General features: G+C 61.9%; 55 protein-coding genes and 1 other RNA gene (2 of these 56 cut by a window edge). 28 read left to right on the top strand and 28 right to left on the bottom strand.

Going from position 1 to position 56831, the window contains the following annotated elements:
- Positions 1-286, top strand: the final stretch of a protein-coding gene (locus NCR40_RS01410) for an acetyl-CoA C-acyltransferase (protein WP_250508742.1). 914 nt of this gene lie to the left of the window's left edge; the window shows 286 of its 1200 coding nt (coding positions 915-1200); the start codon falls outside the window, past its left edge; its stop codon occupies positions 284-286.
- 56 nt (positions 287-342) lie between these two features.
- Positions 343-1107: an enoyl-CoA hydratase gene (locus tag NCR40_RS01415; RefSeq protein WP_244826971.1), complete on the top strand. Its 765-nt coding sequence runs from the start codon at positions 343-345 to the stop codon at positions 1105-1107.
- 27 nt (positions 1108-1134) lie between these two features.
- Here NCR40_RS01415 and fdhD read toward each other — a convergent pair whose 3' ends face one another.
- The gene (fdhD, locus tag NCR40_RS01420) at positions 1135-1962 is read right to left on the bottom strand and encodes a formate dehydrogenase accessory sulfurtransferase FdhD (protein ID WP_250491770.1); all 828 of its coding nucleotides are present in this window, start codon (positions 1960-1962) and stop codon (positions 1135-1137) included.
- 203 nt (positions 1963-2165) lie between these two features.
- Here fdhD and NCR40_RS01425 point away from each other — a divergent pair, with 203 nt between their 5' ends.
- Positions 2166-2645 carry a nitrate reductase associated protein gene (locus NCR40_RS01425; protein WP_244826973.1) on the top strand — a complete coding sequence of 160 codons (480 nt, stop codon included), beginning with the start codon at positions 2166-2168 and terminating at the stop codon, positions 2643-2645.
- A 15-nt stretch (positions 2646-2660) separates the two neighbouring features.
- On the opposite strand, the gene NCR40_RS01430 is transcribed toward NCR40_RS01425, so the two are convergent.
- A complete protein-coding gene (locus NCR40_RS01430) occupies positions 2661-3056 on the bottom strand; it encodes an acyl-CoA thioesterase (protein WP_244826974.1) in 396 nt (131 codons plus the stop codon).
- A 215-nt stretch (positions 3057-3271) separates the two neighbouring features.
- On the opposite strand from NCR40_RS01430, the gene NCR40_RS01435 reads away from it, so the two are divergent.
- Positions 3272-5155: an ABCB family ABC transporter ATP-binding protein/permease gene (locus NCR40_RS01435; RefSeq protein ID WP_250508551.1), complete on the top strand. Its 1884-nt coding sequence runs from the start codon at positions 3272-3274 to the stop codon at positions 5153-5155.
- 23 nt (positions 5156-5178) lie between these two features.
- On the opposite strand, the gene NCR40_RS01440 is transcribed toward NCR40_RS01435, so the two are convergent.
- Positions 5179-6567 carry an MFS transporter gene (locus tag NCR40_RS01440; RefSeq protein WP_250462980.1) on the bottom strand — a complete coding sequence of 463 codons (1389 nt, stop codon included), beginning with the start codon at positions 6565-6567 and terminating at the stop codon, positions 5179-5181.
- 372 nt (positions 6568-6939) lie between these two features.
- Between NCR40_RS01440 and NCR40_RS01445 the strand changes: the two genes are divergently transcribed.
- The 6 genes from NCR40_RS01445 (at position 6940) to NCR40_RS01470 (ending at position 12746) form a co-directional block, all read left to right on the top strand.
- Positions 6940-7911 carry a LysR family transcriptional regulator gene (locus NCR40_RS01445; RefSeq protein ID WP_244826978.1) on the top strand — a complete coding sequence of 324 codons (972 nt, stop codon included), beginning with the start codon at positions 6940-6942 and terminating at the stop codon, positions 7909-7911.
- A gap of 109 nt (positions 7912-8020) precedes the next feature.
- Positions 8021-9334, top strand: coding sequence for a Glu/Leu/Phe/Val family dehydrogenase (locus tag NCR40_RS01450; RefSeq protein ID WP_250508552.1), 1314 nt, complete (start codon positions 8021-8023; stop codon positions 9332-9334).
- 309 nt (positions 9335-9643) lie between these two features.
- Complete coding sequence (locus NCR40_RS01455) at positions 9644-10537, top strand: glutamate/aspartate ABC transporter substrate-binding protein (RefSeq protein ID WP_244826980.1); 894 nt, start codon at positions 9644-9646, stop codon at positions 10535-10537.
- A 69-nt stretch (positions 10538-10606) separates the two neighbouring features.
- Positions 10607-11347: an amino acid ABC transporter permease gene (locus tag NCR40_RS01460; protein ID WP_250462988.1), complete on the top strand. Its 741-nt coding sequence runs from the start codon at positions 10607-10609 to the stop codon at positions 11345-11347.
- Positions 11347-12024 (top strand): glutamate/aspartate ABC transporter permease GltK, encoded by a 678-nt coding sequence (gltK, locus tag NCR40_RS01465; protein WP_244826982.1) that lies wholly within the window; start codon positions 11347-11349, stop codon positions 12022-12024. Before NCR40_RS01460 ends, gltK begins: the two co-directional genes overlap by 1 nt.
- Positions 12021-12746, top strand: a complete 726-nt coding sequence (locus NCR40_RS01470; RefSeq protein ID WP_250462991.1) for an amino acid ABC transporter ATP-binding protein — start codon at positions 12021-12023, stop codon at positions 12744-12746. The genes gltK and NCR40_RS01470 overlap by 4 nt, the downstream gene beginning before the upstream one ends.
- 71 nt (positions 12747-12817) lie before the next feature.
- On the opposite strand, the gene NCR40_RS01475 is transcribed toward NCR40_RS01470, so the two are convergent.
- Positions 12818-13720 (bottom strand): class II glutamine amidotransferase, encoded by a 903-nt coding sequence (locus NCR40_RS01475; protein WP_250462994.1) that lies wholly within the window; start codon positions 13718-13720, stop codon positions 12818-12820.
- Positions 13721-13908: 188 nt separating this feature from the next.
- On the opposite strand from NCR40_RS01475, the gene pyrC reads away from it, so the two are divergent.
- The 3 genes from pyrC (at position 13909) to rnpB (ending at position 16336) form a co-directional block, all read left to right on the top strand.
- On the top strand, positions 13909-14994 hold the full coding sequence (gene pyrC / locus NCR40_RS01480) for a dihydroorotase (RefSeq protein ID WP_250508553.1): 1086 nt from the start codon (positions 13909-13911) through the stop codon (positions 14992-14994).
- Positions 14995-15831 (top strand): DUF3025 domain-containing protein, encoded by an 837-nt coding sequence (locus NCR40_RS01485; protein WP_250508554.1) that lies wholly within the window; start codon positions 14995-14997, stop codon positions 15829-15831.
- 90 nt (positions 15832-15921) lie between these two features.
- Positions 15922-16336: RNase P RNA component class A (gene rnpB / locus NCR40_RS01490), an RNA gene on the top strand.
- Positions 16337-16400: 64 nt separating this feature from the next.
- Here the strand turns inward: rnpB and NCR40_RS01495 are convergent.
- Positions 16401-16823 (bottom strand): OsmC family protein, encoded by a 423-nt coding sequence (locus tag NCR40_RS01495; protein WP_244826987.1) that lies wholly within the window; start codon positions 16821-16823, stop codon positions 16401-16403.
- Between the two features lie 639 nt (positions 16824-17462).
- Between NCR40_RS01495 and rplM the strand changes: the two genes are divergently transcribed.
- The 3 genes from rplM to erpA all read left to right on the top strand — a co-directional run bounded on the left by rplM (position 17463) and on the right by erpA (position 18869).
- Positions 17463-17891, top strand: coding sequence for a 50S ribosomal protein L13 (gene rplM, locus NCR40_RS01500; RefSeq protein ID WP_244826988.1), 429 nt, complete (start codon positions 17463-17465; stop codon positions 17889-17891).
- An 11-nt stretch (positions 17892-17902) separates the two neighbouring features.
- Positions 17903-18295 (top strand): 30S ribosomal protein S9, encoded by a 393-nt coding sequence (gene rpsI, locus NCR40_RS01505; RefSeq protein ID WP_244826989.1) that lies wholly within the window; start codon positions 17903-17905, stop codon positions 18293-18295.
- A 208-nt stretch (positions 18296-18503) separates the two neighbouring features.
- Positions 18504-18869 (top strand): iron-sulfur cluster insertion protein ErpA, encoded by a 366-nt coding sequence (gene erpA, locus NCR40_RS01510; RefSeq protein WP_244826990.1) that lies wholly within the window; start codon positions 18504-18506, stop codon positions 18867-18869.
- Between the two features lie 69 nt (positions 18870-18938).
- Here erpA and NCR40_RS01515 read toward each other — a convergent pair whose 3' ends face one another.
- Positions 18939-20069: an anhydro-N-acetylmuramic acid kinase gene (locus NCR40_RS01515; protein WP_309845120.1), complete on the bottom strand. Its 1131-nt coding sequence runs from the start codon at positions 20067-20069 to the stop codon at positions 18939-18941.
- A gap of 291 nt (positions 20070-20360) precedes the next feature.
- Between NCR40_RS01515 and tyrS the strand changes: the two genes are divergently transcribed.
- The 3 genes from tyrS to NCR40_RS01530 are packed head-to-tail and all read left to right on the top strand — an operon-like array spanning position 20361 to position 22722.
- The gene (gene tyrS, locus NCR40_RS01520) at positions 20361-21608 is read left to right on the top strand and encodes a tyrosine--tRNA ligase (RefSeq protein ID WP_250508555.1); all 1248 of its coding nucleotides are present in this window, start codon (positions 20361-20363) and stop codon (positions 21606-21608) included.
- Complete coding sequence (gene dtd / locus NCR40_RS01525) at positions 21605-22078, top strand: D-aminoacyl-tRNA deacylase (protein ID WP_244826992.1); 474 nt, start codon at positions 21605-21607, stop codon at positions 22076-22078. Before tyrS ends, dtd begins: the two co-directional genes overlap by 4 nt.
- Complete coding sequence (locus NCR40_RS01530; protein ID WP_250508556.1) at positions 22075-22722, top strand: histidine phosphatase family protein; 648 nt, start codon at positions 22075-22077, stop codon at positions 22720-22722. Before dtd ends, NCR40_RS01530 begins: the two co-directional genes overlap by 4 nt.
- 3 nt (positions 22723-22725) lie before the next feature.
- Here NCR40_RS01530 and ruvB read toward each other — a convergent pair whose 3' ends face one another.
- The 12 genes from ruvB to NCR40_RS01590 all read right to left on the bottom strand — a co-directional run bounded on the left by ruvB (position 22726) and on the right by NCR40_RS01590 (position 35661).
- On the bottom strand, positions 22726-23784 hold the full coding sequence (ruvB, locus tag NCR40_RS01535) for a Holliday junction branch migration DNA helicase RuvB (RefSeq protein WP_244826994.1): 1059 nt from the start codon (positions 23782-23784) through the stop codon (positions 22726-22728).
- Positions 23785-23864: 80 nt separating this feature from the next.
- Entirely contained in the window at positions 23865-24446 is a 582-nt protein-coding gene (ruvA, locus tag NCR40_RS01540; RefSeq protein ID WP_244826995.1) for a Holliday junction branch migration protein RuvA, read from the bottom strand.
- Positions 24447-24470: 24 nt separating this feature from the next.
- Positions 24471-25013, bottom strand: coding sequence for a crossover junction endodeoxyribonuclease RuvC (gene ruvC, locus NCR40_RS01545; protein ID WP_244826996.1), 543 nt, complete (start codon positions 25011-25013; stop codon positions 24471-24473).
- A gap of 111 nt (positions 25014-25124) precedes the next feature.
- The gene (purH, locus tag NCR40_RS01550) at positions 25125-26690 is read right to left on the bottom strand and encodes a bifunctional phosphoribosylaminoimidazolecarboxamide formyltransferase/IMP cyclohydrolase (RefSeq protein WP_244826997.1); all 1566 of its coding nucleotides are present in this window, start codon (positions 26688-26690) and stop codon (positions 25125-25127) included.
- 64 nt (positions 26691-26754) lie between these two features.
- Positions 26755-26988, bottom strand: coding sequence for a Fis family transcriptional regulator (locus tag NCR40_RS01555; RefSeq protein WP_040052966.1), 234 nt, complete (start codon positions 26986-26988; stop codon positions 26755-26757).
- Positions 26985-28076 (bottom strand): tRNA dihydrouridine synthase DusB, encoded by a 1092-nt coding sequence (dusB, locus tag NCR40_RS01560; RefSeq protein WP_250491781.1) that lies wholly within the window; start codon positions 28074-28076, stop codon positions 26985-26987. Before dusB ends, NCR40_RS01555 begins: the two co-directional genes overlap by 4 nt.
- Positions 28077-28333: 257 nt before the next feature.
- Complete coding sequence (locus tag NCR40_RS01565; RefSeq protein ID WP_250508557.1) at positions 28334-29545, bottom strand: UbiH/UbiF/VisC/COQ6 family ubiquinone biosynthesis hydroxylase; 1212 nt, start codon at positions 29543-29545, stop codon at positions 28334-28336.
- A gap of 1 nt (position 29546) precedes the next feature.
- Complete coding sequence (locus NCR40_RS01570) at positions 29547-30989, bottom strand: aminopeptidase P N-terminal domain-containing protein (protein ID WP_502800961.1); 1443 nt, start codon at positions 30987-30989, stop codon at positions 29547-29549.
- 274 nt (positions 30990-31263) lie between these two features.
- Positions 31264-32577 (bottom strand): THUMP domain-containing class I SAM-dependent RNA methyltransferase, encoded by a 1314-nt coding sequence (locus NCR40_RS01575; RefSeq protein ID WP_250463021.1) that lies wholly within the window; start codon positions 32575-32577, stop codon positions 31264-31266.
- Between the two features lie 156 nt (positions 32578-32733).
- Positions 32734-34176 (bottom strand): NAD(P)(+) transhydrogenase (Re/Si-specific) subunit beta, encoded by a 1443-nt coding sequence (locus tag NCR40_RS01580; RefSeq protein ID WP_244827002.1) that lies wholly within the window; start codon positions 34174-34176, stop codon positions 32734-32736.
- Positions 34177-34497 (bottom strand): NAD(P) transhydrogenase subunit alpha part 2, encoded by a 321-nt coding sequence (locus NCR40_RS01585; protein ID WP_244827003.1) that lies wholly within the window; start codon positions 34495-34497, stop codon positions 34177-34179.
- Between the two features lie 18 nt (positions 34498-34515).
- Complete coding sequence (locus NCR40_RS01590) at positions 34516-35661, bottom strand: Re/Si-specific NAD(P)(+) transhydrogenase subunit alpha (RefSeq protein ID WP_250491784.1); 1146 nt, start codon at positions 35659-35661, stop codon at positions 34516-34518.
- A gap of 222 nt (positions 35662-35883) precedes the next feature.
- Between NCR40_RS01590 and NCR40_RS01595 the strand changes: the two genes are divergently transcribed.
- From NCR40_RS01595 to NCR40_RS01605, 3 genes are all read left to right on the top strand, one after another.
- The gene (locus NCR40_RS01595) at positions 35884-36375 is read left to right on the top strand and encodes an NUDIX hydrolase (protein ID WP_250508559.1); all 492 of its coding nucleotides are present in this window, start codon (positions 35884-35886) and stop codon (positions 36373-36375) included.
- Between the two features lie 14 nt (positions 36376-36389).
- On the top strand, positions 36390-37526 hold the full coding sequence (gene mnmA, locus NCR40_RS01600) for a tRNA 2-thiouridine(34) synthase MnmA (RefSeq protein WP_250508560.1): 1137 nt from the start codon (positions 36390-36392) through the stop codon (positions 37524-37526).
- A gap of 163 nt (positions 37527-37689) precedes the next feature.
- Positions 37690-38247 carry a TetR/AcrR family transcriptional regulator gene (locus NCR40_RS01605; protein WP_244827007.1) on the top strand — a complete coding sequence of 186 codons (558 nt, stop codon included), beginning with the start codon at positions 37690-37692 and terminating at the stop codon, positions 38245-38247.
- A 422-nt stretch (positions 38248-38669) separates the two neighbouring features.
- Here NCR40_RS01605 and NCR40_RS01610 read toward each other — a convergent pair whose 3' ends face one another.
- The 5 genes from NCR40_RS01610 to NCR40_RS01630 all read right to left on the bottom strand — a co-directional run bounded on the left by NCR40_RS01610 (position 38670) and on the right by NCR40_RS01630 (position 43081).
- Positions 38670-39278 (bottom strand): glutathione S-transferase N-terminal domain-containing protein, encoded by a 609-nt coding sequence (locus NCR40_RS01610; protein WP_244827008.1) that lies wholly within the window; start codon positions 39276-39278, stop codon positions 38670-38672.
- A 72-nt stretch (positions 39279-39350) separates the two neighbouring features.
- Entirely contained in the window at positions 39351-40073 is a 723-nt protein-coding gene (locus NCR40_RS01615; RefSeq protein ID WP_250508561.1) for a PqiC family protein, read from the bottom strand.
- Positions 40070-41737 carry a PqiB family protein gene (locus NCR40_RS01620; protein WP_250463054.1) on the bottom strand — a complete coding sequence of 556 codons (1668 nt, stop codon included), beginning with the start codon at positions 41735-41737 and terminating at the stop codon, positions 40070-40072. Before NCR40_RS01620 ends, NCR40_RS01615 begins: the two co-directional genes overlap by 4 nt.
- Positions 41730-42419, bottom strand: coding sequence for a paraquat-inducible protein A (locus tag NCR40_RS01625; protein ID WP_250508562.1), 690 nt, complete (start codon positions 42417-42419; stop codon positions 41730-41732). Before NCR40_RS01625 ends, NCR40_RS01620 begins: the two co-directional genes overlap by 8 nt.
- On the bottom strand, positions 42416-43081 hold the full coding sequence (locus NCR40_RS01630) for a paraquat-inducible protein A (protein ID WP_250463059.1): 666 nt from the start codon (positions 43079-43081) through the stop codon (positions 42416-42418). The genes NCR40_RS01625 and NCR40_RS01630 overlap by 4 nt, the downstream gene beginning before the upstream one ends.
- Before the next feature lie 509 nt (positions 43082-43590).
- Between NCR40_RS01630 and NCR40_RS01635 the strand changes: the two genes are divergently transcribed.
- From NCR40_RS01635 to NCR40_RS01645, 3 genes are all read left to right on the top strand, one after another.
- Complete coding sequence (locus NCR40_RS01635) at positions 43591-44160, top strand: cytochrome b (RefSeq protein ID WP_244827013.1); 570 nt, start codon at positions 43591-43593, stop codon at positions 44158-44160.
- A 119-nt stretch (positions 44161-44279) separates the two neighbouring features.
- On the top strand, positions 44280-44843 hold the full coding sequence (locus tag NCR40_RS01640) for a YceI family protein (RefSeq protein ID WP_250508563.1): 564 nt from the start codon (positions 44280-44282) through the stop codon (positions 44841-44843).
- 124 nt (positions 44844-44967) lie between these two features.
- Complete coding sequence (locus NCR40_RS01645; RefSeq protein WP_244827958.1) at positions 44968-45486, top strand: YceI family protein; 519 nt, start codon at positions 44968-44970, stop codon at positions 45484-45486.
- 132 nt (positions 45487-45618) lie between these two features.
- Here NCR40_RS01645 and secF read toward each other — a convergent pair whose 3' ends face one another.
- The 5 genes from secF to queA form a co-directional block, all read right to left on the bottom strand.
- A complete protein-coding gene (gene secF / locus NCR40_RS01650; protein WP_250463062.1) occupies positions 45619-46569 on the bottom strand; it encodes a protein translocase subunit SecF in 951 nt (316 codons plus the stop codon).
- A 26-nt stretch (positions 46570-46595) separates the two neighbouring features.
- Entirely contained in the window at positions 46596-48668 is a 2073-nt protein-coding gene (gene secD, locus NCR40_RS01655) for a protein translocase subunit SecD (RefSeq protein WP_244827016.1), read from the bottom strand.
- Positions 48669-48791: 123 nt separating this feature from the next.
- The gene (gene yajC, locus NCR40_RS01660) at positions 48792-49118 is read right to left on the bottom strand and encodes a preprotein translocase subunit YajC (protein ID WP_244827017.1); all 327 of its coding nucleotides are present in this window, start codon (positions 49116-49118) and stop codon (positions 48792-48794) included.
- A 222-nt stretch (positions 49119-49340) separates the two neighbouring features.
- Complete coding sequence (tgt, locus tag NCR40_RS01665; protein WP_250508564.1) at positions 49341-50501, bottom strand: tRNA guanosine(34) transglycosylase Tgt; 1161 nt, start codon at positions 50499-50501, stop codon at positions 49341-49343.
- A gap of 111 nt (positions 50502-50612) precedes the next feature.
- Positions 50613-51665, bottom strand: a complete 1053-nt coding sequence (gene queA / locus NCR40_RS01670; RefSeq protein ID WP_250508565.1) for a tRNA preQ1(34) S-adenosylmethionine ribosyltransferase-isomerase QueA — start codon at positions 51663-51665, stop codon at positions 50613-50615.
- 84 nt (positions 51666-51749) lie between these two features.
- Between queA and recG the strand changes: the two genes are divergently transcribed.
- The 3 genes from recG to NCR40_RS01685 form a co-directional block, all read left to right on the top strand.
- Complete coding sequence (gene recG / locus NCR40_RS01675) at positions 51750-54167, top strand: ATP-dependent DNA helicase RecG (protein ID WP_250508566.1); 2418 nt, start codon at positions 51750-51752, stop codon at positions 54165-54167.
- Positions 54168-54307: 140 nt separating this feature from the next.
- Positions 54308-55267: a hydrogen peroxide-inducible genes activator gene (locus tag NCR40_RS01680; RefSeq protein WP_244827021.1), complete on the top strand. Its 960-nt coding sequence runs from the start codon at positions 54308-54310 to the stop codon at positions 55265-55267.
- 335 nt (positions 55268-55602) lie between these two features.
- Positions 55603-56831 carry the 5' portion of a catalase gene (locus NCR40_RS01685; protein WP_250508567.1) on the top strand. 256 nt of this gene lie beyond the right edge of the window, so only the first 1229 of its 1485 coding nucleotides appear in the window; its start codon is at positions 55603-55605; its stop codon lies off the right edge, out of view.

The raw sequence follows: 56831 nt of genomic DNA on the forward strand, positions 1-56831 counted from the left end.
TGCATTGAAGGCCGCCGGTCTCAAGCAGGATGACATCGACTGGATCGAACTCAACGAGGCATTCGCGGCGCAGTCGCTCGCGGTGATTCAGGACCTCGGGCTCGATCCGTCGAAGGTCAATCCGCTCGGCGGCGCGATTGCGCTCGGGCATCCGCTCGGCGCGACCGGCGCGATTCGCGCGGCGACCGTCGTACATGGCCTGCGCCGCCGCAATCTGAAGTACGGCATGGTGACGATGTGCGTCGGCACCGGAATGGGCGCTGCCGGCATCATCGAGCGGCTGTGATGACGTGGTCCGCCAGCGCGTCGAGCGTTGGCGGACCATACGACAGGAGACGGAAGATGGAGATTCTCATCGAACGCGCGGATGGCGTGCTCTGCATCGTGCTGAATCGCCCCGAGAAGAAGAACGCGATCACGGCTGCGATGTATCAGGAGATGGCCGACGGTCTTTACGAAGCCGAGAAAGATCCTTCCGTGCGCGCCGTGCTGATTCGCGGCAACGGCGGCGCTTTTAGCGCGGGCAACGACCTCGAAGACTTTCTCAACGATCCGCCCAAAGACCAGGACGCGCCCGTGTTTCAATTCCTGCGCCGCCTGAGCGCGATGCCGAAGCCGGTGGTTGCGGCGGTATCGGGTGTGGCGGTAGGTATCGGCACGACGATGCTTCTGCATTGCGATCTCGTCTACGCGGCCGAGGGCGCGAAGTTCTCGCTGCCCTTCGTGCAGCTCGGCTTGTGTCCGGAAGCGGCATCGAGTCTATTGTTGCCGCGTATCGCCGGATACCAGCGTGCGGCGGAAAAGCTGCTGCTCGGCGAAGCATTCGATGTCAAGGAAGCCACCGAAATGGGCTTTGTCAACGGCGTGCTCGCTGCCACCGAACTCGATGCCTACGCTCTTGGCAAGGCGAGGAAGCTGGCCGCGTTGCCGGCGTCGTCGCTGCGCACGACCAAGTCCTTGCTGAAGGGCGCACAGGCGGCGGAAGTCACCGCGCGCATGGGCGAGGAAGCGGGGCACTTTGCGCGCATGCTCGCCGCGCCGGAAGCGCGTGAAGCGTTTCAGGCGTTCTTCGAGAAACGCAAACCGAACTTCAGCGCGTTCGAATAAAGCCTGCGCAAAACGCCTGAAGCGCGCTCAGTCCGCGTCGTACTCGACGAAGCTGTTTTCGCGCGCGAAGCTGACGAGCCTCAGGCTCGCTTTCTTCGCGATGGCGATGGCAAGCGAAGTCGGCGCGGAGATAGTCGCGATCATCGGAACGCCAACGCGCGCCGACTTGCGCACGAGTTCGTAGCTTGCGCGGCTCGACAGAAACACGAAGCCTTGCGTCGTGTCCACACGCTGCAGCACGAGATGGCCGATGAGTTTGTCGAGCGCGTTATGGCGGCCGACATCCTCGAACGCGTGCAGCACCGCGCCTGTTTCGTCGCACCATGCAGCGGCGTGCAGGCCGCCGGTGAGCTTCGTCAGCCGCTGATGCGCGGGCAGATCGCGCGCGGCGCGTTCGATGGCATCGGGCGCGAGCTTCGCGAGAAAGCCAGTATCCGGCACGGCTTCGGGCTGCAAATCCAGCAAGTCGATACTCTCGATCCCGCACACGCCGCAACCCGTGCGGCCCGCCAATGCGCGCCGCTTGTCCTTCAGCGAAACGAACGCCTGCTGCACGACTTGCAAGTGCACTTCGGCATGAGGCAGCGCGTCTGCTTCATCACGGTAATAGACTTCTATGTCGTGAATGTCGCTGCCCCGCTCGACAATACCTTCCGTCAGCGAGAAGCCCACCGCGAAGGCTTCGAGATCGCGCGGCGTGCACATCATGACCGCGTGCGAAATGCCGTTGTAGACGAGCGCAACGGGCCATTCCTGGCCCACGTTATCCGTGACGATCGCGCTCTCGCCCTTGCGATGCCTGCGCACGTTGCGTTCGACATAGCCGGGTTGATCGTCGGTATCGAGTCGACTCACTTGCTGCTCCTTCTTTACCGCATGGCCGCCGCGTTCAAGTAAAGTGTGGGTATGACGCTTGCTGCCATGTCATGCTGTCCGCGTTTTCTAAAGCGCGCGTCAGCGGTTCATTTGCAACGGTTCCAGCCAGATTCAGAGCCCTACAATAACTTAAGCGGGCGATGCGCGCCGCGCGCGCCCCTCAATCCAACGAGGCTAACGTCATGGGACTTTACGACGCCGCTCGTCTCTTCGGCTTCGAGGTTGAATCCTCGGACAACTTGCGTTTCATTCCGCTTGCCGTGCGCTTCAATCTGGATCGCTTTGGCATGCGTATCGCGCTCGAGGAATGGCAACAGCTTCCGTATGAAGATCGCGCGTTGCTTGCACGCTTTCCCGTGGAAGACGATGCGGAACTCGAAAAGAACTTCGATCTCGCGCTCGAAGAGATGCTGAAAACACATGCCAATGCCACGCCGGAACAAATCGAGCGCGACACCGATCCCGTCTGGGCACATGCCGATGCCGTGCCTGAATCCGTGATTCGTCAAAGCAGTCTAGCTGGTGTGAGCGCGCCGAGCTTGTCGCGCTGGGGCAAGCTCGATCGCTTCCAGCGTTACGCGCTAGCCAAGCTCTCGCGCAACGCAGACAAACTCAATCACGACTTCTTGCCGGCCATGCGCGAATTCGGCCTGACCGAATAAACGTCTGCGAGAAGGTCAATCGAGCGCGGGCAACACGCGCGGGCGACGATCGCGATCCGTGGCGACATAGGTCAGTGTCGCCTCCGTCACCTTGACCACTTCTTCCGCGAGACTCATGCGCTGCGCATAGACCTCGACGGATATCGTCACCGACGTGTTGCCCGTCTTGACGATGTCCGCGTAGAAGCTCAGCAGATCGCCGACGAATACCGGATGCTTGAACAGAAACGAGTTCACGGCGACGGTCGCCACGCGTCCGTTCGCACGCCGGCTCGCGGGAATGGAACCCGCGATATCCACCTGCGCCATGATCCAGCCGCCGAAGACATCGCCGTGCACGTTGGCGTCGGCGGGCTGCGGAACGACACGCAGGGCGACCGGCTTTTGGGGAAGACTGGATTCTTGGGGCATGGAAAGGGTCCGGTGTTGCGTCGCAGCGGCCGTGAGCGGGGCCTTGAACCTTCTGCGACAATGCATATGTATAGATGACTCGCGAGCAGCAAGCCAGCGAGTCTCGCGAATTGTACCGGGATAGCACGCGTAGATCGCGCTCCCGCAAGAACCCCCAAGCGTCTGAAACGCCGCCCCCGCGCAACGTGCCCGAAGGCGCCCGAAAAATACGACTCATGCGCCGCATCCCCACGAGAGAGACGGACGCGCCTGCCAAGGGCTCGCGCCGCGACTGGCAGACGATCCGCTCGCTGTTGCCTTACCTCGCCACGTACAAGATGCGCGTGGCGTTCGCGCTTGCGTGTCTCATCGGTGCGAAGGTGACGAACCTTGGCGTGCCTATCGTGATGAAGCATATCGTCGATAGCCTCTCGTCCGTGCAGCATCTCACCGCGCTTGGCCGCGCGCAGGACGCGCCGGGGCTCGTGCTGATTAGCGGAATCGGGTTGCTGGTCATCGCTTATGCGCTCGTGCGGCTGTCGACTTCGATCTTCACCGAACTGCGCGAACTGCTCTTTGCGAAGGTCACGGAGAGCGCGGTGCGCCAGCTTGCGCTCAAGGTGTTTCGGCATCTGCACGCGCTGTCGCTGCGCTTTCATCTGGAGCGGCAAACGGGCGGCATGTCGCGCGATATCGAACGCGGCACGCGCGGCATTCAGCAACTCGTGTCGTATTCGCTCTACAGCATTCTGCCGACGCTCGTCGAAGTGGGGCTCGTGCTCACCTTCTTCGCGACGAAGTACGAAGCGTATTACGCCATCGTCACGTTCATCGCGTTAGTGACGTATATCGTGTTCACCGTGAAGGTGACGGAATGGCGAACGCATTTTCGCCGCACGATGAACGATCTCGATTCGAAGGCGAACGCCCGCGCGATAGATTCCCTGCTCAACTACGAAACGGTGAAGTACTTCGGCAACGAAGAGTGGGAAGCGCGCCGCTACGACGAGAACCTGCAGCGCTATAGAACGGCGGCGATCCAGTCGCAGCGTTCCTTGTCGATGCTCAACTTCGGGCAGCAGACGATCATCGGCACGGGGCTCGTGTTCATTCTCTGGCGCGCGACACAAGGCGTCATGGCCGGACGGCTCACGCTCGGCGACCTCGTGCTCATCAACACCTTCATGTTGCAGTTGTATATTCCGCTGAACTTTCTCGGCGTGGTGTACAGGGAATTGAAGCAGGCTTTGACCGATACCGACCGCATGTTCACGCTGCTCGGCGCGGGCCGCGAAGTCCCGGACGCGCCCGATGCGCGGCCGCTTGCGGTGAAGGGCGCGGCGGTGCGCTTCGAGAACGTGAACTTTGCCTACGAGGCGGCGCGGCCCATCCTGCATGGCATCGACTTCGCCATTCCCGCTGGCACGACGACGGCGGTGGTGGGTCATAGCGGCTCCGGTAAATCGACGCTGGGACGGCTGCTGTTTCGCTTCTACGATCTCGACCGCGCGGCGGGCGGCCGCATTCTGATCGATGGTCAGGACATTCGCGACGTGACGCAGGATTCGTTGCGCGCGGCAATTGGAATCGTGCCGCAAGACACCGTGCTTTTCAACGACTCGATCTACTACAACATTGCTTACGGAAAGCCCACTGCATCGCGCGACGAAGTGATCGCGGCGGCGCGCGCGGCGCATATCCATGACTTCATCGAAACGCTGCCCGCGGGTTACGACACGCCGGTCGGCGAACGCGGCCTCAAGTTGTCGGGCGGCGAGAAGCAGCGCGTGGCCATCGCGCGCACGCTTTTGAAAAATCCGCCGATCCTCATCTTCGACGAAGCCACTTCCGCGCTTGATTCGAAGTCCGAGCGCGCGATCCAGCATGAACTCGATAACATCGCTCGCGAGCGGACCACGCTCATCATCGCGCACCGGCTTTCGACGGTGGTGCATGCGCAGCAGATCATCGTGATGGATCACGGGCGCATCGTGGAGCGCGGCACGCACGCGGAACTGCTGCGTGCGGGTGGTCTCTTCGCGCAGATGTGGGCGCTTCAGCAGCAGCGCGGCAGCGATGATGTCGCCGCGATGGGGCAGCGGGATACGGCGGGGGTTTGATCGCCGTCGCCTCGGAATGCGCGCTACTCCATCGCATGCGCGCCGTTCATCGCCATGCCTTCGGCCCCGAGCGCCGCCGTCGATGACCAGCGCAGCCACTGCGCGCGCAGCACGAACAGCGCACCGAACGCGCACGTAGCGATCACGCCGAAAGTCGCGAAGCCCATCTGATAGCTGCCGGTGCTTTCCTTCGCAATGCCCATCACCACCGGCAGATAGAATCCGCCGATACCGCCCGCCGCGCCTACGATCCCCGACAGCAAGCCCGTCTTGCCCTTCCAGCGATGCGGCACGAGCTGAAACGTCGAGCCGTTGCCAAGCCCGAACGCGATATACAGGCAGATCAGCAATGCCAGACCGCCGGCGACAGGCGGCATCCAGATGGCGAAGGCAAAGTCGCCCACGGCGATCACGGCAAGCAGCACGAGCAGCGCACGCACACCGGTCACGCGATCCGCGACATAGCCGCCAAAGGGCCGCACGATCGCGCCGAGGAACGCGAGCAGCGACATGAAAAGCCCGGCTTCGAGCTTGGGCATCTGATAGAGCGAAGTAAGCAGTAGCGTCACATACGACGACATGCCGACGAAGCCGCCGAACGTGATGCTGTAGATGAGCATGATGACCCACGTATCGCGCTCGCGCAGCACGGTGCGATACCGGCCCGGCAACACCGCGATGGCGATGATCGCGCCTATCACCGGCAGCAGCAACACGCCTGTGCGTCCTGCACCGAAGACGCCGCCGCTCACCGCCAGCACCAGCACGATGAGGCTCACGAGCGTCACCGCGAAACTCGACAGCGCGCGCCATGTGCTGCCGCTTTTCTCGCCGAGATCCGATGCCCACGCGTACAGCGCGATGGCGGTCAGCGCGAGCAACGGCAGCGCTGCGGCGGTGGCGAGCTGCCAGCCGAAGGCATCGGCGAGATGCGGGAACAGAAAGCCGTCGAGCACCGCGCCGATGTTGCCCGCAGCCGCGAGACCCAGCACCAGCCCCTGGACCTTCGGCGGATAGTTGCTGCCGGCCATCGGCAACGCGACGGCGAAGCTCGCGCCGCCCATGCCGAGGAACACGCCGAGCACGAGCAAGAGCGCATACGACGGCGCGCCGGGCAACAGCGGCAGCACGATCGACGGAATCGACGAGAGCACCACGCCCATCAGCGCGACGCGACGGCCATCGGTCGATTGATAGAGGTTGCCGAGCGTCACGCGCAGAATCGCCGCCGCGAGCACCGGCACTGCGACGAGAAAGCCCTGCTGCGCCGCTGTCATCGCGATGTCCCGGCCGATGAACGGCGCGAGCGGTCCATACAGCACCCAGACGGTGAAGCCCGTATCGAAGTACAGGAAACAGGCGAGCAGCGAGCGCCAGTTGCCGCTCTTGAGCGATGCGATCAGATTGGACATTGCGAATTCCAGATGTAGGCGTGTGGCGAAGTGCTTCTGCCTGGTTGACCGATCACAGGCAGCGCAGAGGCGAGCAATCGGCTTGAGCGAGATCAGGAAAATTTGCAAGCACCATGCCAAAGAAATGTGTGCGCAATCGGCTGGCTGCGCGACGCCCTTATCGGCGAGGCTTGAGGGCATGTGCCGCTTACACTTGCGAGCCGCTTGCCCGCCTTATGTCCACGCGACGAGGCGCGCGCTGCGGCACCGCGTTCGTGCGCGAGCCGCATGGGTATGGTGCGTCGCGCTTGCGTGAGGTTCATGGGGCGTGCAGGGCGCATCCCTATAAAATGCTTTCTTCGCCGCATAGCGCGCGCAAGGCGCTCATCCACGATGGAACTCAAATGGCTCGAAGACTTCGTCTCGCTCGCGGAGACGCGCAGCTTTAGCCGCTCGGCAGAACTTCGGCATATCACGCAGCCCGCGTTTTCGCGGCGCATCCAGGCGCTCGAAGCGTGGCTCGGCACCGAGCTCATCGACCGGTCGGTGTATCCGACGCGTCTGACGCAAGCCGGTCAGGTCTTCTACGAGCAAGCGCTCGCCATGCTTTCGCAGTTTCACGAAGCCCGCATGCTGCTGCGCGGTCAAGGCGGCGTGCCCGCGGCGACCATCGAGTTCGCGGTGCCGCACACGTTGTCGCTGACTTATTTCCCGCGCTGGCTCGAACACGTCGAAGCGCGGCTCGGGCGCATCCGCACACGCTTGCGCGCGCTCAACGTGCACGACGCGGTGCTGTCGCTCGTCGAAGGCGGCTGCGATCTCGTGATGGGCTATCACCATCCGAGTCATCCCGTCGCGCTCGATCCCGCGCGCTACGACATGCTCACGCTCGGTAGCGAACCGATCAGTCCATTCTCCGCGCCCAACAAGGGCGGACGCGCGCGCTACACGCTGCCCGCAAGCGCGGATGCGCCCGCGCCGTATCTGTCCTACACGCAGAACGCGTATCTCGGCCGCATGACGGAGGTGATCATCGCGACGGCGCCCACGCGCCTCTATCTCGACAAGGTCTACGAGACCGACATGGCCGAAGGCCTCAAGGCAATGGCGCTTGCCGGTCACGGTGTCGCGTTCCTGCCGCACAGCGCGGTCGAAGACGCGGTGGAAGAAGGCAAGCTGATCCGGCTCGACAGGGGAACACGCGGCACGAGCGCCGGTCAGTTCACGCTGACGATGGAGATCCGCCTCTACCGCGACAAACTGGCCGCTCAAGGGGAGGAACCGCGTCAGGCGTTGATCCGCGCGCTATGGGATGCAGTAGGCGAAGAAGTGCTCGATGCATCGGCGCAAAAGCCCGGTGGATAAGCGTTTGCTACGTTATGCAAGAAACGCATGATCGAATGAGCAAACGGCATTGGCATTGCGCACGCTGTTTTTCGACAATGGGCGCATTCCTTCACCGCTGGAGCATCAATTGTCCTCTTCGAAGCACTCGCTGCAAGCGCCGGACGCCAAACACGCGATCCCGTCGTACCTCCATGCCGACGATCTCGGCCCCTGGGGCAACTACTTGCAGCAGGTCGATCGCGTCGCACCGTATCTCGGTTCTCTCTCCCGTTGGCTTGAAACCCTCAAGCGCCCGAAGCGCATTCTCATAGTCGATTGCCCGATCGAACTCGACAACGGCACCGTCGCGCATTTCGAAGGCTATCGCGTGCAGCACAACACGTCGCGCGGTCCCGGCAAGGGCGGCGTGCGTTATCACCAGGACGTGACGCTTTCCGAAGTGATGGCTTTGTCCGCGTGGATGTCGGTAAAGAACGCGGCAGTGAACGTGCCGTACGGCGGCGCGAAAGGCGGTATTCGCGTCGATCCGCGCTTGCTCTCGCGTGGCGAGCTCGAACGCCTGACGCGCCGGTACACGAGCGAGATCGGCATCATCATCGGGCCGAACACGGACATTCCCGCGCCGGACGTGAACACGAACGAGCAGATCATGGCTTGGATGATGGACACGTACTCCATGAACCAGGGGCAAACGGCTACGGGCGTCGTGACCGGCAAGCCGATCGCGCTTGGCGGCTCGCTCGGCCGCAAGGAAGCGACAGGGCGCGGCGTGTTCGTCGTCGGCTCGGAAGCGGCGCGTCGCATGGGGCTCGAGATCGAAGGCGCGCGTATCGCGGTGCAGGGTTTCGGCAACGTCGGCGGAATCGCGGCGCGGCTGTTCCAGGAAGCGGGCGCGCGGGTCATCGCCGTGCAGGATCACACGGGCACGCTGTACAACTCGAAGGGTATCGACACGCTCGCGCTCGCCGAGCACGTCGCGCAGAACGGCGGCGTAGGCGGCTTTGCTGGCGCCGATCCGGTATCGCCGGACGAGTTCTGGACCATCGAGACCGACATCCTCATTCCAGCCGCGCTGGAAGGCCAGATCACCGAGAAGAACGCACCGAAGATCAGAACGAAGATCGTCGTGGAAGGCGCGAACGGCCCGACCACGACGGCCGCCGACGACATCCTCCACGACAAGGGCGTGCTCGTAATCCCCGACGTGGTGGCGAATGCGGGCGGTGTGACGGTGTCGTATTTCGAATGGGTGCAGGACTTCTCCAGCTTCTTCTGGACCGAGGACGAGATCAACCAGCGGCTCGAACGTGTCATGCGTGAAGCGTTTGCGGCGGTTTGGCAAGTGGCGAGCGAGCATAAGGTTTCGGTGCGCACGGCGGCCTTCATCGTGGCCTGTACGCGCATTCTCATGGCGCGTGAAATGCGCGGCCTGTATCCCTGATCGCATGGCCACGCGCTCGTGTCGGATGTGGCATGAGGCAAGCGGCTCGCATGACGCGTGCCGCATGAACGATCGATGAAATTTGCGGGCGACGTTCCTTCGGGACGTCGCCCGCATTTGCATGAGGATTGCTATAACATCGCGGTTTTCTGTCGCGACGCGGCTCGACTGAAGTAAGTGCTCAAGCGCCAATGCCGGTGACCTTTCCGCCGACATCCCGAAAATAAGACAGAGTGGGTTAACAATCATTCTTTCAGAATAATTACCCTGCTAAACTTGCCCCGATTTTTGCCACAGGAGATCGAACACATGAAGATTAAAAAAGCTGCGCTGCTCATCGCCGCGCTCGGATTCATCGCGGCTAGCGCTCACGCGCAAGACGCCGGGACGCTCAAGAAAATCAAGGACACGGGTGTGATCTCGCTGGGGCATCGCGAGTCGTCCATTCCTTTCTCGTACTACGACGACAAGCAGAACGTCGTCGGCTATTCGCATGAGTTCGCGCTGCAGGTCGTGGAAGCGGTCAAGCAGAAGCTCAACATGCCGAATCTGAAGGTGAAGCTCACGCCGGTCACGTCGCAAAACCGTATTCCGCTCGTGCAGAACGGCACGGTGGACCTCGAGTGCGGCTCGACCACGAACAACGCGGAACGTCAGCAGCAAGTGGCCTTCTCGAACACGATTTTCGTGATCGGCACGCGCCTCATGACCAAGAAGGATTCCGGCGTGAAGGACTGGGCGGACCTGAAGGGCAAGACGGTCGTGACGACCGCCGGCACGACTTCCGAGCGCCTGCTTCGCAAGATGAATCAGGACAAGAGCATGGGCATGAACATCATCAGCGCGAAGGATCACGGCGAGTCGTTTCTCACGCTGTCGACCGGCCGCGCCGTCGCGTTCATGATGGACGATGCGTTGCTCGCGGGCGAACGCGCCAAGTCCAACACGCCGAACGATTTCGTGATCGTCGGCGCGCCGCAATCGCATGAAGCGTACGGCTGCATGATGCGCAAGAACGACCCCGAGTTCAAGAAGGTCGTGGACGACGCCATCGCCAAGGTGGAAACCTCGGGCGACGCCGACAAGATCTACAAGAAGTGGTTCGAAAGCCCGATTCCGCCGAAGGGCCTCAACCTCAACTTCCCGGAAAGCGACGACATTAAGGCTCTCTTCAAGAGCCCGAATGACAAAGTAATCGACTAACCGGTTCGACTATCGAGCGAACGAGACGGAAGGAGCTTGCTTCTTCCGTTTCTTTTTGGAGTGAGGTCCATGTCTTACCACTGGAACTGGGGCATTCTGCTGAGTCCGGTTTCGACCGGCGAGCCCACCACGTATCTCGGCTGGCTGATTTCCGGCTTCTGGGTGACGATTACCGTGTCGCTCGCGGCTTGGGTGATCGCGCTTGTGGTCGGCTCGTTGTTCGGCATCTTGCGCACGGTCCCGAATCGCTTCCTGGCGGCCATCGGCACTGTCTATGTCGCGATCTTCCGTAATATTCCATTGATCGTGCAGTTCTTCGTCTGGTATCTGGTGATACCCGAGTTGCTGCCGCCTTCCATCGGCAACTGGTTCAAGCAACTGCCGCCATCGGCGCAGTTCTTTTCCTCGTCGATCATTTGTCTCGGACTCTTCACCGGCGCGCGCGTGTGCGAACAGGTGCGCTCGGGCATCAGCGCGCTGCCGCCTGGTCAACGCAACGCGGGTCTCGCGATGGGTTTCACGCAATGGCAGACGTATCGCTATGTGTTGATGCCGGTCGCTTATCGCATCATCGTGCCGCCGCTCACGTCGGAATTCCTCAACGTGTTCAAGAATTCGGCGGTCGCGTCGACCATCGGTCTGCTCGACCTTTCGGCGCAGGCGCGGCAACTCGTCGACTACACGGCGCAGACGTATGAGTCGTTCATCGCGGTGACGCTCGCCTACATGCTCATCAACCTCGTCGTGATGAACCTGATGCGCTGGGTAGAAGCGAAGACCCGGTTGCCTGGCTACATCGGAGGCAAGTAATGCATCAATTCAACTGGAGCGGCATTGTGGGCGCGTGGCCCACGCTGTGGACGGGCGCCATCATCACGCTGCAGATCACGGTGCTCGCCATCGTGATCGGCATTGTCTGGGGCACGGTGCTCGCGCTGTTTCGTCTGTCGGGTGTGAAACCCTTGCAGTGGTTCGCGAGCGCTTACGTCACGGTGTTCCGCTCGATTCCGCTCGTGATGGTGTTGCTGTGGTTTTTCCTGATCGTGCCGCAGTTGCTGCAGAATGTGCTCGGCTTATCCGCCGATATCGACATTCGCCTCGCTTCCGCGATGGTCGCGTTCTCGCTCTTCGAAGCTGCGTACTATTCGGAGATCATTCGCGCGGGCATTCAGGCGGTGGCGCGCGGTCAGGTGAACGCGGCGTTCGCACTCGGCATGACCTACGGCCAGGCGATGAAACTCGTCGTGCTGCCGCAGGCTTTCCGCGCAATGGTGCCGCTGTTGCTCACGCAGGCGATCGTCCTGTTCCAGGATACGTCGCTCGTCTACGTGATCAGTCTCGCGGACTTCTTCCGCACGGCGACGAACATCGGCGACCGCGACGGCACGACCGTCGAGATGGTGCTGTTCGCCGGCGCGTGCTATTTCGTGGTTTGCGTGTTGGCATCGGCACTCGTAAAAAGTCTTCAGAAAAAGGTCGCAAGATGATCTCTATCAAGAATGTTTCCAAGTGGTATGGGCAGTTCCAGGTGCTGACGGACTGCACGACCGAAGTGAAGAAAGGCGAGGTCGTCGTGGTGTGCGGCCCGTCGGGTTCGGGGAAGTCGACGCTCATCAAGACCGTGAACGGGCTCGAACCGTTTCAGAAGGGCGAGATCACCATCAACGGTCAATCGCTCACGGACAAGAAGACCAATCTCTCGAAGCTGCGTTCGAAGGTCGGCATGGTGTTCCAGCATTTCGAGCTGTTTCCGCATCTGTCGATCGTGCAGAACCTGACGCTCGCGCAGATCAAGGTGCTGGGCCGTTCGAGCGACGAAGCGACGACGAAGGGTCTCAAACTGCTCGATCGCGTGGGCCTGCGCGCGCACGCGGACAAGTTTCCGGGCCAGTTGTCGGGCGGTCAGCAGCAACGCGTGGCGATTGCCCGCGCGCTGTCGATGGACCCGATTGCCATGCTCTTCGACGAACCGACCTCCGCGCTCGATCCCGAGATGATCAACGAAGTGCTCGACGTGATGGTCGAACTCGCGCAGGAAGGCATGACCATGATGTGCGTGACGCACGAAATGGGCTTCGCGAAGAAGGTCGCGCATCGCGTGATCTTCATGGACAAGGGATTGATCGTCGAGGACGACCAGAAGGAAGCGTTCTTTGCGAATCCGAAGTCGGATCGCGCGAAGGACTTTCTGGCGAAAATCCTGCACTGACGCGTTTTAGCGGCGTCATGCAAAACGGCCTTCCGTGAGGAAGGCCGTTTTTATTCAGCGTTCGATTCGTTTTATTCGATCCCGAGTTCGGTTTCCACCGACGCCGTCGACTGAATTTCCTCGATCTTCAGCGCCGATCCCACGCACGCTTTGGCAAGCGGCTCGGCGGCCTTCTTCGCGACTTCATCCGGCACCGGAATGTTCACCGTGCGCGAGAGCGCGCCTTTCTGGAACATGGCGAGATCGCCGGGCGCAAAACGCGTCCAGACTTCGTTATCGGTGAGCGGCGAGGTGGCGATGACCGCCACGCGATCTTCCGGCGTCGTGTACTTGGCGAAATCGATCGACATGTCCGCGTCGATCAGATGCGCGGTCGAAAACGGCCAACTGCGAACCAGATAGTATAAATGCGTCGAGCAGTGCGAGAAGAGCGCCTGGCCGTTGGACATCAGGAAATTGAACACGCCGTGCTTCGTGATCTCGCCTGTGAGCGAGGCGAGCGCGTCGAACAATTCTTCCAGCGGCGGCTGCGAGCGCGGAAACGCCTTGCGCAAACCTTCCAGCAGCGTGCAAAAGGCAAGCTCGCTGTCTGTGTTGCCGACGGGTTGATACAGGCCGTTCAGTTCGGGCGCGTAGTCTTTGAGATCGCCGTTGTGCGCGAAGATCCAGTGCCGTCCCCACAACTCACGCAGGAACGGATGGCAGTTTTCCAGCAGGATATGCCCTTGCGTCGCCTTGCGAATATGCGCGATGGTGTTCTTCGATTTGATCGGATAGCGCTTCACCATCTCCGCGAGCGGCGACTTGGCGGACGATTCATGGTCGATGAAAAGCCGGCACGCCTTGTCCTCGAAGAATGCGATACCCCAGCCGTCCGCGTGGTGATCCGTGACCCCGCCACGCGCGGCGAACCCGGTGAACGAGAACGTCACATCGGTCGGTTCGGCGCAGTTCATTCCGAGAAGTTGGCACATGTTGCTGAAAGCGAGAGCCGGTAAGGGCATTGAGCCCGTTGTTACAATACGTCCGACAAGCATATCACCGGGGCAGTCATCCAAAATTCGAACGGCGTCGGGCAAAACGCGGCGTTGTCAATTTTCCACGGATGTTTTTGCCAGGTCTTTAGATCTCCCGACTCCAACGTTTCCGCCGCCATCACGCCATGTCCAATTCCGCCTCGCCCGATTCGCTCACGACACTCACGATTGCGCGTCCCGACGACTGGCATCTGCACGTGCGCGACGGCGCGATGCTCGCCGCCGTCCTGCCGCATACGGCGCGCCAGTTCGGTCGCGCGATCATCATGCCGAATCTGAAGCCGCCCGTGACGACCACGGAAATGGCCGCGGCTTATCGCGAGCGCATTCTGGCCGCGCTGCCGAAAGACGGAGCCGCCGCGCGTTTCGAGCCGCTGATGACGCTTTATCTCACCGACAACACGCCGCCTGACGAGATCCGCCGGGCGCGCGATAGCGGCTTCGTGCACGGTGTGAAGCTTTATCCGGCGGGCGCGACGACCAATTCGGACGCGGGCGTGACGAGCCTCGGCAAATGCGCGAAGACGCTCGAAGTCATGCAGGAAACGGGCATGCCGCTGCTCATCCACGGCGAAGTGACCGATGGCGATATCGATATCTTCGATCGCGAGAAGGTGTTCATCGACCGCGTGCTGCTGCCGCTGCGCCGCGATTTCCCCGCGCTCAAGGTCGTGTTCGAGCACATTACGACGAAGGACGCCGCCGATTACGTGCGCGACGCCGAAGGTCCGGATGGCACGATCGGCGCGACCATCACCGCGCATCACCTGCTGTTCAACCGTAATGCCATTCTCGTGGGCGGCATCCGGCCGCATTACTACTGCCTGCCGGTGTTGAAGCGCGAGACGCATCGCGTGGCGCTGGTCGAGGCGGCGACTTCCGGCAACGCGCGCTTTTTCCTCGGCACGGACAGCGCGCCGCATCCGAAAGGCTTGAAAGAGCACGCGTGCGGTTGCGCGGGCTGCTACACGGCGCTCCACGCGCTCGAACTCTATACGGAAGCCTTCGATAAAGCCGGCGCGCTCGACAAACTGGAAGGTTTCGCGAGCTTTCATGGCGCGGATTTCTACGGCCTGCCGCGCAGCGCGGAGAAAGTGACGCTCGAGCGCGCATCGTGGACGCTGCCCGCCGAGTTTTCCGTCGGCGACGAAGAGGTCGTGCCGCTGCGTGGCGGGGAATCGATCGGATGGCGCTTCGTGGAGGCAAGTTGAGTGAGCGGCGCGTCGGGGGCGGCTGAAGACGGCGTTGGCCGTTTCGCGGCAATCGACTGGACGCGCCCGTGGTTACCATCGATCGAAACGCGCGGCAGGCGCTGGCAAGCCGCCGCGCTCGATAGCCCGGCGCGCTATTTGTCCGTCATGAACGACGACGCCCAAGCCGCCGCGCATGTCACGGGGCGCGCTCGGCCGCTCGCGTTTATCGCGCAGGAAGCCTTGCCGGACGGGGCGTCGTATGAAGGGCATATCGCCGAAACGGGATGCGTGCCCACGCGCCATAACCTCCACGATTTTTTCAACGGCCTGATGTGGTTTGCGTATCCGCGCGTCAAGGCGGCGCTCAATGCGCGACAGGCCGAGCAGATCGAGACGCGCGGTATCGGTCCGACGCGCGGCGGCGTGCGCGACGCGCTTACGCTTTTCGACGAAAACGCGGTGTTTTTCGCGTACTCGGACGCAATGCTCGCCGATGCCTTGCGCCGCTTCGACTGGCGTGCGCTTTTCATCGAGGGCCGTGCGGCGTGGGGTACGCGCTGTGAGGCGCGCATCTTCGGACACGCGCTGCTGGAAAAACTCGTTGCGCCGTACAAGGCGTGCACAGGGCACGCGTGGCTCGTGCCGGTGCCCACTGACTACTTCTCTCTTGACGATACCGCCCGCCGCGCCTTGCTCGATGAACGCGTAACGGCAAGCCTGAATGCCGGGACGATCGAAAGCCGCGCCTTCTCGCCGATACCTGTGCTTGGCGTGCCGGGCTGGTGGCAAGCAAACGAATCCCCCGAGTTTTACGACGATACGACAGTGTTTCGTTCGGGCAGACGCAGCGCGTGAGACGTCGCGGCCAACGCAGCGCGCACGATTCGCAGGCAAAAAGCTATTCCTCGAGATGCGGTAGACACCCGATGCTAGAATCGACCCCACAAAGCAGGCCAGGCAGTCGCGGCTTCGACGTTTCGTGCGTCGAGGGCGAGGAAAGTCCGGACTCCACAGGGCAGGGTGATGGCTAACGGCCATCCGTGGCAACACGCGGAACAGGGCAACAGAAAGCAAACCGCCGATGGCTCCTGGCGCAAGTCGGGAGATCAGGTAAGGGTGAAACGGTGCGGTAAGAGCGCACCGCGGCCATCGTGAGACTGGCCGGCACGGTAACCTCCACCCGGAGCAATTCCAAATAGGCAGGCGCGCATCTTCGAGATGCAGGACGGTGCCCCCGTTCGTCTGCGGGTAGGAAGCTTGAGCGCGTCAGCAATGGCGCGCCTAGAGGAATGACTGCCACGCGCGATCGCTTTCGGGCGTATTGCGTGCACAGAATCCGGCTTATCGGCCCGCTTTGTCGTATTCCAAAAGAAAGAGCCGGCGTCACGCGCGTGACGCCGGCTCTTTTTTGCTTGCGCGCTCGTTCAGACTTCGACGATATCGAACGAATGCGTCAGTTCCGCGGTCTTCGCCAGCATGATCGACGCCGAGCAATACTTGTCATGCGACAGGTTGATCGCGCGCTCGACGGTCGCCGGGTTCAGATTCTTGCCCGTGACCGTAAAGTGAAAGTGAATCTTCGTGAAGACCTTGGGATCTTCGCTCGCGCGATCGGCCTTGAGCGTGACGGAGCAGCCTTGAATCTCCTGGCGGCTCTTTTTCAGGATCATCACCACGTCGTAGGCGGTGCAGCCGCCGGTGCCAAGCAGCACCATTTCCATCGGACGCGGCGCGAGATTGCGTCCGCCGCCTTCGGGCGCTCCGTCCATCGTGACGATATGACCGCTGCCCGTTTCGGCCGCGAACGCCATGCCGTCCGGTCCCATCCAGCTCACTTTGCTTTCCATGCTCAGGCTCCAGCGTTCTACGTTTACAGGGTTTTCATTGTAGCGGCTCGCGGTCGTCGGGATGGCTGCGCATGCGCGCATCTACCGGTTGACGAGCAAACCTTTACGTGAGGGTATTGCCGCCGGATAACAGATTCGCGAAGTGGAGGAAGGACTCTAGCGGGTTAAATCGCTCTGGATGACCGCTGAATCCGTTCTATCGCGATGATTTAAAAGATGAAGTTGCGCACACTGCACGGTAACCGAAATTTCACATTATGAACTCATCTTTCACGATGCAAATCTTCTTGCCTCCCCGCATGACCGTGCCTATACTTGTCTCATTGGTTGTCGCAGTTAGACACATCTACCGCGTCTCCTCCACCTCCTCCTTTGGTGGATTAAGCCCGAGCCCTCAGCGCTCGGGCTTTTTTTCGCCCACAGCGCCCATGCGGCGGGCCCAAAAGCGTCATTCTTTTGACCTCCGCGACTATTTCCCTTTATAATTCAAAGTTCTCTTCGTTCCACGCCCGCGAAGAGAAGTCAGGGAGAGCCTGCAGCGCGTCCTGAACGCAAGTTCTTGAACGCTCATATAAGCAGGACCGAACAAAGGTAAAGGCTGAAAACAGCCAAGGGCAGATTTAAATTTTTGGATCGATCATGAAGACGTTTTCCGCAAAAGCCCATGAGGTGACGCGTGAATGGTACGTGATTGACGCGACGGATAAGGTTCTCGGCCGTGTCGCCAGCGAAGTGGCACGCCGTCTTCGCGGCAAGCACAAGCCTGAATTCACCCCGCACGTCGACACTGGTGATTTCATCATCATCATCAACGCCGGCAAGCTGAAGGTCACGGGCAATAAAGCTACGGACAAGAAGTACTATCGTCACTCGGGCTACCCGGGCGGCATTTATGAAACGACGTTTGGCAAAATGCAAGAGCGTTTCCCGGGCCGCGCGCTCGAGAAGGCCGTGAAGGGCATGCTGCCGAAGGGTCCGCTCGGCTACGCAATGATCAAGAAGCTGAAGGTCTACGCCGAAGCAACGCATCCGCATACGGCTCAACAGCCTAAAGCGCTCGAGATCTAAGGGGAGCCCACATGATCGGTAACTGGAACTACGGTACGGGCCGCCGCAAGAGCGCCGTCGCTCGCGTCTTCATTAAGTCGGGCAAGGGCGATATCGTCGTCAATGGCAAGCCCATCGCCGACTACTTCTCGCGCGAAACCTCGCTGATGATCGTGCGTCAGCCGCTGGAACTCACGAATCACGCAAGCACGTTCGACATCAAGGTCAACGTGTCGGGCGGCGGTGAAACGGGTCAGGCAGGCGCGGTTCGCCACGGCATCACCCGCGCGCTGATGGACTACGACGCAACGCTCAAGTCGCAACTGTCGAACGCTGGCTTCGTCACCCGCGACGCGCGTGAAGTGGAACGTAAGAAGGTCGGTTTCCACAAGGCACGCCGCCGGAAGCAGTTCTCGAAGCGTTAAGCGCTTTGGCGCTTCGCCTCCGTCTTACTGGACGCGAAGTTGCCCGAAAAAGCCGCCCGCACCGCACGTGCCGGCGGCTTTTTTTGTTCTGACGCGCGCTGCGCCAAATTGTGTCGAATTTGCTTTAGCCCATTGATTTCATGGACATCGAGCACGATGTTAGGAAGAGCCCTACAATAGCGGTTAGAAGCTTAATTGGAGAATTCGAATGAGCACTGTGAGCGACACCCCCACGACCGAGATGCCTTTGCCCTTCGTCTTCACCGACGCGGCCGCGGACAAGGTCAAGCAATTGATCGATGAAGAAGGCAATCCGGAACTGAAGCTGCGCGTGTTCGTGCAGGGCGGCGGATGCTCGGGCTTCCAGTATGGTTTTACGTTCGACGAAGCCGTCAACGAAGACGATACCGTGATGGACAAGGCGGGCGTGCAATTGCTCGTCGATTCGATGAGCTATCAATATCTCGTCGGCGCGGAGATCGACTATAAGGACGACCTCAACGGCGCGCAGTTCGTGATCAAGAATCCGAACGCCACGACCACTTGCGGTTGCGGATCGTCGTTCTCGGTCTGAGTTCGGTTTAGCGGTCGAATGAAAAACGGAGCCTTCGGGCTCCGTTTTCGTTTCCAGGCTTTAGTCGGCTCAGTGCGGATAGATTGCGCCGAGCACGCGTTCGCCCGCTGCGCCTGTCACGGCTGCCAGATTGCCGGGCTTGCGCGCGACGCAGCGCATTGCGAGCCACGCGAAGGCAAAAGCCTCGACCTGTTGCGGCGGCACGCCGAGCGCGTCGGTCGTCATGACGGGAACGCCCGCCACGCCGCTTTCTTCCAGCGCCTGTTGAAGCATCCTGAGCAACACCGGATTACGCGCGCCGCCGCCGCAAACGTAGACCGCGCGGGCGTCGGATGCGTGACGCTCGATCTCGCGCGCCACCGAAGTCGCCGTCAGCGCGGCGAGCGTGGCTTGTACATCGGCGGGAGCGAGGCCCGTGAACGCCGCGAGTTTGGCGTCGAGCCATGCGGGATTGAACAAGTCGCGCCCGGTACTCTTGGGCGGTGCTTCCTGAAAGAACGGTTCATCGAGAAACGCGTTCAGGAGCGCCTGATTGACTTGACCCGATGCCGCGAATTGTCCGCCGTCGTCATAGGGTCTTTGCAAATGACGAAGCGCCCATTCGTCGAGCAGCGCATTTGCCGGGCCGCAGTCGAAGCCGCGTACCGCGCCGCTCGACGAGAGAATCGTGATGTTGCTGATACCGCCGAGATTGCAGACCACGCGCGTTTCGTTTTTCGCGCCGAAGAGCGTCGCGTGAAACGCCGGCACGAGCGGCGCGCCCTGGCCGCCGGCGGCGACATCGCGGCTGCGGAAATCTGCTATTACGTCGATGTTTGTCATTTCCGCCAGCAACGCGGGATTGTTGATCTGGCGCGTGTAACCCTTTTCCGGCCGATGCCGCACCGTCTGGCCATGCACGCCGATTGCGCGCACCTTTGTGGACGAATAGCCGCTCATGCTCTGCAATTCGTGGCAGCAAACGGCGTAGCGCGTGGCGAGCGCGTTGGCGGCGAGCGCCTCGCGTTCAAGCTCGTTGGCGCCGGGCGCTTGCAGTTCGAAAAGCGCGTCGCGCAGACCCTTCGAGAACGAGACGTGAGCCTCGCCAAGAACAACGGGCGTCTTGCCGGTCGCGAACTGCACCGCGACGCCATCGACGCCATCCATGCTCGTGCCGGACATCAAACCGAAGTACACGCCGTCCGCCGCGCCGCTTTCGATTACCTCGGTCTTTTTACCCACGCTGCTCTCCTTCGATTCGCTCGAGTCCGCTAAGCCGCGATTATCCGCGTAACTGGCCGAATCGTTAAGCGGCGTCAAAAGCCTCGTTCTGCAATTCGGGCGCGATTGCTGGCCGAAAGGGCGCGAAAGGGCACGTCATCGCGTAAAATCGTCGGCTCGAACCTGCAATTGCACTCATTTTCGCGAATGTCGCCGCGTTGTTCGGACGGCTTCGTCATCGGCGTTAGTGCCGCCCGCGACCGCTCATTTTGACCTCACAAGCCGCAAAGCATGACCACTGAATCCAACGCACCTGCCGCGCAAGCCTTTCCGATTACCGACGAAGTGCGCAACGCGCTCGCCATCGCCAAGCGCGGTTGCGACGAACTGCTGATCGAAGACGAATTCGCGCAGAAGCTCGCCAAAAGCGCGGCCACGGGTAAGCCGCTGCGCATCAAGCTCGGCCTCGATCCGACGGCGCCGGACATTCATATCGGCCATACGGTCGTGCTGAACAAGATGCGCCAGTTGCAGGACCTCGGGCATCAGGTCATTTTTCTGATCGGCGATTTCACTTCGCTGATCGGCGATCCCTCCGGCCGCAACGCCACCCGCCCGCCGCTCACACGCGAGCAGATCGAAAACAACGCAAAGACGTATTTCGAACAGGCCGCGCTCGTGCTCGACCGCGAGAAGACCGAGATTCGCTACAACAGCGAATGGTCGATGCCGCTCGGCGCCGACGGCATGATCAAGCTGGCATCGCGCTACACGGTCGCGCGCATTCTGGAACGCGAGGATTTCACCAAGCGCTTTCAGGGCGGCGTGCCCATTTCCATCCACGAGTTGCTTTACCCGCTGATGCAAGGCTACGACTCCGTCGCGCTGAACGCGGACCTCGAACTCGGCGGCACGGACCAAAAATTCAATCTGCTTGTCGGCCGCGAATTGCAAAAGCAATACGGTCAAGAGCAGCAATGTATTTTGACGATGCCGCTGCTCGAAGGTCTCGATGGCATCGAGAAGATGTCGAAGTCGAAGCACAATTACGTCGGCATCAGCGAGAAGCCGACGGAGATGTTCGGCAAGCTGATGAGCATCTCCGACGTGCTCATGTGGCGATATTTCGAACTGCTGTCTTTCCGCAGCATCGAGGAAATCGCGGGCTTCAAGAAGGAAGCGGAAGGCGGCCGCAATCCGCGCGACTTCAAGGTGTTGCTGGCGCAGGAGATCGTCACGCGCTTTCATTCGGCGCCAGATGCCGAGCGCGCGCTCGAAGACTTCAATCATCGCGCGAAGGGCGGCGTGCCGGACGATATCCCGAGCGTCACGCTCGCGGGTGCGCCGCTCGCCATTGGTCAGTTGCTCAAGCAGGCGGGACTCGCGCCATCGACGAGCGAAGCGCTGCGTAACATCGAGCAGAACGGCGTGAAGATCGATGGCGTGACCATCACCGACAAAGGCTTGAAGGTCGAGGCGGGCGAGTTCGTCGTGCAAGTCGGCAAGCGCCGTTTTGCGCGGATCACGTTGACCGCATGATTGCGCTCATCCAGCGCGTGGCGCGCGCCGACGTGCGCGTGGGCGAGCGTGTCACGGGCGCCATCGGCGCAGGCTTGCTCGCGCTGGTCTGCGCCGAGCGCGGCGACAACGAAGCAACCGCCGACAAGCTGCTGGCGAAGATGCTTGCGTATCGAGTCTTCAGCGACGCTGCCGGCAAGATGAATCTTTCCGTGCAGAACATGGATGGCGCGGGGCGCGCGGGCGGCGTCTTGCTGGTGTCGCAATTCACGCTTGCCGCCGATACGTCGAGCGGCTTGCGTCCGAGCTTCACGCCCGCCGCGCCGCCCGACGAAGGCAAGCGCCTCTTCGACCACTTCGTGCGCGAGGCGCGGAAGAAGCATCCGGTGGTCGAGACCGGCGAATTCGGTGCGGACATGCAGGTATCGCTCGTGAACGACGGGCCGGTCACATTCTGGCTGCAAGTGCGGCCGCAACCGGAAACGCCATGACCACTCAGGTCCTTTTCATTCGCCACGGCGAAACCGACTGGAATCGCATCAAGCGCATACAAGGGCATATCGACATTCCGCTCTCCGAGCACGGGCGCCTGCAGGCCGAGCAACTGGGCCGGCGCTTGGCGCGTGAGGGCGGGCTCGATGCGGTCTATTCGAGTGACCTGCAACGCGCGCAGCAAACGGCGCGTCCTTTCGCGGATGCGCTCGGGCTCGAACTGTGTCTTTCGAAGGGACTGCGCGAGCGCTTGTACGGCGCGTTTCAAGGTCATGACAGCGACGAGATCAGCGAGAAGTTTCCTGCGGAGTTCGTCGAGTGGCAAACGCGGGACCCGGGTTTTACGCCGCCGGGTGGCGAATCACAGCGGGTGTTTTATCACCGTGTCGTGCATGCAATGGAGCCTATCCTAGCCGCGCATCCGGGCGGGCGCATTGCGTGCGTGGCGCATGGCGGCGTGCTGGACTGCATCTATCGGTTTGCTAAGAAGCTGTCGTTGCAGGACGCTCGCGACTGGCCGTTGTTGAATTGCAGCGTCAATGTCGTTGATTACGACGGGGACGCGGCGAGGGTGGTTTTGTGGGGCGACGTTTCGCATCTGGCGACGGATACGGACGACGATGGGTTGCGAAAGCAAGCCTAACCCTCACCCCTTCGCATCCCAAAGCTCGCGAATCGGCCCTGCATCGGGCGCAGCCAGCCCGAAGTGCCGATAAGTCAGCAACGTCGCCACGCGTCCGCGCGGCGTGCGTTGCAAATATCCTTGCTGAATCAGATACGGCTCCAGCACGTCTTCGATGGTATCGCGCTCTTCGCCGATAGCCGCCGCGAGATTGTCCACGCCCACCGGGCCGCCATCGAACTTCTGCAGGATGGCTTCGAGCAGCTTGCGGTCCATCAGGTCGAAGCCGACGGGATCGACATCGAGCATCTTCAGCGCGGCATCCGCGACTTCGGCGGTAATGTTGCCGTCCGCTTTCACCTCGGCGAAATCGCGCACGCGGCGCAGCAGCCGGTTCGCGATACGCGGCGTGCCACGCGAACGCCGCGCAATCTCGAGCGCGCCCTCGGGCACGATCTCCGCCTTCAGCAACGAAGCCGAACGCGACACGATACGCGCCAGTTCGCTCGCGTTATAAAACTCGAGCCGCGACACAATGCCGAAGCGGTCGCGCAGAGGATTGGTCAACATGCCCGCGCGCGTGGTCGCGCCGACGAGCGTGAACGGCTGCAGATCCAGTTTCACGCTACGCGCGGCCGGGCCTTCGCCGATCATGATGTCGATCTGATAATCCTCCAGCGCCGGATAAAGAATTTCCTCGACGACCGGCGAGAGCCGATGGATCTCGTCGATGAACAACACGTCATTCGCTTCGAGATTGGTGAGGAGGGCAGCGAGGTCGCCCGCGCGCTCCAGCACCGGCCCCGAGGTCTGTCGCAAATTAACGCCCATTTCCCGCGCGATGATGTGCGCGAGTGTCGTCTTGCCGAGACCCGGCGGCCCGAACAGGAGTACATGATCGAGCGCTTCCGAACGGCGCTTGGCCGCCTCGATGAAAATCTCGAGCTGGCCGCGCACCTTTTCCTGGCCAACGTATTCGTCGAGCTGGCGCGGTCGCAACGCGCGCTCGAAGGCTTCTTCGTTCGGCGAGACGGGCGTGGCCGCGATGATGCGCTCAGCGGCGAGTTTGTCGGTTTCGATCATCCGTCGATTGTACAGCGAGCTTTCCCGCGATGAACCTGGCCGAACGGCCTAATGGCGCAACACACGAAACGCCCGCAGAATCAGCCTTTCGAGAGCGCCTTGAGCGCGAGCTTGATGCCCTCGGAGACGCCGGTTCCGGCAGGCACGTTCTTGATCGCGGTGAGCGCTTCTTTCTCGGAATAGCCGAGCGCAAGCAGGGCATTGAGGATGTCGGAGGCGTGATCGGACTGCGAAGCCGCGCTTGCCATCGCGCCGAGATCGGCGCCGAGCTTGCCCTTGAGTTCGAGCAGCAGACGCTCGGCCGTCTTCTTGCCGATGCCCGGCACGCGCGTGAGGCGCGCGGCGTCCTGCGTCGTCACCGTTTGCGAGAGCTCCTGCACGCTCATGCCGGAGAGCACGGCCAGCGCCATGCGCGCGCCGATGCCGCTGATCTTTAACAACTCGCGAAACGTCGAACGCTCCTGCGCGGTGAGAAATCCGTACAGCAGATGCGCGTCCTCACGCACGATCATCTGCGTGAGCAGGACGACCTTCTCGCCGGCATGCGGCAGATTGTAGAAGGTGCTCATCGGCACGTCGATTTCGTAGCCGACGCCGCCGCAATCGACGAGCAGATGCGGCGGATTTTTTTCCAGCAGAACGCCGGCAATGCGACCGATCATATTTGCAGTAAGTATCGAGGTTGATTAGCCGATGAGACGACCGCGCCTGACGCGCAAGCCTTTTTTCGCCAGCGACGGCGCGATGGTGCCGAGCGCCGCGAGGCCGGTGCCGCCATGCGCATGGCAGATCGCCATGCCGAGCGCATCCGCTGCGTCGGTGCTGGGTACGCCTGTCAGGCCGAGCAGACGCACGACCATCTGCTGCATTTGCTCCTTGGTGGCGCGGCCATAGCCGACCACGGCTTGCTTCAATTGCAGCGCGGTGTATTCCGCGACCGGCAGGCCGCTCGCCACCATGCCGCAGATGGCCGCGCCGCGCGCCTGGCCAAGCAGCAGCGTGGACTGCGGATTCACGTTCACGAAGACTTTTTCGATCGCCGCCTGATCTGGATTGTGCTGCCCGATGAGCGTGGAAATGCCCTCGAAGATGGTGTTCAGACGCGAAGGCAAGTCTGCGTCGGCTGTCTTGATCACGCCGCTCGTCACGTAGGTGAGCGAGTGCCCGGACTTGTCGATGATGCCGAAGCCGGTCACGCGCAAGCCCGGATCGATGCCTAGAATTCTCATGTTTGCGGAAATGCGCTCCGGCGTGGCGGTCGTTCGAAATGAAATTGGCCTATTTGTGCCGCCAATCAGCAGGCAGCGCAAACAGGCCAATAATAAAGGATGCCGCAGCGATTAATGGCGGAAATGACGCGTGCCGGTGAGAATCATCGCAACATTGTGCTCGTCGGCGGCGGCGACCACTTCGTCGTCGCGCATGGAGCCGCCTGGCTGGATCACGCAGGTCGCGCCTGCATTGACCACCACGTCGAGCCCGTCGCGGAACGGGAAGAACGCGTCCGAAGCCACGGCCGAGCCGGTCAGCGTGAGACCCGCGTTCTGCGCCTTGATGCCCGCAATGCGCGCCGAATCCACGCGGCTCATCTGCCCCGCGCCGACGCCAAGCGTCATGCCGCCGCCGCAGAACACGATGGCGTTCGACTTCACGAACTTCGCCACGCGCCACGCAAACATGAGGTCGTCCATTTCCTTGGGCGTGGGGTGGCGCTTCGTCACCACGCGCAGTTCATGCGGCTGCACGTTCTTCGAATCGAGCGATTGCACCAGCAGCCCGCCGCCCACGCGCTTCAGGTCGAACGCGTTATGACCGTCGCCGAGCGCGATCTGCAAGAGACGCACGTTCTGCTTGGCCGCGAACACCGCGCGCGCGGCATCGCTGAACGAAGGCGCGATCAGCACTTCGACGAACTGCTTGGCTACGGCCTGCGCCGCCGCTTCGTCCACTTCGCGATTGAACGCGATGATGCCGCCGAACGCCGACGTAGGATCGGTCTTGAACGCCTTCGAGTAGGCTTCGTGCGCGTTTGCGCCGAGCGCCACGCCACACGGATTCGCATGCTTGATGATGACGCAGGCGGGCGCGTCGAAGGTTTTCACGCATTCCCATGCCGCGTCGGAATCGGCGATGTTGTTGTACGAGAGTTCCTTGCCCTGCAACTGCTCGTAGTTAGCGAGCGCGCCAGCGGGCACCGCGAGATCGCGATAGAACGCCGCGCTCTGATGCGGATTCTCGCCGTAACGCAGATCCTGCACCTTCTCGAAAGCGACGTTGAAGGTTGCCGGATACGTATTGCGAGTTGCGTGTTGAAGCTCTTCGGTCAGACTCGTCAGATAGTTCGTGATCGCGCCATCGTATTGCGCGGTATGCGCGAACACTTTGGTGGCGAGACGGAAGTTCGTCTTGTAGGCCACGCTGTTGTGATTCGCGCGCATTTCGTCGAGCACGGTGGCGTAATCGGCCGGATCGACGATCACGGTGACATCGCGATGATTCTTCGCCGCCGAGCGCAGCATGGTCGGCCCGCCGATATCGATGTTCTCGATGGCGTCTTCCAGCGAGCACTCTTCCTTCGCCACGGTCTGCACGAATGGATACAGATTCACCACCAGTAGATCGATGGTCGGAATGTCGTGCTTCTCGAGCGCCGCCATGTGCTCCGGCAGATCGCGGCGCGCGAGAATGCCGCCGTGAACCTTGGGATGCAGCGTCTTCACGCGCCCATCGAGCATTTCCGGAAAGCCGGTGTAGTCGGCGACCTCCGTGACGGGCAAGCCCGCGTCGGCCAGCAGTTTCGCCGTGCCGCCGGTCGAGAGTAGCTTGACGCCAAGCTCCGCCAGCGATTTGGCGAAGTCGATGATGCCGGATTTATCGGAAACGGAAATGAGCGCTTGCTTGATCATGGTGAACACTGAAACCAAAAAGGATAGCCAGGCCAGACCAGGGCGGACGCCCCGGTCCGATGAATCAAATCAATCCGTGCTGCTGAAGCTTCTTGCGTAATGTGTTGCGGTTGATGCCGAGATACTCGGCCGCAAGCGACTGGTTGCCGCCTGCCTGCTCGAGCACCACTTCGAGCAGCGGTTTTTCCACGCACGAAATCACCATGTCGTAGACGTCGTGCGGGTTGGAGCCGTCCAGATCCTGAAAATAATTGTCCAGGCTCTGGCGGACGCATTGTTCGATGTTATGTCTGCTCATGCGGCTTTTTGTCGGTCTATGTCGTGATGCCCGCCGCACGATTCTTCGGCAGCCGCGTCGCAGTCGTCGCCGCTCTCGTCGACATAGACCAGACGGTCGGACAACGCTTTTTGCGCGTCGAAGAATTCGTTGACCGCGAGCAATTGTTCTTTGGTCGTGTCCAGCGTATTCATCCGGTGCCGGAAGGTGTTGGCGCCGGAAAGGCCGCGAGTGTACCAGCCGATGTGCTTACGCGCAGTCCGTACGCCCGTGAATTCCCCGTAGAAAGCGTAGTGATCTTCGAGGTGCTCGTTCATCACCTGCTGGATCTCTTCGATGAGCGGCGGCGGCAGTCGTTCGCCCGTCGTCAGAAAATGTTCGATCTCGCGAAAGAGCCACGGTCGACCCTGCGCCGCGCGGCCAATCATGATCGCGTCCGCGCCCGTCACCGTCAGCACGTGCCGCGCCTTCTCGGGCGTCGTGATGTCGCCGTTCGCGACCACCGGAATCTTCACCGCGTTCTTGACGGCCGCGATGGTCTCGTATTCGGCGTCGCCCTTATAGAGGTCCGCGCGCGTGCGGCCATGCACGGTGAGCATGGAGATGCCGGCATCTTCCGCGATCCGCGCGATATTCAGCGCGTTCTTGTTCTCGCGATTCCACCCCGTGCGAATCTTGAGCGTGACGGGCACGGCATCCGGCCCTACGCCGACGGCCTGAACCACCGTCTCGACGATACGCGCCACGAGTTCTTCGTTCTGCAGGAGCGCGGAACCCGCCGCGACGTTGCAAACCTTCTTGGCGGGACATCCCATGTTGATGTCGATGACCTGCGCGCCGTTCGCGACGTTGTGGCGCGCGGCTTCGGCCAGCATCTGCGGGTCCGCGCCCGCGATCTGAACGGAGATTGGCTCGACTTCGCCCGCGTGGTTGGCGCGCCGCATGGTCTTTTCGCTCTTCCACAACTGCGCGTTCGAAGCGACCATCTCCGACACCGCGTAGCCCGCGCCCATGCGCTTGCAGAGCTGACGGAACGGTCGGTCGGTGACGCCTGCCATCGGGGCGACGAACAGGTTGTTGCGCAGAACGTGTGAACCAATGCTTGGCATGAAGGCTTGGGCGTGGCGCCGACGACATGAAGCAAGGCGCCATGAAAAGCGCCGCGCTGCGTCGAGCGTTTGCTAGTGCTGAAGGGAAACGCGTATTTTAACGCGAAGCGGGTGCTGAAATTAAGAGCAATCGCGCGCAAGTCTTTAAATCTTCTATGAAAGCGGACGAGCTCATAGAGGATAAGTCGGGCTTTGTGCTGACGAATGAGGCGGCGTCGCGTCGTGCGACCCGCCGCCGAATACAGATAGAAAGCGGATCAGCGTCTTTGCCCGAACATCATCTGACGGGCGAGCGCCGTCTTCAATGGCGGCAGGAACTCGAGCGCCGTCAAGGCAAGCCCGCGCATCGCGGCAAGCGGAGCGAAGTCCACCGTGAAGATGCGCGCGAGCGTATCGGTGGCGCCGATCGTCAGACGCCGGTCGAGCGCGCGGCATTGAGCGAAGCGCAGAAGCGCAAGCGGACGCGCGCCATCGGCGGACAAGGCATCCGACAGCGCGCGTGCATCGCGCAAGCCCAGGTTCAGGCCTTGACCCGCGACCGGGTGCAAGGTCTGCGCCGCGTTGCCGATTGCGACCGTGCGGCGATCCACCAGCGCGTGGAGCGCGGTGAGCCCGAGCGGAAACGCCGCCCGCGACGCGATGCGCGTGAAGCGGCCCATGCGCGTACCGAAGGCATCGCCGAGTTCGGCGAGAAACGCCGAGTCGTCGAGCTGCATGCGCCGCGCGGCTTCATCGGGCGAACCGCACCAGACGAGCGAATAGTCCGCGTGACGCGCGCCGCCGCAGGGCAGCAACGCAATCGGACCTTCGCGCGTGAAGCGCTCCCATGCCACGTTCGCCTGAGGCTCCGATACGCTCACCGTACCGACGATCGCCGTTTGCGCGTAATCGCGCGCGTGCCGTTCGTTCGAGACGGCGCTCTCGCCCGAAGTCTGCTGATACAGCCCGCCTTCTGCGTTCACCAGCACGCGCACGCGGATCGTGCGTTCGCCCGCCGACGACTTGAGCGGCAAGGTGACGCCCTCGTCGTCCTGCAGCGGCGGCAGCGCGGAGGTCTCGGTGAGCCAGTCCACGTTCGTTGCGCGCACCCCGCTGGCAAGCGCACTGACGAGCGAACCGTAGCGCACCACGTAGCCCAGCTCGGGCAACTCGTGTTCGTCGTGCTCGATCAGCGTGCGGCCAAAGTGCCCGCGCTGCGACACGTGGATGCGTCGGATCGGCGTGGCATCGGCGGGAAAGCCGAGCGGCTGAAGCATCACGCGGCTGCCATGCGAGAGCGCGAGCGAACGCGGATCGCTCGCGGCGGCTTCAGGCGTGCGCGCGTCGATCAACGCGATCGACAAGCGTTGCGTGGCGCTGCGCCGCGCAAGCCAGCCCGCGAGCGCGAGCCCGACCGGCCCCGCGCCGACAATGGCGATGTCATGGTCGAAATGCCCTTCGTCGTGCACGGGCCTGGTCGTGTCGTTCATATCAGTCTTGGTTCGATTCGCGCATCAGCGCTTCGATTTCGTCGGCATCGACGGGCACTTCGCGGGTGAGTAGCTCGCAGCCATCGGGCGTGACGATGGCGTCGTCCTCGATACGAATGCCGATGTTCCAGTAGCGCTCGGGCACGTCTTCGGCGGCGCGCACGTAAAGGCCTGGCTCGATGGTGAGCGCGTTGCCCGCGGCGAGCGTGCGCCACTCGCGCGCGCCCTGCGCATCGCGCGGGCCGTCGGCGTTGCGATAGTCGCCCGCGTCATGCACGTCCATGCCAAGCCAGTGCCCCGTGCGATGCATGTAGAAGCGCGCGAAGGCGCGTTCGCCGATCACGTCGTCGATAGTCCCGAACTTCGCTTTATCGAGGATGCCGGTATCGAGCAAACCTTGCGACAGCACTTTTACCGCGGCCTGATGCGGCGCGTCGAAACTGACGCCGGCGCGGGTCGCTTCGATGGCGGCGCTTTGCGCGGCCAGCACGATGTCGTAAAGCTCGCGCTGCGGCGGCGTGAACAGACCGCTTGCCGGGAAAGTGCGTGTGATGTCGGAGGCGTAGCCGTCGAGTTCGCAGGCGGCGTCGATGAGGATCAGGTCGCCATCCCGCGCGATGGCATTGCCCGCCGGATAGTGCAGCACGCAGGCATTCGCCCCCGCCGCGACGATGGAACCGTAAGCGGGCGCCTGCGCGCCGCGTCGGCGGAACGTATAGAGCAGTTCGGCTTCGATCTCGTATTCGTGCATGCCGGGACGACACGCACGCATGGCGCGCCGATGCGCTTCGGCTGAAATCGACCCGGCGCGTCGCATGATCGCGATTTCGTGCGCGTCTTTCACGAGCCGCATCTCGTCGAGCAGCGGCAGGAGATTGCGTGCCTCTTCCGGCGCGCGAACACCGCTGCGGCCTTGCGCGCGCACGGCGGCGAGCCAGCCGCGCACTTGCGCGTCCACTTCCGCCGATGCCCCGAGCGCGTAGTACAACGCGGGTCTGTCCGCGATGAGACGCGGCATCTCCTCGTCGAGCGAATCGATGGCGAAGGCGGCATCGAAACCGAAGGCATCGCGCGCGGCTTCGGGGCCAAACCGAAAGCCTTCCCAGGTTTCGCGCTCGGCGTTCTTTTCGCGGCAAAAGAGGATGGATGCAGGCTCGCCGTCTTGCGCGCTCGCGTTCAGCACGAGCGTCGCCTCGGGCTCGGTGAAGCCTGTCAGATAGTAGAAATAGCTGTCGTGGCGAAAGGGGTAGTCGGCGTCGCGATTACGCAAGACTTCCGGCGCGGTAGCCACGACGGCGATGCCCCCGCCTTGGGCGCGCATCGCGGCGAGCACGCGTTCGCGGCGGCCGCGATAGACGTCGACGGCGATGGGGCTGGCGAGTTCGGTGAGTGAGTTCATTCGCCGATTGTAGCGCCGGGTTTCGATGCAGGGGGACTCGGCCATTCGGCCTGTTGGTGAGTGCGGTGAGGGTAGGGCAGAATTTGCGGTCGAGTGGAGCGCGCGGGGCGTATGTGCTTGCATCGCGGACGAATCGGCGCGCGGAATGTCGATTTTCGGCGATGCGCAGGGTCTCAGGCCCGATGGATCTACGCAGCATCACGGATTGATTCGTCGCATGTCTTCGACCTCCGTGGTGCGCACTGTCGGCAGTCGAGTCACCGAAGCGAAGCGGCGAACGCCGCACTGCGACGTGTCGCCTACTCGCAAACCAAGCTGCTTACTCTTCGCTCGCCCGATTCCGCACGCTGCCCGCGATCAGATCGAAGCGGAACAAACGGCATTCGAGCGCGCCATTGAAGAGCGGCGTCTTGGTCGATTCGCGCAACCGCAACATGCCCGGCAGCTTTCGGTCCGAAGTCAGCACGTAAGCGCGCCAGCCCGGGAAGCGTTGCTTGAGCGCGTTGCCGAAGGAGATGAAGAATTCGGTATCGGCGGGATCGGGTTGAGCGCGCGCGAAGGCTTCTTCGTCGTCACGATCGTCGCGACGCGAGCGCGGCGTGTCGCGAATCTCGCCGCGCGGGCCGCGTCCACGCACTTCGATCCGCTCGCCATACGGCGGATTCGCCACGAGAATGCCGGGCGCTTCCGTGGGCGGCATCATGTTGCGGGCATCGACCTGTTTGAGCTGCAGGTTCGATACACCGGCGCGGCTCAGATTGGCACGCGCCTTTTCCAGCATGTCGCCGGAGATGTCGCTGCCGAAGATGTTCAACTCCGAGCGCGCCGAACGCGCGGCGCGCTTCGCTTCGCCAGCGGCCGACTTGAGCTTCTGCCACATGCCCGGATGAAACGGCTTGAGCTTCTCGAAGCCAAAGCGCCGTTCGCTACCCGGCGCGATATCGAGCGCGGTCTGCGCGGCTTCGGCGAGGAAGGTGCCGCTGCCGCACATCGGATCGAAGAGCGGCGTGCCGGGCGTCCATCCCGTGAGACGCAGGATGCCGGCTGCAAGATTTTCGCGCAGGGGCGCCGCGCCCTTGTCCAGACGCCAGCCGCGCTTGAAGAGCGGCTCGCCGGAGGTATCGAGATAGAGCGTGCATTCGTTCACCGTGAGGAACGCGAACACGCGCACGTCCGGCTGCGCGGTGTCGATGCTCGGGCGCGCGCCGGCAACATCGCGCAGGCGGTCGCAGACGGCGTCTTTTACACGCAGCGTCGTGAATTCGAGGCTCTTCACCGGCGACTTGATGGCGGTGAGATCGACGCGCATTGTCTGGCTCGGCGTGAACCATTGCTCCCAGCGCTGCTGGTGCGTGAGTTCGTAGATATCGTGTTCGTTGCGATACGGGCCCTGCGCGATCTTCAAAAGCACGCGGCTCGCAATACGCGAATGCAGATTCGCCGCCATGCCCGCGACCCAGCCGCCCCGGAAGTGCACGCCACCGGGAACCTGTGCGCCGACGGCAAGCGTTCCGCCGCCGGATAACGGCGCGCTTGCGACATGGCGCTCCCCGATCTCGGCGAGCTCGGCGGCAAGCGGCGCTTCGAGACCGCGCGGGCAGGGGACAAACCAGTCGAAGAGGGGGGAGGACATGAGGCGGATTCTGGATGGCGTAAAGGCGGTATTGTACGCGGGGCCATCCGAAGGTCGCGCACCGTTCGTGCGCGTGAACCCGTAAAGCCGGCTGCGCCAGCGTTCTTCGAGCGAAGCTGGCGCGTTTATCGCTGTCGTCGCGGCGGCTTCATGCGATCAATCCACCGCCTTCATCATATCCTCCACCACCTTCTTCGCGTCCCCGAAAACCATCATCGTCTTGTCCATATAAAACAGTTCGTTATCGAGCCCGGCGTAGCCCGCCGCCATCGACCGCTTGTTCACGATGATCGTGCGCGCCTTGTACGCTTCAAGAATCGGCATGCCCGCAATCGCCGATTTCGGGTCGGTCTTCGCCGCGGGATTCACCACGTCGTTGGCGCCGAGCACGAGCACCACATCCACTTGCCCGAACTCGCTGTTGATGTCGTCCATCTCCTGCACCATTTCATAGGGCACTTCCGCTTCGGCGAGCAGTACGTTCATGTGCCCCGGCATGCGCCCCGCGACCGGGTGAATCGCATAGCGCACGTCGATGCCTTTCTCCACGAGCTTGTCCGTCAATTCCTTCAGCGCATGCTGAGCGCGCGCCACCGCAAGCCCGTAACCCGGCACGATCACCACGCTTTCCGCATTGCCGAGCATGAAGGCCGCGTCATCGGCGGAACCGGATTTCACCGGGCGCTGTTCCTGCGCGCCGCCCACCGCCGGGCCGCCCGCTTCGCCGCCGAAGCCGCCGAGAATCACGTTGAAAAAGGAGCGGTTCATCGCCCGGCACATGATGTAGGACAGAATCGCGCCCGACGATCCCACCAGCGAACCCGCGATGATCAGCATCGGATTGTTGAGCGAGAAACCAATGCCCGCCGCCGCCCAGCCCGAGTACGAATTGAGCATGGACACGACCACCGGCATATCCGCGCCGCCAATCGGAATGATGATGAGCACGCCCAGCGCGAACGCGATCAACGTCATCACGATGAACGGCAACCATGATTGCGTCAGCATGAAAATCACGCCGAAGCCGATCATCGCCACGGCAAGCAGCAAGTTGATGAGATGCTGTCCCGAGTACGTGACGGGCGCGCCCTGAAAGAGCCGGAACTTGTACTTGCCCGACAGCTTGCCGAACGCGATCACCGAACCGGAAAACGTGATCGCCCCGACGAACGTGCCGATGAACAACTCGACGCGATTGCCGTACGGCATGTAATAGCCCGGCGGCGCAAGGCCGAACGCCGAAGGTTCCGACACCACGGCATACGCAATGCAGACCGCCGCGAGCCCGATCAGCGAGTGCATCGCGGCGACGAGTTCGGGCATCTTCGTCATCTCGACTTTCGCCGCGATATAGGCGCCCGCCGCGCCTCCGATCAGAAGCGCCGCGAACAAGAGCGTGAGTCCGAGCGAGAGATTGGAACCGAGATAGGAAGCCTGCTTCGCAATGAGCGCGAGCGTGGTGACGATGGCGATCGCCATCCCCGCCATGCCGAACGTATTGCCGATGCGCGCGGTCTTCGGATTGGACAAGCCCTTCAGCGCCTGAATGAAGCATACCGAAGCGACGAGATACAGAAGAGTGACGACGTTCATGCTCATTTACGCGCCCTCCTTCTTGATGAGTTTTCTCGGCTCTTTGCGCTTGAACATTTCAAGCATTCGCCGGGTCACGAGAAAGCCGCCGAACACGTTCACCGCCGCAAGCAGCACCGCGAGCGTGCCGAAGAACTTGCCAGCGCCGCCGATTGTCAGACCGACCGCGAGCATCGCGCCGACGATGACGATTGCCGAGATTGCATTCGTCACCGCCATCAAGGGTGTGTGCAGCGCGGGCGTGACGTTCCAGACCACGTGGTAGCCGACATAAATCGCCAGCACGAAGATGATGAGATTGATCACCGTGTGATTGATGACGTCCATGTTGATCTCCGTGTGCTTTTAAGCCGCCGGGCGCGTGACTTGCCCGTCGCGGCACTGAAGCGTGGCCGCGACGATATCGTCCGCAAGGTCGATGTTGAGCGTGCCTTCCTTCGTGATGATCAGCTTCAGGAAGTCGAGCAGGTTGCGCGCGTAGAGCGCGGAGGCGTCGGTGGCGACCATCGACGCCAGATTCGTGAAGCCTACGATATGCACGTCATGCTTCATCACCACCTGATCGACTTCGGTGAGCGGACAGTTGCCGCCTTTACGGCCGTCAAATTCGGGTCCGCGTCCCGCCGCGAGATCGACGATCACCGAGCCCGGTTTCATATGCTTGACCGTTTCCACGGACAGCAAGGTCGGCGCGGGACGGCCGGGAATCAGCGCGGTCGAGATGACGATATCCGCCGCCTTCGCGCGTTCATGCACCTGCGCCGACTGACGCGCGAGCCAGCTCGGCGGCATGGGCCGCGCGTAGCCGCCCACGCCTTCCGCCGCCGCGCGTTCCTCGTCGGTTTCGAAGGGGACATCGACGAACTTCGCGCCCAGGGATTCGATCTGCTCTTTCACGGCTGGCCGCACATCCGACGCTTCGACCACGGCGCCCAAGCGCTTGGCCGTCGCAATCGCCTGCAGTCCCGCGACGCCCGCGCCCAGCACGAGCACGCGCGCGGCTTTCACGGTGCCGGCGGCGGTCATCAGCATCGGCATGAAGCGCTGGTAATACTGGCAGGCGACGAGTACCGCCTTGTATCCCGCGATGTTCGCCTGCGACGACAGCACGTCGAGACTCTGCGCGCGCGTCGTGCGCGGCGCGGCTTCGAGCGCGAACGCCGTCACGCCGGTGGCGGCGATCCGCGCGGTGTTTTCGGTATTGAAGGGATCGAGCATGCCGATGACCACGGCGCCCGGCGTGAGCCACGCGAGTTCGTCGATGCCCGGAGACTGAACTTTCAGAACGAGTTCGGCGGAAAAAGCGGTGGCGGCATCGACGAGATCGGCGCCCGATTGCGCGAAGGCGTCGTCGACATAACTCGCTCGCAAGCCCGCGCCGCTTTGCACCGAAACACGATGCCCCTGAGTGACGAGTTTCTTGACCGTTTCGGGCGTGGCGGCGACGCGCGCCTCGTTCGCCCCCGTTTCAGCAGGCACTCCGATGTGCATATTCGAATCCTCCTGTCTTCTCGCTTCCGCGCCGGGGCTGGCGTCAGGAAACTCGGGGCTGAGTTTCGTTTCAAATGCTGGAATCAACGGCTGTCTCCACTGTAACCGAAGAATGAGCCGATCCGGCACTCGTTCTTTCCCGCCGAGGGTTGTCACTCGTTTTCACGAGCGAGCTTCGAAGGCGCCGGGCGCGATGAGCGTCGGCACGATAAAATATCGAACATGAAATCAGATACTTGGGTTCCTCACGTCACGGTGGCTTCGGTCATCGAAGCCGATGGACGCTTCCTCGTCGTCGAGGAGCACACATCCGGCGGCCTGAAAATCAACCAGCCTGCCGGTCATCTGGAAGCAGGCGAATCGCTGGTTCAGGCAGCTATCCGCGAGACGCTGGAGGAAACGGCGTATCGCTTCGAACCCGAGGCCCTCGTCGGCGCGTACATGACGCACTTCACGCGGGCGAGCGGCGATGTCACGTATCTGAGCTTTACGTTTTGCGGCAAGTCGCTAGGCGAGATGGCGGGACGGGCGCTGGACGAAGGCATTGTCCGCGCGATGTGGTTGACCGCCGACGAGCTCCGCGCGATCAGCGAGCGGCATCGGACGCCGCTTGTCATGCAGCGGGTCGACGATTATTTATCCGGGCGGCGCGTGCCGCTCGATTTCATTCATACGCATTCGGTCGCGCCGGTCGCGCCTCTTAAGCAGACTTGAGCCGCGGTATTCCTATGAGCAAGCGCAGAGTAGTGGTGGGCATGTCGGGCGGCGTGGATTCGTCGGTCACGGCATGGCTTCTGAAAGAGCAGGGTTACGACGTCGTCGGCCTCTTCATGAAGAACTGGGAAGACGACGACGACGGCGAATATTGCTCGACGCGTCAGGACTGGATCGACGTGGTGTCGGTGGCGGATCTGCTCGGCATCGACGTGGAAGCCGTGAACTTCGCCGCCGAATATAAGGACCGCGTGTTCGCGGAGTTCCTGCGCGAGTACTCGGCCGGCCGCACGCCGAATCCGGACGTGCTGTGCAATGCCGAGATCAAGTTCAAGGCGTTCCTGGATCACGCGATGTCGCTTGGCGCGCAAACCATCGCGACCGGGCATTACGCGCGCGTGCGCGAGCAGGACGGCCTGTTCCAGTTGCTCAAGGCGACCGACTCCACGAAAGATCAGTCGTACTTTCTGCATCGGTTGAATCAGCAGCAGTTATCGAAGACGCTGTTTCCGCTCGGAGAAATTCCGAAGACGCAGGTCCGCGAGATCGCGGCCCGGATCGGTTTGCCGAACGCGAAGAAGAAGGATTCGACCGGTATCTGCTTTATCGGCGAACGGCCGTTTCGCGAATTCCTGAATCGCTATTTGCCGACCAAGCCCGGTCCGATGAAGACGCCGGATGGCAAGGTCGTCGGCGAGCATATCGGACTGGCGTTCTATACCTTTGGGCAGCGAAAGGGCATTGGTATCGGCGGCGCGAAGGACGGCAGCGGCGAGCCGTGGTTCGTCGCGGGCAAGGACATGGCAAGCAACACGCTTTATGTCGTGCAGGGGCATGACCATTCGTGGCTCTTGTCGAACACGCTGGAAGCGGGAAACACGAGTTGGGTCGCCGGGTTTGCGCCGGAAGAAGGCGCGGCTTGCGGCGCGAAGACGCGCTATCGGCAACAGGATGCCGCGTGCCATTTCTCGCGCGCCGACGATGCCCGCTTCGCGCTCCATTTCGACGACGCGCAATGGGCGGTGACGCCGGGGCAATCGGCGGTGCTGTATCAGGGCGATGTGTGTCTTGGTGGCGGCATCATCGAACAGGCGGCTTCGGGGCAGACTTCCGCGATGAGCGCGGAGCAGTTGGCCACGCAGGCGCTTTGACGCTTATCGGCGAGTTTTCCGGATCATCGAGACTCGCCGACTTCCACCGACGCAATAAAGCTTTTTTGATACAAGTGCTTGACTGTCTATCTAGCGATAGATAAATTCTCCGGCGTGGGATGCGATAACTATTATTAGTGTCAGAAAATCCGGAGACTGCGCAATGGACAAGAACACCGTACGCGAAGCACTGCTGGAACATGCACAGACGCTCATCATGACGCGCGGGTACAACGGCTTCAGCTATCGCGACTTGTCCGAGTTGGTCGGCGTGAAGACGTCGAGCATCCATTACTACTTTCCCGCCAAGGAAGACCTGGCGCTGGAAGCCGTGAACGCCTACAGCGCGGATGTCATGTCGTCGGTTTATGCCATCGACAGTTCCGCGGCGGCCGACAAAAAACTCGATCGATACACGAAGCTGTTTGGGCGCATTCTCGGCGACGGGAAGCAAGTGTGCCTGTGCGGCATGCTTTCGGCGGATTTCGATTCGTTACCCGAAAAGGTTCGTCAAGCCGTGCAGGGTTTTTTCAAGGCGAACGAGAATTGGCTGGCGAAAGTGCTCGCGGAAGGTGAAGCGCAAGACACGCTCGATGCGGGTGGCAAGCCGGAAGCGGCGGCGCGCGCCTTATATGCCGCATTTCAAGGCAGTTTGCTTGCTTGCCGGCTTTTTCAAACGCGCGCCAGACTGGACGAAGTTGTCGACGCTGTCAGACGGTAGATAACCCTGTGGATAACTATGTGGATTTCATGGGGTTTCGCGTTGTGTAACCTATCTTTAGGTAGATAGATTTTGACGGGAGGTGTTTTACTTTGCCTTCGAATGGTGTCGGTGCGGCCAATTGAGCGACAGTAGCCGCCGTTTAAAGCTTGCGGCTTGAATTCCGTCACATATTAATTATGTGCAACGGCTTAAACGTTACGAAAATCTATCTAGGAGTAGATTCAATTTGAATTGCGGATTAGTGACGATTTCGTGCAACAGTCGTCGTATGAAGCAAGCCGCAAAACAATCGGAAATTTGCCGCGATTATCGTGACAAGATCGATTTGCGAATGCTGAATGGGCGACGCGCAGCGTTCAATAAAGCAAACGCGGCCGTCGAGGCCGCGTCAATCCGGGAAGCGAAGCGTCCACTCGCGTTCAAGCCGGCGCCGTATCCACGAACGACTGCCGTTGCGCAAGCCGCGCGTAAAACTTATCGAGCGCCGGGTGCGCATCGCGCCAATTCAACTCCGGCAGGCGGAAATCCAGATAACTGAGCGCGCAGCCACAGGCGATATCGGCAAGTGTGAAGCGGTTCGCCGAGCACCATTGCTTCGAGCCAAGACCGCGCGCCATTGCGCGAATGCCGTCGTCGATCTTCAAACGCTGCCGCTTGATCCACGCCTCGCTGCGCTGTCCTTCCTCACGCAGCACGCCTTCCAGGCGAATCAGCACGGCGGCGTCGAGCATGCCGTCGGCGAGCGCTTCCCAGCAGCGCACTTCGGTGCGCTCGCGGCGTTCCTGCGGCAGAAGCTTGCCGACAGGCGTGAGCGTATCCACGAATTCGCAGATCACGCGCGAATCGAACACCGCTTCGCCGTCGTCCAGAATCAGGCAGGGCACCTTGCCGAGCGGGTTGTAGTCGTGGATCTTGGAATCGGATGCCCATACGTCCTCGAGCACCAGTTCGCAATCTATCTTCTTCTCTGCCATGACGATCCGAACCTTGCGGACGTATGGACTTGTGTGCGAACCGATCAGTTTCATTATCTATCTTCGCGATCATTTCTTAATGCAGTCGAGAATGATCTTAACGGACGCACGCAAGCCATCGGCAAATTACAGGGGACGCCGCGCGTGGGTGTCGTCTGGTGACAACGCCGCCAGATTCCCCGCCGGGCACGGCAAGAGCGGCGCACTCGGCGGGCTGGCGGGCGTCTTGCCCTTCGCGGACGACGAGACGGCGGGCGCGGGCGGCAGCGCGGCGACACTTCGCACGCCGCTCGAAATCGCCGATGCAATCTCGCTCACCGCCTGCCGATGCCCGTCGACGAGCGCATCGAAACCATCGCCGACGCGTTCCTGCGCCACGGTCCGGCACGTGAGCGTCGTCTGCGCTCCCGCCGATGTCTGCACGCTCCACACGGCGTCGATCACGGCCCGCGAGCCCGGCCACGATTCGAAGCGCTGCACGTTCACCTTCACGCGATACAGCGGCGTTCCTTCCGGCCGCGCCGTGCCCGAGACATCGATTGCCCTGAGCTGGCGTGTCAGATCCGCGGACAGCGCGCGCCGCATTTCGTCGGACGGCAGCGAGGCCCAGCGTTCCGTTTCGAGCACCTTGACCTGCGCGGGGCTCGTCTGCACGACCAACTGGTTGCGCGTGACCTGCTGCGGCATGTCCACCGGCGCGAGTTCGAAATAGAGCGAGGCCGGCTGCGCGGGCGCCGCGCCCGGCGCGTCCGTTCCGGTGAGCGTGTAGAAGCGGCTCGACGGCGACGAGGCGCAGGCGGCGAGCACGCCTGCCGCGCCCAGAGTCAACAACGACGCGACGAACCTCATGGTTTTTCTCCCGTTTTCCCGCGCAACAGCGATTCCGGATGGCGTTCCAGATAATCGGCGAGCGCATTGAGCGATTGCAGCGTCCGCGTGAGTTCCTGCATGGCCTGACGCACGTCGGACTGGACCGGCGAATCTTGCGAAAGCGTCGACTGCGCCGCGCCGAAGGTTTTCTGCGCCTCGGTCAGCGTGCTGCGCATTTCCGGCACGACTTCCGTATCGAGTTGCTTGAAGAGCGCATTGGCCTGCTTGAGCGAGCCGTTCAGATTCGTGCCGATCTCGTCGAACGGAATCTTGTCGAGCTTGCGGGCGATGTCGGCGATCTGCAATTGCAATTCGTCGAGCGTGTTCGGCACGGTCGGCAACTCGATCGGGTCTGTGTTGGCGAGCACCTTCGCGGCCGGCGCCTTCGGGAAGAAGTCGAGCGCGACGTAAAGCTGGCTCGTCAGCAGATTGCCCGTGCGCAACTGGCCGCGCAGACCGCGCTTGACGAGCAGATTGAGCATGTCCTGGCTCGCCGGCGACCCCTTGTCGGGGAGCGCTTCCTTCGCGCGCCGGCCGAGGCGGTCCGGATAGAGGTCGATCGTCACTGGCATCATGAAGGAATGCGATTCCTGGTCGTAGCGCACGCCGATACCCGTCACCTGACCGAGCACGATGCCGCGGAAATCGACCGGCGCGCCGACCGACAAGCCACGCAGCGATTGATTGAAGTTCATCACCACGTGCACGGGTTCGCCGTCCGGATCGCGCATGGCGTCGGCCTGGTCGGCGGCGAGGCGGAACGTGGAGTTGTCCTTTGCCTGCGCGCCCGACTGCTGGTTCGGCGGCGTCTGGAACGCAATGCCGCCGAGAATTACCGTCGCGAGCGACTGCGTGTTCAGCGTGAAGCCGCTCGAATCCAGGCGCAGATCCACGCCGCTCGCATGCCACCAGCGCGAATTGCCGCCTACGTATTGATCGTAGGGCGAATTGACGAACACTTGCATGGTGACGCCGGTGCCGTCCTTGTCGAGCGAAAACGCCGTCACCTGACCGACCTGCACGCGCCGGTAATAGACCGGCGAGCCGATATCGAGCGAACCGAGAGATTCTCCATGCAGCGTGAAAGTGTGGCCTTTCTGATCCGCCGTGACGGCGGGCGGCGTCTCCAGCCCGACGAAATAGCTCTGATCCTCGGAGGACTTGCCCGCATCGACACCGATATACGCACCCGAGAGCAAGGTGGACAACCCCGTCACCCCGCTTGCCGCCACGCGCGGGCGCACGACCCAGAAGCGCGTGTCCTTCACGGCGAAATCGGTGGCTTCCTTGGTGAGTTGCACATCGACGAGTACGCGTGAATGGTCTTTCGACAACGTGATCGATTTGACCGTGCCGATATCCACGTCCTTGTACTTCACCTTGGTCTTGCCGGTCTCGAGCCCTTCCGCGCTGACGAAGCTGATGGTCACCGTCGGTCCACGGCTCGTCACCGTCTTGACCACCAGAAAGATGCCGATCAACGCCGCCACGAGCGGAATGACCCACACGAGCGAAGGCAGCCAGCGGCTGCGTGGCTCGATCACCGGTTCCGGCAGATTGGGCGGCAGTCCGCCGCCTTGTTTCGACGGCTCGTCACCACGCGTGGATTCGTTCGGCCCGTTCGGCCCCTGGCCACTAGTCATGTTTCTTTCCTGACGGTTCTATGTTGTCCCATATGAGGCGCGGGTCGAATTGCATGGATGCGAGCATGGTGAGCACGACCACCGAAGCGAAGGCGATGGTCCCCGGTCCCGCCGTGATGACCGCGAGCGACTTGAAACGCACCAGCGCGACGGTGAGCGTGACCACGAAGACGTCGAGCATCGACCATCGTCCGATGCCTTCGACGATTCTAAAGAGCGTGGTCCGCTGGCGCGGTCGCCACACCGAGCGTCGCTGTACGCTGATGAGCAGGAAGCCGAGCGTGGCGAGCTTCATCATCGGTACGAGAATGCTGGCGATGAAGATGATTGCCGCGAGCGGATAGTCGCCATCGTTCCAGAAGAGCGCGACGCCCGACATGATGGTGTCGTCCTCGGAGCCGAGAATGGACGACGTGTGCATGACCGGAAACAGGTTCGCCGGAATGTACAAAATCGCCGCGCTGATAAGAAGTGCCCACGTGCGCGCGATGGCATCCGGGTGCCGCCGGTGCACGACCGCGTCGCAGCGCGTGCAGCGCTGTCTTTCGATGGTATGCGCGAGCGGCTGCACCAGACCGCATGCGTGGCACGCCACGACGTTCTGGCGCGATGCCGTGGTGTAGAGCGTAGGCGGAGGCGCTGCGGGTTCATCGACGGCCGCGCTGGTTTGATCCGGATTCATGATTTCTGCCTCACCGTCGGTGCGATGCGTTGTCTGCGTTCCGCGCGCTTGGGCAGCTTTTCGGCGATATCCCACAGCCGCTGCGGATCGAAGCTCACGACCACGGCGACCATCAGCGTCAGCGCGCCGAAAGCGAACAGCGCGGCTTCGGGAATCACGCGCGCGAGACTCACCATCTTCACGAGCGTGACGAGCACGCCGAGCATGAACACCTCGATCATTCCCCACGGACGCACGAACTGAATGGTGCGTAACGTGGCATTGAAGCCCGGCGGCACGTAACCCGCGCGCAGCGGCACGAGCACGTAGAGCAGCGCGAGCAGTTCGGCGAGCGGCGCGAAGATGGTGGCGAAGAACACCAGCACCGCGATGATCTCCATCTGCTCGTTCCACAAGGAAACGATTGCACCGATCAGCGTGGTCTGCGAAGTGATGCCGTTGGCGTCCAGTTCGACGATGGGAAACGCCTGCGCGATCACGAAGGTGATCAGCGCGGCGAGCGTCATGGCGCTGATGCGATCGAGATTGCCCGCGATACTGCGATAGAGCAGCGCACCGCAACGCGGACAGCGCGCCGACGTATGCCGGGGCAACGCGCGCTTCTTGAAAAGCGCGTCACACTCGTGGCACGCAATGAGTTCATCCGGTTCGTTCTCGTTCATGGTCTGAAGCCGAGCCTTCTGATGCGGGTTGATCTGGCGCCGCAAAGATCGGCTCGGAGCGAGCACAGCAAATTACGAGCCAGCGCGATCGGAAGCAGCATGGTAACAAACGTCGCGGGACTGACGCTTATCTGGCGGCGCGGACAGGTGGTGGACGCGGTGAAATGAGCGCGGGAATATTGGCGCATGCTCCATCGTTATCTCTCATTGGGCGTCGGTCGGGCGTCCGTCGGGCGTCCGTCGGGCGTGTGATTGGCGTCTTGCAGGGCGTGCGGGCGACTGAAGCCGAATGAATCAATCGACCGTTGCATGGGCGGAATAGTTCGTTGCAACAGTGCGACGTAGCAGCAAAAGAGCGCGCAGCGTCAATGGCGGCGGGGCTTTGCGGCTATTGGGCAGACACCTCGCACGCGCTGGCAATTCCGTATTGTTGATGTAGGATTGCGGCCTTGAAGACCCGTCGTTCCGGACGGCCAGCCGCATAACGATGAATATCAGGGTGAAGCAATATGGAAAGCAGCGTTCGCATCGCGTCGGCTCAGTCGACCGGACGATACAGCGCCACGGCAATCGGCCTGCACTGGCTGATTGCGTTGCTGATCGTATGCGGCTTTTATCTCGGCTGGATCATGACGGACATCCCGGGTTTCACGCCGACCAAGCTCAAGTATTTTTCGTGGCACAAGTGGATTGGCGTGACCGTGTTCGCGCTTGCCGTTCTGCGGCTCGTGTGGCGCGCCACGCATCGCGCGCCGCCGATGCCCGTAGACATGCCGGGCTGGCAGAAGGGCGCGGCGCATCTCACGCATTTCCTCCTTTACGCACTCATGCTGGTGATTCCCGCATCGGGTTATCTTTATAGTTCCGCGGCCGGCTTGCAGGTGGTTTATCTCGGCGTGTTGCCGTTGCCAACCATCATCGGGCCGGACAAGGCTTTGAAGGCGACGCTGAGAATCGTGCATATTGCGCTGAACTACACGTTGCTCTTCTTCGTCGTGATGCACGTGCTCGCGGCACTCAAGCATCATTTCGTCGATCGCGATGGCTTGCTCGGCCGCATGCTTCCGTTTCTGCGCTAAGCCGCCGATGCGATTGTTTCCTGTGCGTTGGCAAGGCGTTTCCCGCCTGCTGTTTGTTCCAGCATTCTTTTGATTTCCAATACCGGATGTTCGTCGGACCCGATCAGGAAAAGGTACACATGAAAGTGAAACTCAATCGTTGGATACTGGCCGCCGTATCGGCGAGCTCGCTTGCGCTCGCCATCGGCGCACATGCGCAAGTGGACGTAAGCAAGAGCAGCGTGACCGCGACATCGAAGCAGATGAACGTGCCCACGGACGGCAAGTTCAACAAGTTCACGGCGCAGATTTCGTTCGATCCGGCCAAACCCGCCGCCGGCAGCGCGAATATCACGATCGATACCGGCAGCTACGATCTCGGCGACGACGACTACAACAAGCAGGTGCGCGGCAAGGAATGGTTCGATGCCGCGACCTATCCGACCGCCACGTTCGTTTCGAGCGCCATTGCGCCGGCGGGCGGCAATCAATACAAGGTGACGGGCAAAATCACCATCAAGGGCAAGTCGCAGACGGTCACGGTGCCCGTGACCATCACGCAGCAGGGCGCAACGGAAACGTTCGACGGCTCGCTGCCGATCAAGCGCAACCAGTTCGACATTGGAACGGGTGAATGGAAAGACACGTCGGTGGTCGCCGACGATGTCGTCATCAAGTTTCATATCGTCGCCGCGAAGAAGTAAGCGGCCGACTCAAGCAAATCAAAGCCAACTCATTGCATCGCAACGATTCAACCAGGAGAAGCACTTGAACAAACTTTCCGTTTTCGCCGCAGGCGCGCTTGCAGCAAGCCTTTCGTTCAGCGCAATGGCCGCTGACACCTACCAGCTCGATCCGAACCACACGTATCCGAGCTTCGAATCCGATCACTTCGGCGGCGTGTCCACGTGGCGCGGCAAGTTCAACAAGAGCAGCGGCACCGTCGTGCTCGATCGCGCGGCGAAGACCGGCACGGCTGAAGTGACGATCGACATTGCATCGATCAACACCGGCAACGCGAAGCTCGACGAGCATCTGCAAAAAGCCGAATTCTTCGATGTCGCCAAGTACCCGACCGCGGTGTACAAGGGCACGTCGATCCGCTTCAACGGCGACACGCCGGTTGAAGTCATCGGCACGCTGACCATGCACGGCGTGACCAAGCCGCTCAACCTGAAGCTCGACACCTTCAAGTGCTTCGTCAATCCGATGATGAAGAAGGAAGTGTGCGGCACGGAAGCGTCGGCGACGTTCGATCGCGGCGACTTCGGCATGGACTACGGCAAGTCGTACGGCTTCAGCCTGAAGACGACGCTGCATATCCAGGCCGAAGGGGTGAAGCAGTAAGTTTCATCGATTGTGGAATGAAACCGCCTCGCGTGCTGTGCGTGAGGCGGTTTTTTTGCGCCCGTGCCAAATGCAAAGGGCCGGTCTCCTTTCGAAGACCGGCCCTTTGCTTGTCCATCGTTACGACGCGCCTTAAACCTGAGCGCCCGCGTTCGGATCGTTCGGATCGAACCTGTCCTTCTTGTCCTTGACGAGATCTTCACGCTTCACGCCCAGCCACATCGCAAGCGCGGCGGCCACGAACACCGACGAGTAGATACCGAACAGAATACCCACCGTCAGCGCCAGCGCGAAGTAATGCAGCGTCGGACCGCCGAAGAAGAACATCGAGAGCACCATCATTTCCGTACAGCCGTGAGTAATGATGGTTCGCGACATCGTGCTCGTGATCGCGTGGTTGATGACCTCGATCACCGTCATCTTGCGCTGCTTGCGGAAGGTTTCACGAATCCGGTCGAAGATAACCACCGACTCGTTAACCGAATAGCCGAGCACCGCGAGAATCGCCGCCAGCACGGACAGCGAGAACTCCCACTGGAAGTAAGCGAAGAAGCCGAGAATGATCACCACGTCGTGCAAGTTGGCGATAACGCCCGCCACCGCATACTTCCACTCGAAGCGGAACGACAGATAGATCACGATGCCGATCACCACGCAAGCCAGCGCCAACAGCCCGTTGGTCACGAGTTCCTTGCCCACCTGGGGCCCGACGAACTCGACACGTTGCAGTGTGACTTGCGGGTCGTTGACCTTGAGCGCGGTGATCACCTGATCGCTCTGCTGCGCCGACGTGAGGCCTTGCTTGATCGGCAAACGGATGAGCACGTCGCGCGATGTGCCGAAGTTCTGCACTTGCGCATCGGCGTAACCGAGCCTGGCCATGGTGCCGCGCACGGGTTCGAGCGGCACGGCTTGCGGATACTGCACCTCGATGACCGTTCCGCCCGTGAACTCCACCGACAGATGCAGGCCTCGATGCACGAGGAAAAAAACAGCCGCGAGGAACGTGATGAGCGAGATCGCGTTGAAGATCAACGCGCGCTGCATCAACGGCAAGTCGCGGCGAATGCGGAAGAATTCCATGTTTCGTTTCTCCGGGGTTCAGTCAATCAGCGGGGCGAACCCGGTTTTTCCTCATCGATGCCAGGACCAGAACGGCGGCGCACGCTCGGCTTGCCGCCGCGCGCAGGCGTCTGAACCTGAGCACGCGGCGCCGCGACGGGAACAGCCGTCTTGGTCTTGCCTTTCGCCGTCTTGATGATTTCGTCGACGGGCGAATCGTCACCGCGTTGGGCGGCGAGATACGCGGCCGCCGCAGCTTCGGTGTTGCCGCCTTCCGGGCGCCACACCTGACCGATAGCCAGCGACTTCAGCTTCTTCTTGCCGCCGTACCACAGGTTCACGAGGCCGCGCGAGAAGAACACCGCCGAGAACATCGAGGTCAGAATGCCGATACAGTGCACGACCGCGAAGCCGCGTACCGGACCCGAGCCGAACGCGAGCAGCGCGAGACCGGCGATCAGCGTGGTGACATTCGAGTCGAGAATGGTCGCCCAGGCGTGCTTGAAACCTTCCTGTATCGCCGTTTGCGGCGGCGCGCCGTTACGCAGTTCTTCGCGGATACGTTCGTTGATCAGCACGTTCGCGTCGATCGCCATGCCGAGCGCAAGCGCAATAGCCGCGATACCCGGCAAGGTCAGCGTGGCCTGCAGCATGGAGAGGATCGCGACGAGCAGCAGCAGGTTGACCGACAGCGACAACATGGAGATCAGGCCGAACAGCATGTAGTACACGATCATGAAGATGGCGATCGCGGCGAAACCGTACTGCACCGAATCGAAGCCCTTCTTGATGTTGTCGGCGCCAAGGCTCGGCCCGACCGTGCGCTCCTCGATGATGTCCATTGGCGCTGCGAGCGAACCGGCGCGCAAGAGCAGCGCGAGATCCGTGGCGGCTTGCGGCGTCGGCTGGCCGGTAATCTGGAAGCGGTCGCCGAGTTCGGACTGGATGGTCGCGACCGTCAGCACTTCGCCCTTGCCCTTTTCGAACAGAACCATGGCCATCGGCTTGCCGATGTTGTCGCGCGACACGCTCGACACCGCGCGGCCGCCGGCCGAGTCGAGGCGAAGATTCACGGACGGACGCTGATGATCGTCGAAGCCCGTGGACGCGTCGATGATGCGGTCGCCCGTGAAGATGATCTGCTTGCGCAGGAACACGGTGCGGTCGCCTTGCTTGAACGCTTCGTCGCCCGGCGGCACCGGGTCGGTCGCGTTTCCGTAGGTGTTCACGGGATCGGCGAGACGTGCTTCGAGCGTCGCCGTGCGGCCGATGATGTCCTTTGCCTTCGCCGTGTCCTGCACGCCCGGCAGCTCGACGACGATCCGGTCCGAACCCTGCTGCTGAATCACGGGCTCGGCCACGCCGAGTTCGTTGACGCGGTTATGCAGCGTCGTGATGTTCTGCTTGAGCGCGCCGTCTTCCACCGTGCGCTGCGTGCCCGGCGTGAAGGTGCCGACCACCTGGTAGCCGTCGCCGCCCTGACGCGTGGTCCATTGCAATTCTGCGACGCCCGTCGTGAGCAACGTGCGCGCGTTGTCGGCCGCGGCCGCATCGGCGAAATTCACCACCACCGATTGCCCCACGCGATTCACGCCGCCATCGCGGATATTGCGGTCGCGCAGGTAAGTGCGCGCGTCGGCGGCGTCGGAATCGAGCTTCTTGTTGAGCGCGCCGGCCATGTCCACTTGCAGCAGGAAGTGCACGCCGCCGCGCAAGTCGAGACCGAGGTACATCGGCAATGCATGCAGCGCGGAGAGCCAGCGCGGCGATGCGCTCTGCAGGTTCAGCGCGACGATGTACTGCGGGTCGGTCGGGTCGCTGTTCAGCGCCTTCGTGATGATGTCTTTCGCATGCAACTGCGTGTCCGTGTCTTTCAGACGCACACGAATGTTCGCACTCGCCGACGAGTTGTCGAACGTGACTTCGTCGGACTGGATCTTTGCCGCGGCGAGCGCGCTCTCGACAGTCGAAAGCGTGGCGGAGTCGAGCTTCACGGTTGCCTTGCCGCTCGATACCTGCACGGCAGGCGCTTCGCCGAAGAAATTGGGAAGCGTGTAGACGAGACCGATGACGAGCGCCACCAGCATCACGACATACTTCCAGAGGGGATAACGATTCATGGGGATGGCCGAACGGAAAGTTGGCTGCGGGGGAGGGGGCGTCCGGCGTCATGCGCTGCGAACCGCATGGGAAGACCCGGTGGCTCGGTGGCGAGGCCGCGCCGGACGCGAAGGAACGTGGCCTTACAGCGCTTTGATGGTGCCCTTCGGGAGAATGGTCGTGACGGCAGCCTTCTGCACGGTGATTTCCGTGCCTTCGGCGATTTCCACGCCAACGTAAGCTTCCGACACCTTCGTGACCTTCCCGACGATGCCGCCGTTCGTGACGACTTCATCGCCCTTGGCCATGGCCGACAGCATGTTGCGATGCTCTTTCTGACGCTTCATCTGCGGACGGATCATGATGAAGTACAACACGGCGAACATCAGGATCAGCGGCAGGAAGCTCATCAGGCTCGATTCCGCGCTGCTGGCGGTGCCTTGTGCAAAGGCATTGGAAATGAACGACACGTTGGTCTCTCCGTTAATACGTTCAGAATTGCGTTCGAAATGACGTTCGCAAATGCGTTTGAAAACCTGGGCCAGAAATTAGCCCGATATTCTACCACTCGCAGCGCCCCTCAAATGGCTGGAATGCGCTTTGGCATCAAGCCGTTACCGCGACTTTCGAGAGTCCGTTGCGAGCGACGGAAAGGCGATTGTAATGCTTGTCCGGGCGATATCCGTCCCGCCTTAGTCGACGCCGCGCGCCCGATTCTCCGCGAACGTCTTGCGAAATGCCTCGAACGTGTGTGTTTCGATCGATTGGCGCACTTCGCCGATAAGTTCCAGGTAGTAATGCAAGTTGTGAATGGTGTTCAGCTGCGCGCCTAGAATTTCCCCGACGCGATGCAGATGGTGCAGATAAGCGCGCGTGAAATTGCGGCACGTATAACAACCGCAGCTTTCGTCGAGCGGCTTTTGCGAGTTCTTGTGCGTCGCGTTCTTGATTTTGAGGTCGCCGAAGCGCGTGAAGAGCCAGCCGTTGCGTGCGTTGCGCGTGGGCATCACGCAATCGAACATGTCGACGCCTGCGGCCACGCCCGCGACCAGATCTTCCGGCGTGCCGACGCCCATCAAATAATGCGGCTTGTCGGCGGGCAGCTTCGGACCGATGTGATCGAGCACGCGCATCATGTCCTCCTTCGGCTCGCCGACCGAAAGGCCGCCTATGGCGAGCCCATGGAAGCCGATTTCCGAGAGACCCGCGAGCGACTCGTCGCGCAAGTCCTCGAACATGCCGCCCTGCACGATGCCGAACAGCGCGTTCGGATTGCCGAGCCCGTTGAACTCGTCGATGGAGCGCTTCGCCCAGCGCATGGACATGCGCATGGAGTCGGCGGCTTCCTTGTGCGTCGTCGGTACGCCGTTCGTGGCGTAAGGCGTGCACTCGTCGAACTGCATGACGATGTCTGAATTCAGCACCTTCTGAATCTGCATCGACACTTCGGGCGAGAGAAAGAGTTTGTCGCCATTGATCGGCGAAGCGAACGTCACGCCTTCTTCCGTGATCTTGCGCAGTTCGCCCAGCGAAAACACCTGAAAGCCGCCCGAGTCCGTGAGAATGGGACGGTTCCATCCCATGAACCTGTGCAGCCCGCCATGCGCGCCGATGGTCTCGAGACCCGGACGCAGCCAAAGATGAAACGTATTGCCGAGGATGATCTGCGCGCGAATCTCTTCGAGTTCGCGCGGCTGGATTGCCTTGACGGTGCCGTAGGTGCCGACCGGCATGAAGATCGGCGTTTCGACGACGCCGTGATTCAGCGTCAGACGGCCGCGACGCGCCTGTCCGTCGGTGGCGAGCAGTTCGAACTTGAGGCCGTTGTCGGGCGGAGTGTGATTCTCGGTCATTGTGGTTCCTGGGCCGCCGGGGAGCGCAGAGATTGTCGCCATGGTAAGCGCTGTCGCTGGCCATGGAAGTCAAGCCGTCAGCTTCGGTCGATACGTCCGGCGCGTAGATGGTTAAGTTTGGGAATGGCGAGTCAAAAGCATGGCATCGCCATAACTGAAGAAGCGGTATTTCTCGTCGATGGCGTGCTGGTAAGCCGCGCGGATCGCGTCCATGCCGGCGAAGGCGGACACGAGCATCAGGAGCGTCGACTTCGGCAAATGGAAATTGGTGACGAGCCGGTCGACCACGCGGAAGGTGTAACCCGGCGTGATGAAGATATCCGTCTCGGCGCTCGTTGCGGCAAGCGGGCGGCCGGCTTCGGCGGCGTCGCGGGCGGCGGCTTCCAGCGCGCGCATGGACGTCGTGCCCACGGCGATCACGCGATTGCCGCGCGCCTTCACCGCCGCGATTTTATCGACGAGCGACTGCGGCAACTCGTACCACTCGCTGTGCATCTTGTGCTCGGCGATATTGTCCACGCGTACCGGCTGAAACGTGCCCGCGCCGACGTGCAGCGTGAGCGTGGCGCGTTCGACTCCACGCGCGTCGAGCCGGGCGAAGAGGGCATCGTCGAAATGGAGGCCCGCTGTCGGCGCCGCTACCGCGCCGGGATTCGCTGCGTAGACGGTCTGATAACGCGTTTCGTCGTAGGCGTCGGGGTCGTGCTCGATATACGGCGGAAGCGGCAAGCGCCCGTATTGCTCGATGAGCGTCAGGCATTCGGCCGGAAAATGCAGCGTATAGAACGGTTCGACGCGCTCACCGACGGTGACATCGAATGCATCGGCGAGGCGAATGGTCGTGCCCGGCCCGGGACTCTTGCTCGCGCGAATCTGCGCAAGCGCGGTGGTTGCGCCCGTCAGACGCTCTACCAGCACTTCCACGCGTCCGCCACTGGCCTTCTGGCCGAGGAAGCGCGCCTTGAGTACTTTGGTATCGTTGAAGACGAGCAGATCGCCGGCGTCGAGCCGGTTCGGCAGATCGGAGAAACGCCGGTCGATGAGCGTGGCCGGCGAAACGCGATTATCCACTTCGAGCAGACGGCTCGCGCTGCGCTCGGTGAGCGCACTCTGCGCGATCAGCTCGGGCGGCAGATTAAAATTGAAATCGGAAAGCGTGAACATGGCGTTTGATAGTTGCCCGATGTTGCCTGAGGGCGGCACAGGCGCGCCGACCAAAACCCCATATTGTACTTGCGAAGAGAGCAGATGCCCTTGTCCGACCGCCGCGTGACTTCTCCCGACGAAGCGTTTCCGAGCGCCGAAGACAGCGGCGCGCGTGTCGAAGGGAAGGCCGCGCGCACGCGGAAGAAAGCGCCGAAGCCGGTCATGGCGGGCACGATCCAGCCGGAAGGCGAGGTGCGGGCGTCCGCGCTCGACGACGGTGATTCGCAGCCGACTGCTTCGGCGGCGAAGGCTCAAGACGCGGGTTTCGACAGCGCCGCCGAAACCTTCGAGGAGCCGAGCGTGGCGGACGCGCAGTCCACTCGCGCCGCCCAACCCGCGTCGGCCGCGAAAACTGGGAACGCGGGTCTGACCAGCGCCGGCAAAACCGCGCCCAAGCTCGTCAAACCCGCCGACAAGCTCGCCAAGCTCGGCTTGAAGACCGACATCGACCTCGTCTTGCATCTGCCGATGCGCTATGAAGACGAAACGTCGCTCACGCCAATCGCCGAACTCATTCCCGGCGACATCGCGCAGTCGGAAGGCGTCGTGTTCGATAACGAGATTGCGTATCGGCCGAAGCGGCAATTGCTCGTGAAGATTCGCGACGATGCCGGCGACGACCTGACGCTGCGCTTTCTCAACTTCTACGGTTCGCAAGTCAAGCAGATGTCCGTCGGCGTGCGCCTGCGCGTGCGCGGCGACGTGCGCGGCGGCTTTTTCGGCTTGGAGATGGTGCACCCGGTCGTGCGCCCCGTCGATGACGACACGCCGCTGCCGCAAGCGCTCACGCCCGTCTATCCGGCGACCGCGGGCGTCTCGCAGGCGTATCTGCGCAAGGCGATCGACAGCGCGCTCTCTCGCGTGTTTCTGCCGGAGTTGCTGCCCGAGCCGATCGCGCGCGCGCATCTCGCCCCGCTCAACGTGCCCGGCCTGCTCGACGCGGTGCGCACGCTGCATCATCCGCGCGCGGATTCCGACGAAACCGCGCTCATCGACGGCACGCATCCGGCGTGGACGCGCATCAAGTTCGAGGAACTGCTCGCGCAGCAGTTGTCGCTCAAGCGCGCGTACGCCGAACGCCGCACTCGCGCCGCGCCTGCCATGCCGCGCCGTGCCGCCGGCGATACCGCCTCGCTCGTCGTGCGTCTACTGAAAGCGCTGCCGTTTTCGCTGACCGGCGCGCAGCAGCGCGTCAGCGCGGAAATCGCGCACGAACTGACGCTCGCGCATCCGATGCAACGTCTTTTGCAGGGCGATGTCGGCAGCGGCAAGACCATCGTCGCGGCGCTCGCGGCGGCGCAGGCCATCGACGCCGGTTATCAGGCCGCGCTCATGGCGCCGACCGAAATTCTCGCGGAACAGCACGCGCGCAAGCTGCGCGGCTGGCTCGAACCGCTTGGCGTGTCGGTCGCGTGGCTCGCCGGCAGTCTCAAAGCCCGGGACAAACGCAGCGCAAGCGAGGCCGCCGCGCTCGGCACCGCGCACCTCGTCATCGGCACGCACGCGATCATTCAGGACTCGGTCGAGTTCGCGCGTTTGGGCCTCGTGATCGTGGATGAGCAGCATCGCTTCGGTGTCGCGCAGCGGCTTGCGCTGCGAGCGAAGGCGCAGAAAGCATCGAACGGGGCGAAAGACTTCCAGCCGCATCAGCTGATGATGTCCGCGACGCCGATTCCCCGAACGCTCGCCATGACCTATTACGCCGATCTCGATGTCTCGACCATCGACGAATTGCCGCCTGGCCGCACGCCGATTCTCACGAGAATCGTCTCCGACAGCCGCCGCGACGAGATCATCGGCCGCGTGCGCGAGGCGGCGCTGACTGGCCGGCAAGTTTATTGGGTGTGTCCGTTGATCGAGGAAAGCGAGACGCTGCAGTTGCAAACCGCCGTCGAGACTTACGAAACGCTCGTCGCGGCGCTGCCCGAACTGCGCGTCGGGCTGGTTCACGGTCGGCTTGCGCCCGCTGAAAAGGCGGCGGTCATGGACGCCTTCTCGCGTAACGAAGTGCAATTGCTGGTCGCGACGACGGTGATCGAAGTGGGCGTGGACGTGCCGAATGCATCGCTGATGGTGATCGAGCATGCGGAGCGTTTCGGGCTCGCGCAGCTGCATCAGTTGCGTGGACGCGTGGGGCGCGGCAGCGCCGCTTCCGTGTGCGTGCTGATGTACGCGAATCCGCTCTCGCAAACCGCGCGCTCCCGGTTGCAAACGATGCGCGAAACGACCGATGGCTTCGAGATCGCCCGCCGCGATCTTGAAATTCGCGGTCCCGGCGAGTTTCTCGGCGCGCGCCAGTCCGGTGAGGCGATGCTGCGTTTTGCCAGCCTCGAAAACGACGGCTGGCTGATCGAACCCGCGCGCGCGGCCGCGGATCGCATGCTCGAAGCGTTCCCAGACGCCGTTACGCGCCATCTCACCCGCTGGCTGGGCGTGCGCGAACAGTATCTAAAAGCGTGATGGGTGAACTTGAGCGGGCGTCGTCGGTCCCTATTTGCTAAATACACAGCCGCGTTTGCAATAGCCGCGAGAGTTGTCGAATTGCGCTTGGCGGGTGTATAAGATAAACCTATCGAATCAATGTATTCCATTGGCCTCCAATGACGCTCACTGAACTGAAGTACATCGTCGCGGTTGCGCGCGAGCGGCACTTTGGCCGCGCCGCCGAAGCGTGCTTCGTCAGCCAGCCGACGCTGTCGGTGGCAATCAAGAAGCTCGAAGACGAACTCAACGTGCAGATCTTCGAGCGCGGCACGAGCGAAGTCAGCGTGACGCCCATCGGCGAACAGATCGTCACGCAGGCGCAGCGCGTGCTCGAACAGACGCTCGCCATCAAGGAAATCGCCAAACAGGGCAAGGACCCGCTTGTCGGACCGCTGCGCCTAGGCGTCATTTATACGATCGGGCCGTATCTGCTGCCGACGCTCGTCAAGCAGATGATCAAGGCGGTGCCGCAGATGCCGCTAATGCTCCAGGAAAACTACACGCTCAAGCTGATCGAACTGCTGAAGCAGGGTGAGATCGATGTGGCGATCATGGCGCTGCCATTTCCCGAAACGGGCCTCATGGTGCGCGCGCTGTACGACGAGCCGTTCGTCGTTGCCATGCCTTCGGGTCATGCGTGGGAAAACCGCGCGAAGATCGATCCGGACGATTTGAAGCAGGAAACCATGCTGCTGCTCGGCAGCGGCCATTGCTTCCGCGATCACGTTCTCGGCGTGTGTCCGGAGCTGATGCGCTTCTCGCAGAACGCGGACGGCATTCAAAAGACCTTCGAAGGCTCGTCGCTGGAAACCATCCGGCATATGGTGGCAAGCGGCGTCGGCATCACGGTCCTGCCGCGTATGTCGGTGCATGAAGTGAAGCCGCACGCGGCGGGCATCGATTCCGGCCTGCTTAGTTACGTCGCGTTCGATGACCCCGTCCCGGACCGGCGCGTCGTGCTGGCGTGGCGCAAGAGCTTCACGCGCGTGCCTGCCATCGACGCGATCAGTGATGCCATCGCTGCCTGCGATTTGCCTGGCGTGAGAAAGCTGGACATACCAGTGGCGGTGAACTGAGTTCGCCGCAAGTTTCACGTTTCATTGCAAAGCCGTGCCTTCATCGAAGTCACGGCTTTTTTATTTGGGTGGCGCCCCCAGCTATCGAATAGATAAATTCAATCAAATTTTTGTTTTCGATAGTTTTCTATAAGATTCCTCCATCGACAGCGCTTGGCCACTCCGGCCAAGCCCACGGAGGAACGTCATGCACCGCCGCGCCGCCATCGCCAAATCATGGAACGAACTGCGCCACGTCGCCGTGCGCGTTCTAGCGGACTTCGCCCGCGTCGCCTGAATCTCGGCGAACCGTCGCATCACTCATCTCAAGCCAACGCAAAAACAGGAGTATCACGATGACCAACGAACGCCTCACGACTGCCGCTGGCGCACCCGTCGGCGACAATCAGAATTCGCAAACCGCCGGTCCGCGCGGTCCCGTGACCTTGCAGGATTTTTGGTTGATCGAAAAACTCGCGCATTTCGACCGCGAAGTGATTCCCGAGCGCCGCGTGCATGCAAAGGGTTCGGGCGCCTTCGGTACGTTCCGCGTCACGCACGACATCTCACGCTATACGAAAGCCAAGATTTTCTCGGAGATCGGCAAGGAAACGCCGATTTTCATGCGCTTCTCGACGGTGGCAGGCGAACGCGGCGCCGCCGATGCCGAACGCGACGTGCGCGGCTTCTCCATCAAGTTCTACACCGAGGAAGGCAACTGGGACGTGGTCGGCAACAACACGCCGGTGTTCTTCATCCGCGATCCGCTGAAATTTCCCGACTTCATCCACACGCAGAAGCGCGACCCATACACGAACACGCGCAGCAATGTCGCCGCTTGGGATTTCTGGTCGCGTCATCCGGAATCGCTGCATCAAGTGACGATTCTCATGAGCGATCGCGGTATTCCGAAGAATTATCGGCAGATGCATGGCTTCGGCTCGCACACGTTCTCGTTCGTCAACGCCGATAACGAGCGCTTCTACGTGAAGTTTCATTTCAAGTCGCAGCAGCCGCTCGAAAACTACACGGATGCCGAAGCCGGCGCCGTGATCGCGAACGATCGGGAAAGTGCGCAGCGCGATCTGGTCGACAACATCGATCGTGGCGAGTTTCCGCGCTGGAATTTCCGCATTCAGGTGATGAGCGAGGAGGAAGCGGCGCGCTATCGCATCAATCCGTTCGATGTCACCAAGGTGTGGCCGCACAAGGACCATCCGCTGATCGATGTCGGCGTGATCGAATTGAACCGCAATGCGCAGAACTATTTCGCGGAAGTCGAGCAGGCCGCGTTCACGCCCGCCAACGTGGTGCCGGGCATCGGCTTCTCGCCGGACCGCTTGCTGCAAGGGCGTCTCTTCTCTTATGGCGACACGCAGCGCTATCGGCTCGGCATCAATCATCATCAGATTCCGGTGAATGCGCCGCGCGTGCCGGTGGCGAATGCATTTCATCGCGATGGCGGAATGCGCGTCGACGGCAATCTCGGATCGCGCGTCAATTACGAGCCGAATCGCTTTGGCGAATTCGCGCAGGACGCAAGCGTGAACGAGCCGCCGCTCGCGGCGGGGACGGTGTATCGCTT

The organism is Caballeronia sp. GACF4 (assembly GCF_023631025.1).
Classification (GTDB): Bacteria; Pseudomonadota; Gammaproteobacteria; order Burkholderiales; family Burkholderiaceae; genus Caballeronia.

Coding starts and splice junctions, on each gene's coding strand:
- ruvA (WP_244826995.1), bottom strand. CDS start 24,446: ATGATCGGTCGCATTGCCGGCGTTCTGCTGGAAAAAAATCCGCCGCAT.
- NCR40_RS01425 (WP_244826973.1), top strand. CDS start 2,166: ATGGGACTTTACGACGCCGCTCGTCTCTTCGGCTTCGAGGTTGAATCC.
- NCR40_RS01530 (WP_250508556.1), top strand. CDS start 22,075: ATGACCACTCAGGTCCTTTTCATTCGCCACGGCGAAACCGACTGGAAT.
- NCR40_RS01585 (WP_244827003.1), bottom strand. CDS start 34,497: ATGGACGTCATCAATCACACGGTGATCAATCTCATCATCTTCGTGCTG.
- ruvC (WP_244826996.1), bottom strand. CDS start 25,013: ATGAGAATTCTAGGCATCGATCCGGGCTTGCGCGTGACCGGCTTCGGC.
- dusB (WP_250491781.1), bottom strand. CDS start 28,076: ATGCCAAGCATTGGTTCACACGTTCTGCGCAACAACCTGTTCGTCGCC.
- NCR40_RS01435 (WP_250508551.1), top strand. CDS start 3,272: ATGCGCCGCATCCCCACGAGAGAGACGGACGCGCCTGCCAAGGGCTCG.
- secD (WP_244827016.1), bottom strand. CDS start 48,668: ATGAATCGTTATCCCCTCTGGAAGTATGTCGTGATGCTGGTGGCGCTC.
- NCR40_RS01630 (WP_250463059.1), bottom strand. CDS start 43,081: ATGAACGAGAACGAACCGGATGAACTCATTGCGTGCCACGAGTGTGAC.
- NCR40_RS01445 (WP_244826978.1), top strand. CDS start 6,940: ATGGAACTCAAATGGCTCGAAGACTTCGTCTCGCTCGCGGAGACGCGC.
- tyrS (WP_250508555.1), top strand. CDS start 20,361: ATGACCACTGAATCCAACGCACCTGCCGCGCAAGCCTTTCCGATTACC.
- NCR40_RS01575 (WP_250463021.1), bottom strand. CDS start 32,577: ATGTCCTCCCCCCTCTTCGACTGGTTTGTCCCCTGCCCGCGCGGTCTC.
- rpsI (WP_244826989.1), top strand. CDS start 17,903: ATGATCGGTAACTGGAACTACGGTACGGGCCGCCGCAAGAGCGCCGTC.
- NCR40_RS01565 (WP_250508557.1), bottom strand. CDS start 29,545: ATGAACGACACGACCAGGCCCGTGCACGACGAAGGGCATTTCGACCAT.
- tgt (WP_250508564.1), bottom strand. CDS start 50,501: ATGACCGAGAATCACACTCCGCCCGACAACGGCCTCAAGTTCGAACTG.
- NCR40_RS01680 (WP_244827021.1), top strand. CDS start 54,308: ATGACGCTCACTGAACTGAAGTACATCGTCGCGGTTGCGCGCGAGCGG.
- NCR40_RS01610 (WP_244827008.1), bottom strand. CDS start 39,278: ATGAAACTGATCGGTTCGCACACAAGTCCATACGTCCGCAAGGTTCGG.
- NCR40_RS01625 (WP_250508562.1), bottom strand. CDS start 42,419: ATGAATCCGGATCAAACCAGCGCGGCCGTCGATGAACCCGCAGCGCCT.
- NCR40_RS01455 (WP_244826980.1), top strand. CDS start 9,644: ATGAAGATTAAAAAAGCTGCGCTGCTCATCGCCGCGCTCGGATTCATC.
- NCR40_RS01620 (WP_250463054.1), bottom strand. CDS start 41,737: ATGACTAGTGGCCAGGGGCCGAACGGGCCGAACGAATCCACGCGTGGT.
- ruvB (WP_244826994.1), bottom strand. CDS start 23,784: ATGATCGAAACCGACAAACTCGCCGCTGAGCGCATCATCGCGGCCACG.
- NCR40_RS01430 (WP_244826974.1), bottom strand. CDS start 3,056: ATGCCCCAAGAATCCAGTCTTCCCCAAAAGCCGGTCGCCCTGCGTGTC.
- NCR40_RS01555 (WP_040052966.1), bottom strand. CDS start 26,988: ATGAGCAGACATAACATCGAACAATGCGTCCGCCAGAGCCTGGACAAT.
- NCR40_RS01615 (WP_250508561.1), bottom strand. CDS start 40,073: ATGAGGTTCGTCGCGTCGTTGTTGACTCTGGGCGCGGCAGGCGTGCTC.
- NCR40_RS01640 (WP_250508563.1), top strand. CDS start 44,280: ATGAAAGTGAAACTCAATCGTTGGATACTGGCCGCCGTATCGGCGAGC.
- queA (WP_250508565.1), bottom strand. CDS start 51,665: ATGTTCACGCTTTCCGATTTCAATTTTAATCTGCCGCCCGAGCTGATC.
- rplM (WP_244826988.1), top strand. CDS start 17,463: ATGAAGACGTTTTCCGCAAAAGCCCATGAGGTGACGCGTGAATGGTAC.
- mnmA (WP_250508560.1), top strand. CDS start 36,390: ATGAGCAAGCGCAGAGTAGTGGTGGGCATGTCGGGCGGCGTGGATTCG.
- secF (WP_250463062.1), bottom strand. CDS start 46,569: ATGGAATTCTTCCGCATTCGCCGCGACTTGCCGTTGATGCAGCGCGCG.
- purH (WP_244826997.1), bottom strand. CDS start 26,690: ATGATCAAGCAAGCGCTCATTTCCGTTTCCGATAAATCCGGCATCATC.
- gltK (WP_244826982.1), top strand. CDS start 11,347: ATGCATCAATTCAACTGGAGCGGCATTGTGGGCGCGTGGCCCACGCTG.
- NCR40_RS01595 (WP_250508559.1), top strand. CDS start 35,884: ATGAAATCAGATACTTGGGTTCCTCACGTCACGGTGGCTTCGGTCATC.
- NCR40_RS01460 (WP_250462988.1), top strand. CDS start 10,607: ATGTCTTACCACTGGAACTGGGGCATTCTGCTGAGTCCGGTTTCGACC.
- NCR40_RS01590 (WP_250491784.1), bottom strand. CDS start 35,661: ATGCACATCGGAGTGCCTGCTGAAACGGGGGCGAACGAGGCGCGCGTC.
- recG (WP_250508566.1), top strand. CDS start 51,750: ATGCCCTTGTCCGACCGCCGCGTGACTTCTCCCGACGAAGCGTTTCCG.
- NCR40_RS01570 (WP_502800961.1), bottom strand. CDS start 30,989: ATGGCCGAGTCCCCCTGCATCGAAACCCGGCGCTACAATCGGCGAATG.
- NCR40_RS01440 (WP_250462980.1), bottom strand. CDS start 6,567: ATGTCCAATCTGATCGCATCGCTCAAGAGCGGCAACTGGCGCTCGCTG.
- NCR40_RS01580 (WP_244827002.1), bottom strand. CDS start 34,176: ATGAGCATGAACGTCGTCACTCTTCTGTATCTCGTCGCTTCGGTATGC.
- NCR40_RS01635 (WP_244827013.1), top strand. CDS start 43,591: ATGGAAAGCAGCGTTCGCATCGCGTCGGCTCAGTCGACCGGACGATAC.
- NCR40_RS01415 (WP_244826971.1), top strand. CDS start 343: ATGGAGATTCTCATCGAACGCGCGGATGGCGTGCTCTGCATCGTGCTG.
- erpA (WP_244826990.1), top strand. CDS start 18,504: ATGAGCACTGTGAGCGACACCCCCACGACCGAGATGCCTTTGCCCTTC.
- NCR40_RS01605 (WP_244827007.1), top strand. CDS start 37,690: ATGGACAAGAACACCGTACGCGAAGCACTGCTGGAACATGCACAGACG.
- NCR40_RS01475 (WP_250462994.1), bottom strand. CDS start 13,720: ATGTGCCAACTTCTCGGAATGAACTGCGCCGAACCGACCGATGTGACG.
- NCR40_RS01495 (WP_244826987.1), bottom strand. CDS start 16,823: ATGGAAAGCAAAGTGAGCTGGATGGGACCGGACGGCATGGCGTTCGCG.
- NCR40_RS01645 (WP_244827958.1), top strand. CDS start 44,968: ATGGCCGCTGACACCTACCAGCTCGATCCGAACCACACGTATCCGAGC.
- NCR40_RS01470 (WP_250462991.1), top strand. CDS start 12,021: ATGATCTCTATCAAGAATGTTTCCAAGTGGTATGGGCAGTTCCAGGTG.
- pyrC (WP_250508553.1), top strand. CDS start 13,909: ATGTCCAATTCCGCCTCGCCCGATTCGCTCACGACACTCACGATTGCG.
- dtd (WP_244826992.1), top strand. CDS start 21,605: ATGATTGCGCTCATCCAGCGCGTGGCGCGCGCCGACGTGCGCGTGGGC.